At 72.8% G+C, this 55,674-nt stretch carries 52 protein-coding genes and 1 pseudogene; 28 read left to right on the forward strand and 25 right to left on the reverse strand.

Features of this window, described 5'->3' with window-relative positions; translation table 11 throughout:
* Positions 1-128 precede the first annotated feature (128 nt).
* The 8 genes from ACIBM5_RS39570 (at position 129) to ACIBM5_RS39605 (ending at position 6,876) form a co-directional block, all read left to right on the forward strand.
* Positions 129-1,340 carry an FAD-dependent monooxygenase gene (locus ACIBM5_RS39570; RefSeq protein WP_396011533.1) on the forward strand — a complete coding sequence of 404 codons (1,212 nt, stop codon included), beginning with the start codon at positions 129-131 and terminating at the stop codon, positions 1,338-1,340.
* A 185-nt stretch (positions 1,341-1,525) separates the two neighbouring features.
* Positions 1,526-1,987 carry a hypothetical protein gene (locus tag ACIBM5_RS39575; RefSeq protein WP_396011534.1) on the forward strand — a complete coding sequence of 154 codons (462 nt, stop codon included), beginning with the start codon at positions 1,526-1,528 and terminating at the stop codon, positions 1,985-1,987.
* A 5-nt stretch (positions 1,988-1,992) separates the two neighbouring features.
* Positions 1,993-2,514 (forward strand): DCC1-like thiol-disulfide oxidoreductase family protein, encoded by a 522-nt coding sequence (locus ACIBM5_RS39580; protein WP_396011535.1) that lies wholly within the window; start codon positions 1,993-1,995, stop codon positions 2,512-2,514.
* Between the two features lie 11 nt (positions 2,515-2,525).
* Entirely contained in the window at positions 2,526-3,311 is a 786-nt protein-coding gene (locus ACIBM5_RS39585; protein WP_396011536.1) for a TetR family transcriptional regulator, read from the forward strand.
* A gap of 256 nt (positions 3,312-3,567) precedes the next feature.
* Positions 3,568-4,185 carry an HD family hydrolase gene (locus ACIBM5_RS39590; RefSeq protein WP_396011537.1) on the forward strand — a complete coding sequence of 206 codons (618 nt, stop codon included), beginning with the start codon at positions 3,568-3,570 and terminating at the stop codon, positions 4,183-4,185.
* A 203-nt stretch (positions 4,186-4,388) separates the two neighbouring features.
* Positions 4,389-5,153 (forward strand): nucleotidyltransferase domain-containing protein, encoded by a 765-nt coding sequence (locus ACIBM5_RS39595; RefSeq protein ID WP_396011538.1) that lies wholly within the window; start codon positions 4,389-4,391, stop codon positions 5,151-5,153.
* A gap of 229 nt (positions 5,154-5,382) precedes the next feature.
* Entirely contained in the window at positions 5,383-6,177 is a 795-nt protein-coding gene (locus ACIBM5_RS39600) for an SDR family NAD(P)-dependent oxidoreductase (RefSeq protein ID WP_396011539.1), read from the forward strand.
* A 105-nt stretch (positions 6,178-6,282) separates the two neighbouring features.
* A complete protein-coding gene (locus ACIBM5_RS39605) occupies positions 6,283-6,876 on the forward strand; it encodes a DUF1349 domain-containing protein (protein WP_396011540.1) in 594 nt (197 codons plus the stop codon).
* 99 nt (positions 6,877-6,975) lie between these two features.
* On the opposite strand, the gene ACIBM5_RS39610 is transcribed toward ACIBM5_RS39605, so the two are convergent.
* The 3 genes from ACIBM5_RS39610 to ACIBM5_RS39620 all read right to left on the reverse strand — a co-directional run bounded on the left by ACIBM5_RS39610 (position 6,976) and on the right by ACIBM5_RS39620 (position 9,028).
* The gene (locus ACIBM5_RS39610) at positions 6,976-7,191 is read right to left on the reverse strand and encodes a hypothetical protein (RefSeq protein ID WP_391582275.1); all 216 of its coding nucleotides are present in this window, start codon (positions 7,189-7,191) and stop codon (positions 6,976-6,978) included.
* A 108-nt stretch (positions 7,192-7,299) separates the two neighbouring features.
* The gene (locus ACIBM5_RS39615) at positions 7,300-7,971 is read right to left on the reverse strand and encodes a YigZ family protein (protein WP_396011541.1); all 672 of its coding nucleotides are present in this window, start codon (positions 7,969-7,971) and stop codon (positions 7,300-7,302) included.
* A 160-nt stretch (positions 7,972-8,131) separates the two neighbouring features.
* Complete coding sequence (locus ACIBM5_RS39620; protein ID WP_396011542.1) at positions 8,132-9,028, reverse strand: LysR family transcriptional regulator; 897 nt, start codon at positions 9,026-9,028, stop codon at positions 8,132-8,134.
* Positions 9,029-9,185: 157 nt separating this feature from the next.
* On the opposite strand from ACIBM5_RS39620, the gene ACIBM5_RS39625 reads away from it, so the two are divergent.
* The gene (locus ACIBM5_RS39625; RefSeq protein WP_396011543.1) at positions 9,186-10,427 is read left to right on the forward strand and encodes an MFS transporter; all 1,242 of its coding nucleotides are present in this window, start codon (positions 9,186-9,188) and stop codon (positions 10,425-10,427) included.
* 143 nt (positions 10,428-10,570) lie between these two features.
* On the forward strand, positions 10,571-10,984 hold the full coding sequence (locus tag ACIBM5_RS39630) for a VOC family protein (RefSeq protein ID WP_396011544.1): 414 nt from the start codon (positions 10,571-10,573) through the stop codon (positions 10,982-10,984).
* 17 nt (positions 10,985-11,001) lie between these two features.
* Here ACIBM5_RS39630 and ACIBM5_RS39635 read toward each other — a convergent pair whose 3' ends face one another.
* Positions 11,002-11,691 carry a helix-turn-helix domain-containing protein gene (locus tag ACIBM5_RS39635; RefSeq protein ID WP_396011545.1) on the reverse strand — a complete coding sequence of 230 codons (690 nt, stop codon included), beginning with the start codon at positions 11,689-11,691 and terminating at the stop codon, positions 11,002-11,004.
* A 74-nt stretch (positions 11,692-11,765) separates the two neighbouring features.
* Between ACIBM5_RS39635 and ACIBM5_RS39640 the strand changes: the two genes are divergently transcribed.
* Complete coding sequence (locus ACIBM5_RS39640; protein ID WP_396011546.1) at positions 11,766-11,975, forward strand: hypothetical protein; 210 nt, start codon at positions 11,766-11,768, stop codon at positions 11,973-11,975.
* Between the two features lie 145 nt (positions 11,976-12,120).
* On the opposite strand, the gene tsaD is transcribed toward ACIBM5_RS39640, so the two are convergent.
* The gene (gene tsaD, locus ACIBM5_RS39645; protein ID WP_396011547.1) at positions 12,121-13,194 is read right to left on the reverse strand and encodes a tRNA (adenosine(37)-N6)-threonylcarbamoyltransferase complex transferase subunit TsaD; all 1,074 of its coding nucleotides are present in this window, start codon (positions 13,192-13,194) and stop codon (positions 12,121-12,123) included.
* A gap of 131 nt (positions 13,195-13,325) precedes the next feature.
* Between tsaD and ACIBM5_RS39650 the strand changes: the two genes are divergently transcribed.
* Positions 13,326-15,608 carry an excinuclease ABC subunit UvrA gene (locus ACIBM5_RS39650; protein WP_396011548.1) on the forward strand — a complete coding sequence of 761 codons (2,283 nt, stop codon included), beginning with the start codon at positions 13,326-13,328 and terminating at the stop codon, positions 15,606-15,608.
* Positions 15,609-15,722: 114 nt separating this feature from the next.
* Positions 15,723-17,699: a hypothetical protein gene (locus ACIBM5_RS39655; RefSeq protein WP_396011549.1), complete on the forward strand. Its 1,977-nt coding sequence runs from the start codon at positions 15,723-15,725 to the stop codon at positions 17,697-17,699.
* Positions 17,700-17,780: 81 nt separating this feature from the next.
* Here the strand turns inward: ACIBM5_RS39655 and ACIBM5_RS39660 are convergent, their stop codons facing one another.
* Both ACIBM5_RS39660 and ACIBM5_RS39665 read right to left on the reverse strand, forming a co-directional pair.
* Positions 17,781-18,575 (reverse strand): ABC transporter permease, encoded by a 795-nt coding sequence (locus tag ACIBM5_RS39660; protein ID WP_396011550.1) that lies wholly within the window; start codon positions 18,573-18,575, stop codon positions 17,781-17,783.
* Positions 18,572-19,591, reverse strand: a complete 1,020-nt coding sequence (locus tag ACIBM5_RS39665) for an ATP-binding cassette domain-containing protein (protein WP_396011551.1) — start codon at positions 19,589-19,591, stop codon at positions 18,572-18,574. Before ACIBM5_RS39665 ends, ACIBM5_RS39660 begins: the two co-directional genes overlap by 4 nt.
* 218 nt (positions 19,592-19,809) lie before the next feature.
* Here ACIBM5_RS39665 and ACIBM5_RS39670 point away from each other — a divergent pair, with 218 nt between their 5' ends.
* The 5 genes from ACIBM5_RS39670 to ACIBM5_RS39690 all read left to right on the forward strand — a co-directional run bounded on the left by ACIBM5_RS39670 (position 19,810) and on the right by ACIBM5_RS39690 (position 25,510).
* Complete coding sequence (locus ACIBM5_RS39670) at positions 19,810-20,607, forward strand: TetR/AcrR family transcriptional regulator (RefSeq protein WP_396011552.1); 798 nt, start codon at positions 19,810-19,812, stop codon at positions 20,605-20,607.
* A gap of 134 nt (positions 20,608-20,741) precedes the next feature.
* Entirely contained in the window at positions 20,742-23,408 is a 2,667-nt protein-coding gene (locus ACIBM5_RS39675) for a DEAD/DEAH box helicase (protein ID WP_396011553.1), read from the forward strand.
* Positions 23,405-24,238 (forward strand): SWIM zinc finger family protein, encoded by an 834-nt coding sequence (locus tag ACIBM5_RS39680; protein WP_396011554.1) that lies wholly within the window; start codon positions 23,405-23,407, stop codon positions 24,236-24,238. The genes ACIBM5_RS39675 and ACIBM5_RS39680 overlap by 4 nt, the downstream gene beginning before the upstream one ends.
* A 127-nt stretch (positions 24,239-24,365) precedes the next feature.
* Positions 24,366-25,070, forward strand: a complete 705-nt coding sequence (locus ACIBM5_RS39685; RefSeq protein ID WP_396011555.1) for an HAD family hydrolase — start codon at positions 24,366-24,368, stop codon at positions 25,068-25,070.
* A complete protein-coding gene (locus ACIBM5_RS39690; RefSeq protein WP_396011556.1) occupies positions 25,070-25,510 on the forward strand; it encodes an NUDIX domain-containing protein in 441 nt (146 codons plus the stop codon). The genes ACIBM5_RS39685 and ACIBM5_RS39690 overlap by 1 nt, the downstream gene beginning before the upstream one ends.
* 165 nt (positions 25,511-25,675) lie before the next feature.
* Here ACIBM5_RS39690 and ACIBM5_RS39695 read toward each other — a convergent pair whose 3' ends face one another.
* Entirely contained in the window at positions 25,676-26,254 is a 579-nt protein-coding gene (locus tag ACIBM5_RS39695) for a TetR/AcrR family transcriptional regulator (protein WP_396011557.1), read from the reverse strand.
* Positions 26,255-26,409: 155 nt separating this feature from the next.
* On the opposite strand from ACIBM5_RS39695, the gene ACIBM5_RS39700 reads away from it, so the two are divergent.
* Entirely contained in the window at positions 26,410-27,306 is an 897-nt protein-coding gene (locus tag ACIBM5_RS39700; protein ID WP_396011558.1) for a hypothetical protein, read from the forward strand.
* 64 nt (positions 27,307-27,370) lie between these two features.
* On the opposite strand, the gene ACIBM5_RS39705 is transcribed toward ACIBM5_RS39700, so the two are convergent.
* Together ACIBM5_RS39705 and ACIBM5_RS39710 are read right to left on the reverse strand one after the other, a co-directional pair.
* Positions 27,371-27,922: an urease subunit beta gene (locus ACIBM5_RS39705; RefSeq protein ID WP_396011559.1), complete on the reverse strand. Its 552-nt coding sequence runs from the start codon at positions 27,920-27,922 to the stop codon at positions 27,371-27,373.
* Positions 27,923-28,101: 179 nt separating this feature from the next.
* Positions 28,102-28,881, reverse strand: coding sequence for a sirohydrochlorin chelatase (locus ACIBM5_RS39710; protein ID WP_396011560.1), 780 nt, complete (start codon positions 28,879-28,881; stop codon positions 28,102-28,104).
* 448 nt (positions 28,882-29,329) lie between these two features.
* Here ACIBM5_RS39710 and ACIBM5_RS39715 point away from each other — a divergent pair, with 448 nt between their 5' ends.
* A complete protein-coding gene (locus ACIBM5_RS39715; protein WP_396011561.1) occupies positions 29,330-29,761 on the forward strand; it encodes a type II toxin-antitoxin system PemK/MazF family toxin in 432 nt (143 codons plus the stop codon).
* Positions 29,762-29,815: 54 nt separating this feature from the next.
* Here ACIBM5_RS39715 and ACIBM5_RS39720 read toward each other — a convergent pair whose 3' ends face one another.
* The 8 genes from ACIBM5_RS39720 to ACIBM5_RS39755 form a co-directional block, all read right to left on the reverse strand.
* Complete coding sequence (locus tag ACIBM5_RS39720; RefSeq protein WP_391582253.1) at positions 29,816-30,166, reverse strand: cation:proton antiporter; 351 nt, start codon at positions 30,164-30,166, stop codon at positions 29,816-29,818.
* Position 30,167: 1 nt separating this feature from the next.
* Complete coding sequence (locus ACIBM5_RS39725) at positions 30,168-30,431, reverse strand: monovalent cation/H+ antiporter complex subunit F (RefSeq protein WP_391582252.1); 264 nt, start codon at positions 30,429-30,431, stop codon at positions 30,168-30,170.
* Entirely contained in the window at positions 30,428-30,991 is a 564-nt protein-coding gene (locus ACIBM5_RS39730) for a Na+/H+ antiporter subunit E (protein ID WP_396011562.1), read from the reverse strand. Before ACIBM5_RS39730 ends, ACIBM5_RS39725 begins: the two co-directional genes overlap by 4 nt.
* A complete protein-coding gene (locus ACIBM5_RS39735; RefSeq protein WP_396011563.1) occupies positions 30,988-32,559 on the reverse strand; it encodes a Na+/H+ antiporter subunit D in 1,572 nt (523 codons plus the stop codon). Before ACIBM5_RS39735 ends, ACIBM5_RS39730 begins: the two co-directional genes overlap by 4 nt.
* The gene (locus ACIBM5_RS39740; RefSeq protein WP_396011564.1) at positions 32,556-33,344 is read right to left on the reverse strand and encodes a Na(+)/H(+) antiporter subunit C; all 789 of its coding nucleotides are present in this window, start codon (positions 33,342-33,344) and stop codon (positions 32,556-32,558) included. Before ACIBM5_RS39740 ends, ACIBM5_RS39735 begins: the two co-directional genes overlap by 4 nt.
* A complete protein-coding gene (locus tag ACIBM5_RS39745; protein ID WP_396011565.1) occupies positions 33,341-36,280 on the reverse strand; it encodes a Na+/H+ antiporter subunit A in 2,940 nt (979 codons plus the stop codon). The genes ACIBM5_RS39740 and ACIBM5_RS39745 overlap by 4 nt, the downstream gene beginning before the upstream one ends.
* 607 nt (positions 36,281-36,887) lie before the next feature.
* The gene (locus ACIBM5_RS39750) at positions 36,888-37,244 is read right to left on the reverse strand and encodes an arsenate reductase family protein (protein ID WP_396011566.1); all 357 of its coding nucleotides are present in this window, start codon (positions 37,242-37,244) and stop codon (positions 36,888-36,890) included.
* Positions 37,245-37,688: 444 nt separating this feature from the next.
* Positions 37,689-40,976 carry a BTAD domain-containing putative transcriptional regulator gene (locus ACIBM5_RS39755; protein WP_396011567.1) on the reverse strand — a complete coding sequence of 1,096 codons (3,288 nt, stop codon included), beginning with the start codon at positions 40,974-40,976 and terminating at the stop codon, positions 37,689-37,691.
* 169 nt (positions 40,977-41,145) lie between these two features.
* Here ACIBM5_RS39755 and ACIBM5_RS39760 point away from each other — a divergent pair, with 169 nt between their 5' ends.
* On the forward strand, positions 41,146-42,225 hold the full coding sequence (locus ACIBM5_RS39760) for an NADP-dependent oxidoreductase (RefSeq protein WP_396011568.1): 1,080 nt from the start codon (positions 41,146-41,148) through the stop codon (positions 42,223-42,225).
* 54 nt (positions 42,226-42,279) lie between these two features.
* A complete protein-coding gene (locus ACIBM5_RS39765; protein ID WP_396011569.1) occupies positions 42,280-42,879 on the forward strand; it encodes an NAD(P)H oxidoreductase in 600 nt (199 codons plus the stop codon).
* Between the two features lie 299 nt (positions 42,880-43,178).
* On the opposite strand, the gene ACIBM5_RS39770 is transcribed toward ACIBM5_RS39765, so the two are convergent.
* The 5 genes from ACIBM5_RS39770 to ACIBM5_RS39790 all read right to left on the reverse strand — a co-directional run bounded on the left by ACIBM5_RS39770 (position 43,179) and on the right by ACIBM5_RS39790 (position 48,934).
* A complete protein-coding gene (locus ACIBM5_RS39770) occupies positions 43,179-45,737 on the reverse strand; it encodes an ABC transporter permease (RefSeq protein WP_396011592.1) in 2,559 nt (852 codons plus the stop codon).
* Positions 45,737-46,486, reverse strand: coding sequence for an ABC transporter ATP-binding protein (locus ACIBM5_RS39775; protein WP_396011570.1), 750 nt, complete (start codon positions 46,484-46,486; stop codon positions 45,737-45,739). Before ACIBM5_RS39775 ends, ACIBM5_RS39770 begins: the two co-directional genes overlap by 1 nt.
* Before the next feature lie 317 nt (positions 46,487-46,803).
* Positions 46,804-47,457: an ArsR/SmtB family transcription factor gene (locus ACIBM5_RS39780; RefSeq protein ID WP_396011571.1), complete on the reverse strand. Its 654-nt coding sequence runs from the start codon at positions 47,455-47,457 to the stop codon at positions 46,804-46,806.
* Between the two features lie 155 nt (positions 47,458-47,612).
* A complete protein-coding gene (locus ACIBM5_RS39785; protein WP_391582243.1) occupies positions 47,613-48,140 on the reverse strand; it encodes a DUF1697 domain-containing protein in 528 nt (175 codons plus the stop codon).
* 227 nt (positions 48,141-48,367) lie between these two features.
* The gene (locus tag ACIBM5_RS39790) at positions 48,368-48,934 is read right to left on the reverse strand and encodes a TetR/AcrR family transcriptional regulator (RefSeq protein WP_396011572.1); all 567 of its coding nucleotides are present in this window, start codon (positions 48,932-48,934) and stop codon (positions 48,368-48,370) included.
* A 101-nt stretch (positions 48,935-49,035) separates the two neighbouring features.
* Here ACIBM5_RS39790 and ACIBM5_RS39795 point away from each other — a divergent pair, with 101 nt between their 5' ends.
* Positions 49,036-49,530, forward strand: coding sequence for an FBP domain-containing protein (locus tag ACIBM5_RS39795; protein ID WP_396011573.1), 495 nt, complete (start codon positions 49,036-49,038; stop codon positions 49,528-49,530).
* Between the two features lie 163 nt (positions 49,531-49,693).
* Positions 49,694-50,533, forward strand: coding sequence for an NAD(P)H-binding protein (locus ACIBM5_RS39800; RefSeq protein ID WP_396011574.1), 840 nt, complete (start codon positions 49,694-49,696; stop codon positions 50,531-50,533).
* A gap of 122 nt (positions 50,534-50,655) precedes the next feature.
* On the opposite strand, the pseudogene ACIBM5_RS39805 reads toward ACIBM5_RS39800, so the two are convergent.
* A pseudogene (locus ACIBM5_RS39805) lies at positions 50,656-51,222 on the reverse strand (serine hydrolase domain-containing protein); the annotation flags it as partial.
* Between the two features lie 92 nt (positions 51,223-51,314).
* Between ACIBM5_RS39805 and ACIBM5_RS39810 the strand changes: the two are divergent.
* The 4 genes from ACIBM5_RS39810 to ACIBM5_RS39825 all read left to right on the forward strand — a co-directional run bounded on the left by ACIBM5_RS39810 (position 51,315) and on the right by ACIBM5_RS39825 (position 54,826).
* Positions 51,315-52,058, forward strand: a complete 744-nt coding sequence (locus ACIBM5_RS39810) for a PadR family transcriptional regulator (protein ID WP_396011575.1) — start codon at positions 51,315-51,317, stop codon at positions 52,056-52,058.
* A gap of 209 nt (positions 52,059-52,267) precedes the next feature.
* Complete coding sequence (locus ACIBM5_RS39815; protein ID WP_396011576.1) at positions 52,268-53,419, forward strand: ATP-binding cassette domain-containing protein; 1,152 nt, start codon at positions 52,268-52,270, stop codon at positions 53,417-53,419.
* An 89-nt stretch (positions 53,420-53,508) separates the two neighbouring features.
* Positions 53,509-54,255, forward strand: a complete 747-nt coding sequence (locus ACIBM5_RS39820; RefSeq protein ID WP_396011593.1) for an ABC transporter permease — start codon at positions 53,509-53,511, stop codon at positions 54,253-54,255.
* A gap of 169 nt (positions 54,256-54,424) precedes the next feature.
* Positions 54,425-54,826 carry a VOC family protein gene (locus ACIBM5_RS39825; protein ID WP_396011577.1) on the forward strand — a complete coding sequence of 134 codons (402 nt, stop codon included), beginning with the start codon at positions 54,425-54,427 and terminating at the stop codon, positions 54,824-54,826.
* Between the two features lie 25 nt (positions 54,827-54,851).
* Here ACIBM5_RS39825 and ACIBM5_RS39830 read toward each other — a convergent pair whose 3' ends face one another.
* Positions 54,852-55,643: a glutamate racemase gene (locus tag ACIBM5_RS39830; protein ID WP_396011578.1), complete on the reverse strand. Its 792-nt coding sequence runs from the start codon at positions 55,641-55,643 to the stop codon at positions 54,852-54,854.
* Between the last annotated feature and the right edge of the window lie 31 nt (positions 55,644-55,674).

Raw genomic sequence — 55,674 nt, forward strand, 5'->3', positions numbered from 1 at the left:
CGCCGGCCCGGTCACCGCCGTCGCCCTGCGCAGGGCCGGCATCGAGGCCACCGTGTACGAGGCCTACGGCGACACCGCGAGCGCCGACGCCGCGGCTCCGCACCACCACTCACCTCGGGAGCAACGACATGACCCCCGTCAAGACCGCGATGATCATCGGCGGCGGCATCGCCGGCCCGGTCACCGCCGTCGCCCTGCGCAGGGCCGGCATCGAGGCCACCGTGTACGAGGCCTACGGCGACACCGCGAGCGCCGACGCCGCGGCCGGCGTGCTCAACATCGCCCCCAACGGACTGGACGCCCTGCGGGTGGTCGGCGCCGAGGAGGCGGTGTGCGAGATCGGCCAGCCGACCAGGGACATGGTCTTCGAGAACGGCCGGGGCCGCCGACTGGGCACCGCCGCCGGCCTGTCCGACTTGCCGCCGACCCGCACCGTGCGGCGCGCCGACCTGCACCGGGTGCTGCACGAGCACGCGATCGCCCGGGACATCCGGATCGAGCACGGCAAGCGGTTGGTGGACGCGCACCGGACGCCGGCCGGCGTCACCGCCGAATTCGCCGACGGCACCACCGCGAGCGCCGACATCCTGATCGGCGCCGACGGCATCCGCTCCACCGTCCGCACGCTGATCGATCCCGCCGCGCCCGAACCGCGGTACACCGGTCTGCTCGGCTTCGGCATCGGCGACTACGTCGCGGGCGACGGCGACCCGAAGGCCCGTCCGAGCACGATGCACTTCGCCTTCGGCAGACGCTCGTTCTTCGGCTACTGGACCCAGAGCGACGGCAGCATCGCGATGTTCTGCAACCTGCCGCACGAGCCGATCGACGCCGCCCGCGCCCGCGCGATCCCGGCCGAGGAGTGGCTGCGCAGGCTGCGCGAGGCACACCGGGGCGACGTGCCCGCCGAGCGGGTGCTGCGCGAGGCCCGCGCGGACAGCGTCCTGGTCGCGGGCCCGATGGAGCTGATGCCGCCGCTGCCGCACTGGCATCGCGATCGGCTGGTCCTGGTCGGCGACTCCGCACACGCGCCGTCCGCCAGTTCCGGCCAGGGCGCGTCGTTGGCGATGGAGAGCGGCGTGCAACTCGCCCGCTGCCTGCGCGACATCGACGACCCGGCGGCGGCGTTCGCCGCGTACGAGCGGCTGCGTCGTCCGCGCACCGAGAAGATCGCCGCGGACGCCGCGAAGACCAACAACGACAAGGCGGCCGGCCCGGCGGCCAAGGCGATGATGGGCCTGTTGATGCCGATCATGACGCGTACGTTCCTCACCCCGGAGCGGATGTTCGGCTTCGCCCAGCGCCACCGCATCGACTGGGACGCGCCGGTGGCGGAATAGGTCCCCGACCGTCTCGCCTCGCGCCAACACCCGTCGATCGATCCGCACTTGCGGGTCGATCGACGGGTTTCGCCGTTTTCGGACCACGCTCCGGCCACCCGACCGCAAGCGACTTGAACGTGTTCAAAAACAGGTCTACAGTCACGCTCGTCGGCCGTTGAACACGTTCAAAAAGGAGCCGGAGCATGGATATGACCGTCGTCACCTACGCCATCTATCTGGTCGTCAGCATCGGGCTCACCGTGTGGGTGGCCCGCACCCTCAGCCGCAGCGGGCAGGTCTTCCTCCAGGACGTCCTGCACGGGCGCGAGGAACTCGCCGTCGCCGTCAACCACCTCCTGGTGGTCGGCTTCTATCTCGTCAACCTCGGCTTCGTCGCGCTCTACCTCAAGGTCGGCGACACCGTCGAGAACGCCCGCGACTCGGTCGAGGCGCTGTCCGTCAAGCTGGGCACGGTGCTGCTGGTCCTGGGCGTGCTGCACCTGCTCAACGTCTACGTGCTGAACCGCATCCGGCAGCGCGGCCTCGACGACGAGGCGTACCGCGCCGGCACCGGCGGGGCGAGCCGCGCGCACAAGGTCTCCGGCCGCGACTTCGCGCCGCCGGTGCCGCCGCAGGGAACGACCCGCCCGGCGCCCGGGGTCTGATCCCGATGACCGCCGAACCCGAGAACACCGTGCCGGGCCGATCGGAGGGGACGGCCCGGCACGGCTCCCCCGACCCCCGATCGCCGGCCCCGATCCACCGACTCACCGTGCTCTACGACGCCGACTGCCCGCTGTGCACGGCACTGTGCGACTGGATCGCCCGGCAGCGGACCCTGGTCGCCGTCGATCTGCTCCCGGCCGACTCGCCCCGGGCACACAACCGTTTCCCCGAACTCGACCATGCCGCGACCCTGCGCGAGCTCACCGTCGTGGGCGGCGGCGGCGAGGTGTGGTCGGGGGCCGCGGCGTGGGTCACCGTGGCCTGGGCGCTGCGTGCCTACCGCGGCTTGTCGCACCGGCTCGCCACACCCATGGGCATGCCGGTGGCCCGGGCCGCGGTGCTGGCCGCGGCCCGAATCCGGGCGGTCACCCGCAGCGAACCGCTCCCGCCGTATCCGTACGCCGATCCCTACCGGGAACCGTGGACGGTGGTCGCCTGTGCCGACGGGTGCGAGATCGAGCACTAACCTTGCCTGTCGTGGAGCACGTGGAAGACACCGACGCATCGGCCCCGACCGACAAGGGCGAACCGCCGGACCGGGGCGGTCGACCCGGCAAGAGCGAGCAGACGCGGTCTCTGATCCTGGAGACCGCGCTGCGGCTGTTCCGCGAGCGCGGCTACGACAAGACGACCATGCGGGCCATCGCCCAGGAGTCCGGCGTCTCGGTCGGCAACGCCTACTACTACTTCGGCTCCAAAGAGCACCTCATCCACGGCTTCTACGACCAGGTCACCCACGAGCACATCAGCCGCTGCCGGCAGGACCTGCGCGGTGTTCGCGACTTCGGCGATCGGCTCCAGGTGGTGCTGTCCGCGTGGTTGGACGTCGCCGAGCCGTATCACGCGTTCGCGGTGCAGTTCTTCCGCAACGCCGCGGATCCGGAGAGCCCGCTCAGCCCGTTCTCCGCCGAGTCCTATCCGATCCGCGAACAGGTCACCGCCCTGTTCGCCGACGTGCTGCGCGGCTCCTCGCTCCGCATCGACGACGAACTCGCCGAATTGTTGCCCGAGTTGTTGTGGCTGCACCTGATGGGCATCGTGCTCTTCTGGGTCTACGACCGCTCGCCCGAGTGCGCCAAGTCGCGCGCGTTCGTCGCCCGCACGACACCGATGGTGGAGCGGGTGATCTCGCTGTCCCGCTACAAGGTCTTCCGTCCGCTGGTGCGCGATGCCGAACGGCTGATCCGCGACTACATCGTGCCCGAGGGCGCCGCGGCGGGGAACGCGGGCGGGCCGTCCGAACCGCCCGCGGTTCGCCGTTAGGGTCTGTCTTCGATTGCGCGCCGAGCAGCGCTCGTCCCGGTGGCCCGCTCGTGACCTGGCCACCGCGGATCGGCAGCGGATCCACGGGCCCACCACGTACTCCGGCGGGCTGTCCGGAGGGGATTGCATATCGTGGGGGCGTCCGCGATCTTCACCGCGCCGCGCACCGGGCGCCGGCAGTCGGCTGCCGGTCGTCGCCTCGGTGGGGCGGCGCGGTGATCCGGACACCGACCGACCGTTCGATCGAGGAGTTGTCTTGTCCGGTGTTCCGTTGTTCCCGCCCACCGATGCGCACCTGGCCGCGCAGATCGGCTTCGTCCTGGAGATAGACCGGCTCAAGGGTGTGGTCCGGCGCAACCTGATCGCGGACGCGTCGCGGCGCGAGAACACCGCGGAGCACTCGTGGCACCTGGCCATGCTGGCGGGCACCCTGGCCGAGCACGCCGCGACCGAGGTGGACATCGCGCGGGTGATCCGGATGTTGCTGATCCACGACCTGGTCGAGATCGACGCGGGCGACACGTTCTACTACGACACGGTCGCCGAGGTGGACCAGGTCGAGCGCGAGCAAAAGGGCGCGGCCCGCATCTTCGGCCTGCTGCCCGCCGCACAGGGCGCGGAACTGCGGGCACTGTGGGAGGAGTTCGAGGCCCGGGAGACCCCGGACGCGCGCTTCGCCAAGGCCGTCGACCGGTTCCAGCCGTGCCTGCTCAACTTCCACACCGAGGGCGGCACCTGGCGCGAGTACGACCTCACTCGCACCGAGGTGCTGGCCAAGCAGGGCAGCACGATCGCGGACGGCTCGCCGTCGTTGTGGGCCTACACCCTGCAACTGATCGACGAGGCGGTCGCCCGCGGCTATCTGCGGCCCTGACCGAATGCGCCCCCTGACCGAATGCGCCCCCGGCCGCAGGAGCACCCGACCGAACCCGCCCCGGCCCGAATGAGACCCGGACCGAACGCGACCCGACCCGGACCGCGCCCGCCCCGTCGGGCCCCGGCGCCGGCGCGCCGATCCGGGGGTCGACCCGTCGGAGGGCCGGCCGATCCGCTCCGGGTGCGTTGTAGCCTGCGATCATGACCAGTGACGCATCCTTCACCACCCACGTCACGGAACGTCTGGCCGCGCTGCCCGGCGTCGCGGCGGTCGCGCTCGGCGGATCACGCGCCCAGGGCACCCATCGCCCGGACAGCGACTGGGACTTCTCGGTGTACTACCGGGACGGGTTCACCCCGGAGGCGGTCCGCGGCCTCGGCTGGCCGGGCGAGGTCTCCGAGTTCGGCGCGTGGGGTGGCGGGGTCTTCAACGGCGGCGCCTGGTTGACCGTCCAGGACCGCGCCGTCGACCTGCATTATCGCGAACTCGCGGATGTGCAGCGACGGCTCGCGGACGCACGGGAGGGCCGGTTCGAGGTCGAGCGGCTGCTGTTCCACCTGGCGGGCGTGCCGACCTACCTCGTGGTCGCCGAACTCGCGGTCAACCGGGTCCTGTTCGGCGACCTGCCGCGGCCCTCGTACCCGGAGGCGCTGCGTCGCGCCGGACACGCCCGGTGGAGCGACGACGCGCGGCTGACCCTCGGCTACGCGGATCAGGCGCATGCGGGCCGCGGTCATGTCACCGACGTGGCGGGCGCGATCGGCCGCGCGGCATGCGAGGCCGCACACGCGGTGTCGGCCGGCCGCGGCGAGTGGGTGACCAATGAGAAGACCCTCCTGGATCGGGCGGGCCTGCGCGGCATCGACGAGATCGTGTCCCGCCTGACCCCGTCGACGCTGTCCACCGCGATCGCCGAGACCGGCGCCCTCCTCGACACGGCCTTGTCGGCAAGCCGACCCGACTGATTCGCCCCGCCGACCGGGCCCTCCCGGCCGTCCGTCCGTCGCCCGCCGAACTCCGTTGCCCGGCAGGCCCCTTCGCCGATCTCGGAACGGCAACCGGCCGCCCCGCCGCAAGCTGCCCATCCCGTCCGGCGGCCCGTCGCCCACCGCGTCGATCTCGCCGCCGAGCCGCGCCGAACGCAACGACGGATTTCCGCCAGCAACGACTTTTCCTCGCGGCAATGATTGAGCCATGAACTTGAACTTGAAGAACAAGGTCGTCGTGGTCACCGGTGGCAGCAAGGGCATCGGCCTGGCGATCGTGCGCGGCTTCGCCGAGGAGGGCGCCCGGGTGGTCGCCGGCAGCCGCACCATAACCCCCGAACTCGTCGCACTGCGCGCGGAGTTCGACGTACTCCCGGTGGCCGTCGACCTGACCCGTCCGGACGGCCCGGCCGAACTGGTCCAGGTCGCCCTCGACGCGCACGGCGGCCTGGACGTGCTCGTCAACAACGTCGGCACCGGCGCCCCGACGCCCTCGATCATCGAGGTCGAGGACACCGAGTGGCAGCGGATCTTCGAGATCAACCTGTTCAGCGCGGTGCGTGCGACCAAGGCCGCGATGCCGGCCATCCTCGCCCGCAGCGGCGGCACGGTGATCACCATCAGCTCGCTGAACAGTCACCTTCCGGCCGCGTCGCTCGTGCACTACTCGGCCGCGAAGGCCGCGCTGAGCTCGTACTCGAAGTCGCTGGCCGAGGAGTTCGGCCCGCGGGGCGTGCGGGTGAACACCGTCTCGCCCGGTCCGGTGCGTACCCCGCTGTGGACCGACCCGGGGCAGTTCGCGGACATGATGGCCGCGTCCGCCGGGACCACCGCGCAGGTGTTCATGGACGAGGTGTTGCCCCAGGCGATGGGTGTGCTCACCGGCCGCGTCTCCGAGCCGCGGGAGGTCGCCGACGTGGTGCTGTTCCTGGCCTCGGAACGCGCCGCGAACATCATGGGCGTGGACTACATCGTCGACGGCGGCATGCACAAGGCGATCTGACCCACCGGTTGCCGGCCGAGACGATCCCGGCGGCGAGGAGCGATCCGGGCCCGATCGCTCCGAGCCTGCCGAAATCGTCTCGGCGGGCCGCATTACGCTCGGCGTATGGATGCCAAGGATGTGGACTGGGACGACGCGCGCTGGCTCAACCCGCCGACTGCGGCCGAGCGGGTGGGCACCGCACTCGTGGTGACTCCACATGCCGGCGCCGACTTCTGGCGACAGACCTCGTACGGCTTCACCCGGGACACCGGAAGCGCGCTGCTCACCGAGTTGCCGCCGGACGCCTCGGTGGAGGTGACCTTCGACGGCGACTTCGACACGCTCTACGACCAGGCCGGCATCTTCGTGCGCGTGGACGGGCAGACCTGGGTCAAGGCCGGGGTCGAGGTCACCGACGGCGCGTTGCACGTGGGCGCCGTGGTCACGCGCGGGATGTCCGACTGGTCGCTCGCGCCGGTCCCCGAGTGGTCGGGCCGGCCGGTCACCGTCCGGGTCAGCCGGGCCGGGGACGCGCTGACCATTCGGGCGCGTGCGGACGACGACGACTGGCGCACGATCCGCCTCGCACCGCTCGCCCCGGACGCACAGGCTTTCGCCGGCCCGTTCTGTTGCTCGCCGGAACGCGCGGATCTGCGCGTACGTTTCACCCGCTTCGTCCTCGGACCCGCCGACGCGGGACTGCACGAGAGTCCCTGAACCGACCGCTTCGTCACCGCGGGGGGCCGCTGCGTCACCGAGGTCGGGCGGTGGCACCGAACCCGAGCGATACCACCGAGGCCGGGCATGGCACCGAGGTCAGGCGCCTCCCGCCGATGGTGGGAGCGTCACCCCGTATTCGCGGGCGGCGTGCAGCGCATCCTCCAGCTCGTCCAGCGCAGGTGACAGCGCGTTCGTATCGTGCGCGGCACTTGCCTCGGACAACACGGCACGGGCGCGAATCACCCGTTCCCGAACGACCCTGGCGACCTCCGCCTGGTCGGTCGCCGACTTCTCGTCGTATCCAGCCGTCATCACTTCCTCATTTCCCGCGACCCCCGTGCGAGCACCCGTGTACCCCTTGGTGTTCCGACTTGCGGCGCGTTTCAACCTGCATCGGGGCGCTCCGGCGCGAGAAGTGCGTCAAGAAGTGTTTCGGGGGGCGTCCACCTCGACGAAGGTGCGCCCGGTCTCGCGGGCGCTCGCTCGGCCGCCGGTCAGGTCGGTCAGCCGGGCCGTGAAGCGCTCCCGATCCGGTTCCGGCACGCACACGTCGATCGCCACCTCGACGCCGTAGCGAATGTCGCGCACCTCGTGGCCGAGCCCGCGCAGGTCGTTCTCCAGCCGGCCGGCGTGGGCGTGGTCGACGTCCACGGTCAACACCAGCATCGGCCGCAGTTCGACCACTCCGACGGTGTCCACCGCCTCGGTCACCGCAGAGCCGTACGCCCTGATCAGGCCGCCGGCGCCGAGCATGATGCCGCCGAAGTAGCGGGTCACCACCGCGACCGTCTCGGTGAGTTCGCGGCGCCGGAGCACTTGGAGCATCGGCGCACCCGCCGTGCCGGACGGTTCGCCGTCGTCGTAGCCCTTCTCCTGTCCGCCCGCGATCCACGCCGAGCAGTTGTGCCGCGCGGAGGGATGCAGGGCCCGACGTCGGGCCAGGAATGCCTGTGCCTCGGCGTCGTCGGTCACTCGCGCGACGGCGCACAGGAAGCGCGAGCGCCGCACCTCGATCTCGACCTCACCTTCAGACTTGATCGTGAGCAGCGGCATGACCAGGTCCTTCGGCACGAGATCGGTTGACGGCACCACGGTATGGCCCCTCGGACGGCACTGCGGCCCGGGGGCCGGGCCGGGCCGGGCCGACGCGGCGAGGAGCGTGCACCCGAACGTCGGGCAAGGACGTCGTTTTGTCGATGGATCGTCACGTTCGATCGAGGCCGGTCCGGGTCCCGGTCCGGCCGCGGCCGGCTCAGGCGGCTCGCACCGACAGCCGGGTCGACGCGGCGACGAACGAACGCAGCAGGTTCGTCTCGTGCCCGGCCCGCCACGCGAGCGTGACCGCCGACTCGGCCAGGCCGGTGACCGGCACGAACGCCACGTCGGGTCGCCCGTTGTAGCCGGCGAACTGCGCACAGAACAGCAGCACGCCCAGATCGGCGGCGATCAACGACAACACTTCCTGAAGGGTGCCGGCGCTCGGTCCGTGCGGAATCGGCCGACCACCCGGAGTCGTCGTCGGCGACTGGAGTTCGCGCCAGCGCGCGGGCGCGGGGCCGGCGATGTCCACGAATGTGCACGCGGCCAACTCCTCGGCGCCCACGTGCGCGCGGGCCGCGAACGCATGCCGAGTGGAGACCCCGAGCACGAGCGGGTCGGCGGCGATCACCGGCCCGGTGCGCAACGCCGGGTCGACCACCGGCAGGGTCACGAACGCCGCGTCGATCTCGCCGCGCAGGAGTGGACCGAACGGATCCGACAGCGCCGTCTCGACCAGGTCGGCGCGCGCCTGGGGGTGACCGGTGCGAAAGTCGCCGACCAAATCCAGCAGGGTGCCGTAGGGCGTGCCGACGAAACCGATGCGCAGGGTCCCCTCGATGCCGCGGGCGCGGGCCCGGGCCCGGTCGACCGCTGCGGTGATCCCGTCGAACGCGGGGCGCACCTCGGCCAGGAACAGCTCTCCCTGCGGCGTCAGTCGCACCCGGCGGCTGTTGCGCTCGAACAGCCGGGCGCCGATCCGCTCCTCCAGTTGCCGCAGCAGTTGACTGACCCGGGCCTGCGACGTGTAGAGCCGCGCGGCGGTGCGGGTGAAGTGCAACTCCTCGCTCAGCACGACGAAGCACTCCAATTCGCGGAACTCCACGCTCATCCGCGCTCTCCTCCCCCTCGGACACCGCTCGACCCCGCCCACCCGGGGCGCCGCTCGGCGGTGCGGCGGTGTTCGACCTGCGAGCATAAGCGAGGCTTGTGCTTGCATGCGATCTTGGCCGTTGTTCGGGTCCGGGGTGCCGGCCAGGCTGAACGTCATGTCCAACCCAGTCGTCGACCCCGCCTCGACCGCTCCGTCCTCGCCCGTTCCCGGACCCGCCGGCGGCTCCGGGCCCGCTCCCGAGACCGCCGGCGTCCGGTCCTGGCTCGCCGTCACGGCCATCGCCGTCGGCACCTTCGCGGTGGTCTGCACCGAGATGCTCCCGGTCGGCCTGCTCACCCCCATCTCGCACGGACTGCACGTGTCCGACGGCACCACCGGCCTGGCCATGTCGCTGGCCGCCGTGGTGGCCGGCCTCGCCGCGCCGATCGTGCTCGTCGTCGCCGGTCGGGTGGACCGGCGGGTCGTGTTGGCCGCGATGATGCTCGTGCTGATCGCCGCCAACACGATCAGCGCGCTGGCCCCGAACTTCGCCACCCTGTTGTTCGCCCGCGTGCTCGTGGGCATCGGCATCGGCGGCTTCTGGGCGATCGGCGCGAGCCTGCCGGCGCGCCTGGTGCCCGCCCGATCGGTCGGCCGGGCCGCCGCGGTGATCTTCGGCGGGGTATCGGTGGCCTCGGTGATCGGGGTGCCGGTCGGCACGGTGATCGGCGAATGGGCCGGGTGGCGCGTGGCGTTCGCGGTACCGGGCGGGCTCGGCGCGGCCGTCCTACTGGCCCTGCTGGTGCTGGTGCCGCCGCTGCCCGCCGAGCGGGCCGTGGGACCGCGCGAACTCACCGCGCTGCTGCGTCGGCGCACCGTGCTCACCGGCGCGGCCGCACTGGTACTGGTGGTCGCCGGCCACTTCGGCGCCTACACCTACATCCGGCCGATCCTGGAGGAGGTCGGCGACCTGGGTCCGGGGCCGATCGGCGGACTGCTGCTCGGCTACGGCGTGGCGGGTGTGGTGGGCAACTTCGTGGCCGGCGGGTACATCGGGCGTGCTCCGCACGGCACGCTCGCGGTCGCGGCCGGGCTGCTGGCCGTCGCCGTCGCGGTGCTCGCCCTGTGCGGGGCCTGGACGCCGGGTACCGCTACGGCGATGCTCGCGTGGGGACTGGCCTACGGCGCGGTGCCGGTGGGTTTGCAGGCGTGGTTGCTGCGCTCGGCTCCGGATGCGCCCGAGGCGGCGTCGGCGGTGTTCGTCACCGGGTTCCAGATCGCCATCGCGCTCGGCTCGCTGCTGGGGGGCGCCGCGGTGGATGCCGTGGCCACCGCCTCGGTGTTGTGGTTCGGCGGTGTCCTGGCCGCGACGACCGCACTGCTCGCCCTGGCGGCGGCGCGGCGGGACCGCGGGTGAGCACGTCCGAGGCGGCGAGTGGGCGCGTCGCACGCGTGCGCCCACTCGCGCGCGTCGCACGGTGCGCCGACATGTCGGGCGCGCGGGGAAACACGTCCGATTCGTTCAAGATCACGACCGGTGCCGCCGGCTAGCGTGAAGGCATGACTTCTCGTGCGTTTCGTTTCCACTTCATCGGGCTCGTGGTCACCGACATGGCCGCGTCGCTCGCGTTCTACCGGGCGCTCGGCCTGGACATCCCCGGCGAGCACGACGCGCTCCCGCATGTCGAGGTGACGTTGCCCGAAGGGCCGCTGCTGGTTCTGGACTCGGTCGAGACGGTGCGCTCGTTCGACCCCGGGTGGACCGCCCCGACCGGCGGCCACCGGGCCTCGCTGGCCTTCGCGTTCGCCGACCCGGCCGACGTCGACAAGGTGTACGGCGAGTTGGTCGCGGCCGGGCACACCGGGCATCTGGCACCGTGGGACGCGTTCTGGGGACAGCGGTACGCGGTCCTGCACGACCCGGACGGAAACGGCGTCGACCTGCTCGCGCCGCTGCCGGACCCGGCCTCGTAGCGGTCGGCCGCCGAGGTTCAGCCCGACAGCAGGGTGCGCAGCGGGACTCCGGCCAGGGCCTTGACGTCCCGGGCGAAGTGGGCCTGGTCCGCGTAGCCGGCAACGGCGGCGACCCGGGCGGCCGGAACCCCGCCGCGCGCCAGATCCAGCGCGCGGTCCAGCCGCAGCACCCGGCCCAGCGTCTTGGGCCCGTAGCCGAACGCGGTGAGCGAGCGGCGGTGCAGTTGCCGCTCGCTCAGGTTGACCCCGGCGGCGACGGCCGCGACGTCGGCGCCGGCCCGCAATTCGCCGACCACCGCGCCGGCGAACCGGGCCGCCTCGGCGTCCCGGTCGCGCAGCCGCTCGGCGGCCAGGCGTTCGAGGAGGGCGGCCGGATCGGCGGCGCCGGCGATGCGTTCGGTCAGCATCCGCACGGTGCGCTCGCCCCACACGTCGGCCAGCGGGACCCGTCGATCGCGCAGCGTGTCGGCCGGGAGTCCGAACAGCGCGGGCCCGATCCCGGGCGCGCAGCGCACCGCCGCGTAGCGCGCGCCCGGCGTGTTCTGGACCGAATGCGCGAGGGTGTCGGGGCCGGCCACGATCAGCTCGGCACCTGACCAGATCAGGTCCATGCAGCCGTCGGGCAACACGCGTGCCGATCCGGCGATCTCGACCGTGCGGGTCCAGACGATCAGCGGCGCCAGGTGGGAACGACGTTCGACGTACACGGTCCCAGTATCCCGGTGGCGGGCGGCGGTACCGTTGGGGTGTCAACGTGCACGACTCGGACAGGTAGGGGCTCATGGACAACGAAGCGCAGCGTGAGCAGCAGCCGACACCGGAATCCCCCGGCGAGGGCGTGGAGCAGGCCGATCGCGCCGCCCGCTGGGGCAAGCTGCCCGAGCGGGTCGCGACGGCCGACCAGGTCGAGGAACTCCCGGCCGATCCGCCCAACGATCCCGAGTTCGGCCGCGACCCGAACAACGACTGGCTGCTGCGCTACGCCCCCTGAGCCGCCGGCGCCTCGCGTGCCGGATGCCGCGGGCGCGGCAGCCCCGCGGTGTCCGGCGACGCGTCCGCGCCGACCCGTCGTCGGCCCAACCGCCGGTGGCAGCGCGGTGCCGGTGCCGCCGGGGTCGAGGTGCGGATCCGCGCGATCATCCGGCGGCGCGTGTCGGTGTCGCCGTGGGGTGCAGGCGCGCGTACTCCAGGGGCGCGGACGGATCGATGGACACGTCGAGCGGAGCCGGCGCGACGCCGGCACGGATCAGCAGGTCGCCGACGGCGGCGATCATCGCGCCGTTGTCCGTGCACAGGCGTGGCGGCGGCACCCGCAGGGTGATGCCCGCGGCGGCGCAGCGCTCGGCCGCGAGCGAGCGCACCCGGGAATTGGCCGCGACGCCGCCGACCACGACCAGGGTCCGCACGTCGTGTGCGGTGCACGCGGCAACCGCCTTGCGGGTCAGGACGTCGGCCACCGCCTCCTGGAGCGCGGCGGCGCCGTCCGCGACCGGCAACGCGCCGCCGCCGGCGCGCGAGCGCTCGGCCCAGCGGGCGGCGGCGGACTTGAGGCCGGAGAAGGAGAACGCGTACGGGTCGTCGCGCGGGCCGGTGAGTCCGCGCGGGAAGGCCACGGCGTGCGGGTCGCCGTCGCGCGCGGCCCGGTCGATCGCCGGCCCGCCCGGATAGGGCAGGCCGAACACCCGGGCCACCTTGTCGAAGCACTCCCCCGCCGCGTCGTCCAAGGTGTCGCCCAAGTGCAGGATCGGATCGCGGGCGAGGTCGCGCACGAGCAGCAGTGAGGTGTGGCCGCCCGAGACGATCAGCACCACGCAGGGGTCGGGCAGCGGGCCATGTTCGAGAGTGTCGGCCGCCACGTGTCCGGCCAGATGGTGCACTCCGTACAGGGGCACGTCCAGCGCGAGCGCGAATGCCTTGGCAGCGGCCACGCCGACCTGGAGGGCGGTGGCCAGGCCGGGTCCGGTGGTCACCGCGACCGCGCCGACGTCGCGCCGGCGCAGCCCGGCCGAGTCCAGCGCGGCGCGCACCACAGGGGTGATCGCGTGCACGTGCGCGCGGGCTGCGATCTCCGGCACCACGCCGCCGAATCGGGCGTGTTCGGCCATGCTGGTGGCCACCGCGTGCCCGAGCAGCCGGCCGTCCCGGACCAGGCCGACGCCGGTCTCGTCGCAGGACGATTCGATGCCGAGGACGATGGGTGAGGCGCTCATGACACGAGCTTAGTTGCCCATGGAACGCACTTGCACATGTCCTGCAACAGTCTCGGCAATTCGTCGTCGGTACCGAATCGCTGGGAAATCCTTGACAGCATGTGTCAGGGACCCTTTCGTACGTTGCCGACATGAACTACGACAGCATCGTGATCACCGGCGCCCGGGAGCACAACCTCAAGGGTGTGTCGCTGCGCATCCCCAAGAACCGGATCGTCGTGTTCACCGGCGTCTCCGGTTCGGGCAAGTCGTCCATCGTGTTCGACACCATCGCGGTCGAGTCGCAGCGGCAACTCGCCGAGACGTTCACGGCGTTCGTCCGCAATCGACTGCCCAAGCACGAGCGGCCGGAGGCGGACTCGATCGAGCACCTGTCGACGGCGATCATCGTCGACCAGCGCCCGGTCGGCGGCAACTCGCGGTCGACGGTGGGCACGATGACCGACATCCACCCGCTGCTGCGCGTGTTGTTCTCCCGGCACGGCACCCCGTCGGCGGGACCCTCCAACCACTACTCGTTCAACGACCCCAACGGCATGTGTCCGACCTGCGAGGGCCTCGGGCGCACGGTGCGGCTGAACCTGGACGCGTTGATCGACCCGACCCGGAGCATCAGCGACGGCGCGATCCGGCACCCGGGGTTCGCCGTCGGCGGTTGGCAGTGGCAGCTGTACGCGAACCACGACCTCTACCCCACCGACGTCCCGGTGCGCGAGTTCACCGACGAGCAGTGGCGGCTGTTCCTGCGCGGCACCGGTGCGAAGGTGGAGATCGTCAACAGCAACGGCCGGCACCGGATCGACTACGAGGGGCTCGTCGACCGGTTCAACCGGCTCTACCTCAACCGGGACACCTCCGCGCTGGCCGAGAAGAGCCGCGAGACGATCGCCCGGTTCGTCACCGAAGGCGAGTGCCCGGACTGCGCGGGGGCCCGGCTTAACGAGGCGGCGCGATCATCGTTGATCGAGGGGCGCTCGTTGTCGGACTACGCGGCGATGGAGATCGGCGATCTGGTCGAGGTGCTCACCGGGTTGGCCGACCCGATCGCCCGCCGGGTGGCCCGGCCCGCGGCGGTCGCGCTGGAACGGATCGTCGCGATCGGGCTCGGCTACCTGCACCTGGATCGGCCCACCTCCACGGTGTCCGGCGGCGAGGGGCAGCGGCTGAAGATGGTGCGCTACCTCGGATCGAGCCTCACCGGGATGACCTACATCTTCGACGAGCCGAGCGTGGGCCTGCACCCGCGCGACGTGGTCCGGCTCAACGACCTGCTCACCCGGCTGCGGGACAAGGGCAACACCGTGCTGGTGGTCGAGCACGACCCGGACGTGATCGCGATCGCCGACCACATCGTGGACGTCGGGCCCGGGGCGGGCATCCACGGCGGCACCGTCACGTTCGAGGGCGGTTTCGCCGAACTGCGCCGGTCGAACTCGCCGACCGGGCAGGCGCTGCGCCGGCTCACCGCGCTCAAGCCGAGCTTCCGCCGGCCCACCGGCGCCCTGGAGATTCGCGGCGCGAACCTGCACAACCTGCGGAACCTGGACGTGGACATCCCCACCGGCGTGCTCACCGTGGTCACCGGGGTCGCGGGCTCGGGCAAGAGCACGCTGATCTCGGACGTACTGGTCGCGGCGCACCCGGATGCGGTGGTGGTCGACCAGTCGGGCGTGGGCATCTCCGCACGCTCGACGCCGGCGAGCTACGTCGGCGTGGCCGATCCGCTGCGCAGGCTGTTCGCGAAGGCCAACGGCGTGGATCCGGGGCTGTTCACGTTCAACTCGCTGGGCGGCTGCCCGGAGTGTCAGGGGCGTGGCGTGATCCGGACCGACATGGCCTTCATGGACCCGGTCACCACCCGCTGCGAGGCGTGCGAGGGACGGCGGTTCCGGGACGAGGTCCTGGCGTACCGGCTGCGCGGCAAGTCGATCGTCGACGTGCTGGCGCTGACCGCCGAGGAGGCGGTGGGCTACCTGACCGAGCAGGCACTGCGTACCCGGGTGCGATCGCTGGTCTCGGTCGGCCTCGGCTACCTGACCCTGGGACAACCGCTGAGCTCGCTCTCCGGCGGCGAGTTGCAGCGGCTCAAGCTCGCGAGCGAACTACACAAGACGGGCAGCCTGTACGTCCTGGACGAACCGACCACGGGCCTGCACATGTCCGACGTGGAAACCCTGATCGGGTTGCTGGACCGGCTCGTGGACGCGGGCAACACGGTCGTGGTGGTGGAGCACAACCTGGACGTGGTCAAGCGCGCCGACCACGTGCTCGACCTGGGCCCGGGCGGTGGCAAGCACGGCGGCCTGATCGTCTTCGAGGGCACGCCGGCCGAACTGGTCAAGGCGGAGGACTCGGCGACCGCCGAATTCCTGCGGGCCGCGTTGGCCTCGGCGGAACGGGCCCGGGCGAACTGACCCGCGCCCGCCCCCGCTGATCCTGTCCCGCGGTCGGCTCGCGGCCCCGGCGAACCCGGTGCCGGCCGCGGGGGCGGGGTGGGGCGCGTCGGCGGCGCGCGGTAGGGATGTGGCATGGCACCTACGACGGTTGGTCCCTGGGATCAGTGGCTCTCCCCGGCTATGTCGGGTCTGGTCACCGGTCTGGGGATGTGGAATTGGAATGCGTTGGCCTCCCTGGAACGGGTCGGTGGCTACCTCGCCGGCACGTGGGATCCGCCGGCCGGGGAGGACGGGCCGGGGATCGTCGGCGACGGGTCCTGGCCGCCGCTGATCGGCCGGATGGCGGCGGTCGCGCTGCGCGCGGCGGCGCCGGGGACCAGGGTCGAGCACCGCGAGGCGCTGTTGGCATTCCTGGAGATCTGGGCGGCCACGCCGATGGCCGACCCCTCGGCCCGGTTGCGTACCGGGGTCGCCCGGGCCGACGCCAAGGCCGTGCGGGACGAGCGTGGGGCCACCGTCGCGATCACCTGGCCGAGTGAGGGACGTTGCAACGTCGTCCAGGTGCGTACCGGGGACGCCGATCCGCCCGAGTTCGGTGCGCCGGACGACTGGGTCGAGGCCGCCCACGGCTGGGGCGACGCGGATCAACTGCGCCGGCTGGTCGCGCTGGTGCGCGAGCGTGGGCCGATGGCCTGGGATCCGGCGGCGGTGCGACTGCTGGGTGCGGAGACGGGGGTCTCCCGGGCTGCGGCGACGCTGTTGGTGATCGGGGACGCGGGCGGGATTCGCACGCTGCCGCCGCTGGATCCCGAGCAGCGCGCGGTGCTCGGGCTGAGTACGGCCGAAGCGGACGCCGGTTACGACGAGTTGCGCCGGTTGACCGAGCTCGACCGGCTGGAGTTGTTCGCTCACGTCCTGCCCGAGGACCCGGCCGAGTTGTGGGAGCCGGCCGGCCCGGGTGCGCTCGCGGCCCGGATCGCCGCCGCATGGCAGACCCGGTTCGGACGCGCGCGGCAGGTACCCGAAGCGACCCTCGCCGTGCTCGCCGAGCACACCGGGCTCACCGTGCACACCCCCGCCGCGCACATCTGTGCGGCCTTCATGGCCCCCGAGACACATCCCCTGACCGGCCGGAATCACGATCCGTGGCTGGCGGAGGGGCTCGGTGGGACGTACTGCACCAGCGAGGAACAGGGTGTGCGCTGGTTCCAGGAGTTCCTGAAGGCACTCACCGACGCGCTGCCGATCGTCTACGCCGAACTGCCCGCCGGGGATCCGGTACGCGCCGGGCTGCCCGCCACGGTGGCCGCGCTGCGTGCTCGGCTCGATCATCCGGGTCTGCTGTTGGACGCCGGGTACACCGCGCGCTACCACGAGTCGGCCGACCGATTGCGCGAGTTGTTCGGCGACCGCCCCTATGTCGGGCCGATCCCACTGAAGGCCGCGAGCTTCGACGACGGTCTGAGCATCGCCACCATCGCCGAGCCGAGCGAAGGATGCCCCAACCCCTTCGTGCGCACGTACTTCCGGCCGGCCCGGTACGGCGACGACGAACGTTCCGCGCTGCTGCGGCGGGTCGCCTCCGGCGGTGCACCCGTGCGTGACGCCGTCGACATGCTGCGCGGGGACTGGTGCGCGCGGGTCGTGGAACGGGTGGCCGGCGACACGCTGCCGGTCGGCGGATACGAGGCCGATCCGGCGCTCAGCGCGCCGGAGACCGTCGCGCGGGTCGAGAAGGCGCTCGGGGTGGACGCCGATGCGGCCGCGCTGTACCTGCAACTGCTCGCGATCGAGCGCCCGAGCGATCGTCGGGTCCGGCTGTGGAACGGCTGGAACGCCGCTCGGCACCGGGAGGCCGCGGCGGCACTGGTGGCGGCCGGCGTGGTGGTCGCGGACAAGCGGGCCCGTGCCGGTCGTGGAATCTTCCTGCCGGGCGACTGGGCCAAGGCACGCAAGCCGCTGTGGCCGATCGAGGTGTGGAAGGCGAATCTGCTGGGGGTGCGGCGGATCGGCGACCGGGTCTGGGAGGAGCAGGTCTGGCGGCTGACCCTGCCGGAAATGTTCGCGCACGCCTGGGACCTGGTCGAGCGCGGGGAGGGGCCCGGCTGATCCCGTGCCCGGGCCCGGGGGGGGGGGGGGGGGGGGGGGCCGGCGCGCCCCCCCCCCCCCCCCCCCCCCCCCGCGGGGCGGTCAGCGACCGAGTCCGCGATAGCGCCGGACCGACAGCGGCGCGAAGATCGCGATCAGCACGAGCGGCCAGACGAAGGACATCACGATCGTGTGGTCGGCGGCCCACGAGCCGCCGGTCCAGCCGGGGTTGCCGAACAATTCGCGGCCGGCGCCCGCGCTCGCGGACAGCGGGTTCCACTCGGCGATCGTGCCGAGCAGGCCCGGCATCGTGTCGGGCGAGACGAACACGTTGGACAGGAACCCCAGCGGCCAGACCAGGATCTGTAGGACCGCGACCGACTCGGGCCCCTTGGCACGCAGCGCCAGGTAGATGCCCATCCACAACACCGCCAGCCGCAGCACCAGCAACATCGCGACGGCGAGCGCCGCCCGCGCCGGCCCCTCGTGCCATCGCCAGCCCACCGCGAGCCCGCAGCAGATCAGTACGAACAGCCCGACGGCGGCGTGCAGCATGTCGGCGAGCACCCGGCCGCCGACCACGGCCGAGTGCGACATCGGCATCGACCGGAACCGGTCGGTGACCCCACGCGCCGCGTCGCCGGCGACCGCCGTGAAGGTGGATTCGATCCCGAAGACCATGGTCATCGCGAACATGCCCGGCATCAGGAACTCGCGGTAGTCGCCGCCGCCCGGCACGTCCATCCCGCCACCGAACAGGTAGCCGAACATCAGCACCATCAACACCGGGAACAGCAGCCCGACCAGCACCGGCGCGGGCTGCCTGGCCCAGTGCGCGAAGGTGCGGCGGGTCAGCGTCCAGGTGTCCGGCAGGGCTCGGCGCAGCGCGGTGCTCATGCCGCCACCTCGCTCGCGTCGCCCGTGCCGGCTCCGCGGGTACGGCGCGATCCGCCCGCGTCGTCGGCCGGTTCCCCGTCCCGGCGTACGCCGGTGATGGTCAGGAAGACCTCGTCGAGGGTGGGTCGGCGCAGCACGATGTCCTCCGCCTCGATCCCGGCGTCGTGCAGCGCGCGCACCGTCGCGGTGAGCGCGCCCACCCGGTCGGTGATCGGGATGCCGACGCGGCGCTCGTCGTGGCGGACCTCCGGATTTCCGTTGCCGATCCGGGCCAGGATCGCGGCCGCGGCGGTCAGGTCGAGCGGTTCGCGGACCACCACGTCGATCCGGTCGCCGCCGAGTCGGGACTTGAGCTCGGCGGGTGTGCCCCGGGCGATCACCCGGCCGTGGTCGACCACCGAGATCGTGTCCGCGAGCCGGTCCGCCTCCTCCAGGTACTGCGTGGTCAGCAGCACGGTCGTACCGCCCGCCACCAGCGCGCGCACCGCGTCCCACACCTCGGTACGGCCACGCGGGTCGAGGCCGGTGGTCGGCTCGTCCAGGAACAACACCTCGGGTGCCTGGATCAGCGACGCGGCCAGGTCCAGCCGGCGCCGCATCCCGCCCGAGTAGGTGGTCACCGCCCGTTCGGCGACGTCGGTCAGCGCGAACCGCTCCAGCAGCTCGCCCGCCCGGGCCCGGGCCGCGCGGGCACCCAGGTGGTACAGCCGGCCGAACATCTCCAGGTTCTGCCGCCCGCCGAGCACCTCGTCCAGTGCGGCGTACTGGCCGAGCAGCCCGATCCGCGTGCGCACCCGCGCCGCGTCGCGCACCACGTCGAACCCGGCCACCTCGGCCCGCCCGCCGTCCGGACCCAGCAGTGTGGTCAGGATCCGCACCGCCGTGGTCTTGCCCGCGCCGTTGGGCCCGAGCAATCCGTGCACCGTCCCGGCCGGGACCTCCAGATCGAAACCGTCCAGCGCCCGTGTGGCGCCGTGCACCTTGGTCACGCCTTCGGCGGAGATCGCCAGTGGCATGTACACCCCTTTGCGTATCGCTGTTCGCGGCCCGATGGAACCGCGCAAATCCGCTCGCACGACGACTCTGTACGACGTACGGAGTCGATCCGTACGCCGTACCGTACGTGATACGGAGTCTCTCGGCAAGCGTGTTCCCCCATCGCCTCGGCGGCCTTGTCGATCAACTTCGGATGTCGTACCGTACGCAATACGGAGTTCTCGGAGAGGGTACGCACGTGGCACGAGAGAAGAGCAGGCGCGCGGATCCCGCGCGTACCCTCGCCTTGTTGTGGCGCACCGGCGAGGCGCCCACCCGCGGCCCCAAGCAGGGGCTGACCGTGGACCGCATCGTGCACGCGGCGATCGAGATCGCCGATGCCGACGGGCTCGCCGCGCTGTCCATGCGCGCGGTCGCCGAGCGGCTCGGGGTCGGCACCATGTCGCTGTACACCTACGTGCCGGGCAAGGCCGAACTGCTGCACGTCATGTTCGACACCGTGCTGGGCGAGAACGAACTGCCCGACACCTCCGGGCTCGGCTGGCGCACGGCGCTGGAGCGGCACGCGCGCGCCGACCACGCGCTCGCCCAGCGGCATCCGTGGGTGGTGCAACTGTGGGGCCCCGGCCTGCTGTTGATGGGCCCGCGGATCACCGCCCGGGCCGAGTCGGCGCTGCGCACCATCGCCGACCTCGGCCTGACCGAGCCGGAGATGGCGCACATCGTCGGACTCGTCGACGCCTACGTCCGAGGCATCACCCAACTCGCCGTCGACGTCAACCAGGACGCGGTGAGCAGCGGCGAGGGCTACGAGGACTGGTGGGCGGAGAGCACGCCGTACCTGGAGCGACTCATCCAACCCGCCCGCTTCCCCACCCTCACCCGGGTCTGGGCCGCCGGCACCTACGAGGAGGCCCCCGACGCGGGCTTCGAATTCGGCCTGCGCCTGGTCCTGGACGGCATCGAGACCCTGATCCGCTCGCGGCGCCCGGCAGAACCGGTCGCCACGACGGAATCCCCCGCACCGCAGGAGTAGCGAACATCGGTACCCGCAGCACGCACGTTCCGACCGACCTGATCCGGCACGCCGCCACCTTCGCGCCGGCCGACCCGCCCCGCGCCGGCACCGTCGCCTTCTGGCCGCACCCGACCGGCACCGACACCGTCACCGTGCTCGACGCCGACGGCAGCGAGCACACCCATCCCGCCGTCCTGGTACCCGTCGCCGACGCGGTCCGGCTGCTCTCCCGGGCCCGCCGGTCCGCCGACGCCCACCCGGCCGCCGCGTTCTGGGGCGCGGCCACCGTACTCGCCCTGCAACTGGTGGCCCGCGGCCGGATGTTGCCCGGGCTCTCCCCCGGCGACCACGACGCGTGGCGGGCCGGGCCGCTGGACGCCGCCGACGTGGAGCGGGTGCGCGCGCTCGCCGACGCGATGCCGGGCGAGGCACGGGCGATACCCACCCCGAGCGGCGCACTGCTCCCGGAGGCCGCGCCGCTGATCCGGGCCTTCCTGGACGCGGTCGCCGACACCATGCCGCGCACCGCCGCCGCGCCGCCCACCGGTCCCGCCCTGCGCGCCGGCGCCGGCACAGGCACCGCGTTCGCCGGCACCGACGCGCACCGGCTGCCCGAGTTGCGCTCGTGGTCGGACCGGGTCGCCGCCGGGATCGACACCGGCGTACGGATCTCGCTGCGGCTGGAGACCCACGACGTCGAGCACGCGCCGTTCCGGGCGACCGTCCAGGTGCACTCGCTCGCCGACCCGACCGCGGTGATCGACGCGGACACCCTGTGGACCGGCACCGACCCGCGATTCGGCGAACGGGCCCGACTGGACGTGCTGCTCGCGCTGCGCCGGGCCGCCCGGGTGTGGCCCGCGCTGGAGCCGCTGCTGAACGCCGGCGTGCCGGACCGGGTGGTGGTCGGCGACGACGATCTCGGTGCGCTGCTCGGCGCCGCCACCGCGCGCCTGGCCGCGGCCGGGGTCGAGGTGCACTGGCCGCGCGACCTGGTGCGCGACCTCACCGCCAAGGCCGTGGTCGGCGGGCACGACCGCGAGCCCGGCGACCTGCGCGCCTTCCTCGGCGGCGACACCCCGCTCGGCTTCGACTGGCAACTCGCCCTGGGCGACCACCCGTTGACCGCCGCCGAAATGCACGCGCTGGCCGAATCGCACCGGCCCGTGGTGCGGCTGCGCGACCGGTGGGTGCTGGTCGACCCGGCCCTGCTCGCCAAGGCCCGCAATCGCTCGATCAAGCCGCTCACCCCGATCGAGGCGCTCACGGCGGCCCTGACCGGCGGCATCGAGGTGGCCGGCAAGCGGATCGAGGTGGGCACCTCGGCCTGGCTGGACGACCTGCGCGAGCGGCTCGCGGATCCGGACGGCGGTGCCGAGCCGATCGCCGCGCCGGACGCGCTCGCCGCGACCCTGCGCGACTACCAACTGCGCGGCCTGCGCTGGCTGGACCGGATGACCTCGCTGGGCCTGGGCGGCTGCCTGGCCGACGACATGGGCCTGGGCAAGACCGTCACCCTGATCGCGCTGCACCTGCACCGCCGGGCCGCCTCGCCGGATGGCGCCGACCCGGCACCGACCCTGGTGGTGTGCCCGGCGTCGCTGCTGGGCAACTGGGAGCGGGAGATCGAGCGCTTCGCACCGGGCACACCGGTGCGCCGCTTCCACGGCGGTGCGCGCACCCTCGACGACCTCGCCGACGGCTTCGTGCTCACCACTTACGGCACGATGCGCCTGGACCGGACCCGGCTGGCCGAGGTGCCGTGGGGCCTGGTGGTCGCGGACGAGGCGCAGCACGTCAAGAACCACACCTCGGGCACCGCCAAGGCGCTGCGCACGATTCCCGCGCAGGCCAGGATCGCGCTCACCGGCACCCCCGTGGAGAACCGGCTGTCCGAGCTGTGGGCGATCCTGGACTGGACCACCCCCGGCCTGCTCGGCGGCCTCGCCGCGTTCCGCCGCCGCTGGGTCAAGCCGGTCGAGGCCGACCGGGACGGGCCCACGGCGGAGCGGCTGGGCCGGCTGATCGCGCCGTTCCTGCTGCGCCGACGCAAGTCCGACCCGGGCATCGCGCCGGAGCTGCCCGCCAAGACCGAGACCGACCAGCCCGTGTCGCTCACCCGCGAGCAGGCCGGCCTGTACGAGGCGGCGGTGCGCGAGGCGATGGCCGAACTGCGGGACAGCAAGGGCATGGCCCGGCGCGGGCAGATCGTCGGCCTGCTCACCGGACTCAAGCAGATCTGCAACCACCCGGCGCAATACCTCAAGGAGAGCGAGCCCCGCCTCGACGGTCGCTCCGGCAAGCTCGAACTGCTCGACGAGTTGCTCGACACGATCCTCGCCGAGGACGGCTCGGTCCTGGTCTTCACCCAGTACGTCACGATGGCCCGGCTGCTGGCCAGGCATCTCGACGCCCGCGGCATCGGCAACCAACTCCTGCACGGCGGCATCGCGCCGGCCCGCCGCGACGCGTTGGTCGCGCGTTTCCAGGACGGAGCGGTACCGGTGTTCCTGCTCTCGCTCAAGGCGGCCGGCACCGGGCTCAACCTCACCCGTGCCGACCACGTCGTGCACTACGACCGCTGGTGGAACCCGGCGGTCGAGGAGCAGGCCACCGACCGTGCGTACCGGATCGGCCAGACCCGGCCGGTCCAGGTGCACCGGTTCATCGCCGAGGGCACCATCGAGGACCGGATCGCCGCGATGTTGCGCGACAAGCGCGCGCTGGCCGACTCGGTGCTCACCGGCGGCGAGGCCGCGCTGACCGAACTCTCCGACACCGAACTGGCGAACCTGGTCGAGCTGAGGAGCACCCGATGACCGCGGAACCGGCCCGCGCCTTCCCCGCGTTCGCCCCGCGCGCCGCACCCGGCGCCAGGGGACGGACCTGGTGGGGCCGCGCCTGGACCGATGCCCTGGAGGACTCCGCACTCTCCGGCGAACCGTTGCGCAAGGGCCGCGCGTACGCCGGCTCCGGCCGGGTCGGCCCGATCACCGTGGGCCCGGGTCGGATCGCGGCATCCGTGTACGACGCGGACGGGTCGCAGTACGAGACGGTGGTGCGCATCGAGCGGCTCACCGACGCGCAGTGGGATCGGTTCCTGGACCAGGTGGCCGTCAAGTCCGGGCACCTGGCCGCTCTGCTGGACCGGGACATGCCGCAGGAGCTGGTGACGGCGGCCGAGGACGCGGACGTCGGGCTGCTGCCGGGCATCGGCGACCTGGATCCGGACTGCGACTGCCCCGACTGGGAGTTGCCCTGCCGGCATGCCGCCGCGCTGTGCTACCAGGCGGCCTGGCTGCTGGACGCGGACCCGTTCGTGTTGTTGCTGGTCCGCGGGCGGGACGAAGGCAGGGTCCTGGACGGCCTGCGCGAGCGGGACCCGAGCAGCCGGGTACCCGGGTCGCCGGCCGGCGCGCCCGGAGCCGGGGGCGGGGTCGCCGCCCGGGAGGCGTACCGGGCGGCCGATCCGTTGCCCGCCGACCCGCCTCCGGTGCCGGACGCCGTCCCGGCGATGGCGATCACGCCTCCGCCCGGGATCCCGGCGGGCGCGCTGGAGTCGCTCGTCGCCGAAGCCGCGCGGCGCGCCCGCGAGCTGCTCGACGAGACCCACCCCAGGAGTCCGGCAGGAAGCCCGAGCGGCGGATGAGGAACGGGCCGGGCCTCGTGCCGCCGGCATGCCGCGGCCTCGGTCGGAAAATCCGATGATCGGGGCCGGCGGCCCGTCCTAGGATGAACGGCCCATGGTCGCCGAGCGGACAGAGACGAAACCAACCATGCACACGCCGACGGGCCTCCCGCGTCAGGTCCTGATCTTCGACGCCGACGACACGTTGTGGGAGAACAACATCCTGTTCGAGCGGGTCATCGACGACTGGCTCGACTGGCTCGACCACCCCACGCTGAATCGGACCGAGATCCGCGCGATCCTGAACGACATCGAGGCCGCGAACGCGATCACGCACGGGTACGGCAGCAAGATGTTCCTGCGCAGTCTGGGCGAGGCGCTGGAGCACCTGCACGCGCGGCCGGCCACCGAGGCGGAGCTGCGGCACATCGAGCAGCTGGCGGTCGCGCTGCTGGAGAACCGGGTGGAACTGGTGCCCGGCGTCGTCGAGACGCTCACCACGCTCGGCGCGCGCCACGACCTGATGCTGCTCACCAAGGGCGACACCGAGGAGCAGCAGCGCAAGATCGACGCGTCCGCGCTGGCCCCCCACTTCCGCAGCGTGCACATCGTGCCGGAGAAGGGCGTCGACGCCTATCTCGATCTCACCCGCACCCACGGGCTGGCGCCGGAGACGACCTGGATGATCGGGAACTCCCCCAAGTCGGACATCCTGCCGGCGCGCGGCGCGGGGCTGGGTGCGGTGTTCATCCCGAACGCGCACACGTGGGTCCTGGAGCAGAGCGAGTTGGACCCGCACGACGATCGGGTGCTGACGCTGACCGCGTTCCCCGAACTGCTGAAGCACTTCTGATGGCGACGAACCGGCCGACGGCCCCGTCGGTGTCCTGCGTGTTCGTCTGCCACGACGGGGCCGGACGGGTCTTGTTGGCGCGCCGGGCGGCGGCGGCCCGGGACGAGGCCGGCACCTGGGACACCGGTGCGGGTGCATTGGAGTGGGGCGAGACGTTCGAGCGTGCGGTGGCCCGCGAGGTGCGCGAGGAGTACGCGACCGAGGCGTTGTCGATCGAGACCCTCGGGGTGCGCAACGTGCTGCGCGGGGACCCGGTCCGGTCGCACTGGGTCGCGGTGGTGTTCGCGGTCCGGGTCGATCCGGACCGGGTCGCCATCGGCGAGCCGCACAAGTTCGACGCGTTGGAATGGTTCGCGCCCGACGCGCTGCCGACCCCGCTGCACTCCCAGTGCGCCGCGGGCCTCGCGCTGTTTCGGGAGTGGCTCGTACGGGCTGGGTGACCGGGCCGGGTCGGCGCCGGTCACGCCCTCGCGGTGACCCGGTCCCGGCCCGGTAGGCGGTGCCCGGGCCGTGGGACGTGCCGCCCGGGTCGGCGTGCCCGCAATTCATCGTTTCGACCGGATCGGGCGGCTTCGCGGGCCGAACGGCGCGGGCGGCGTCGCGCGTCACCCCGTCACGGGCCCGGCGAACAACATGCCGGCCAGCGCCCGGAAGGTGTCGGCCGGATCGCCGTCCTCGGGGATCCCTCCGGACAGGCACAGAGTGGCGTAGCCGTGCGCGAGCGACCACGCGGCGAGCACCGCCCGGTCCATGTCGCCTCGGCGCTCGGCCGGCACCCCCGCGACGCCGCCGCGCAGCGACGCACCGGCCCGGGCCCGCAGGCGCAGCAGTTCCGGGTCCGTGCCGTCGACCACATGCGGGCGGTTCATCACCTCGAAGTGCGCGGGATGCGCGAGCGCGAAGCGCACGTACCGCACGCCGAGTTCGCGCAGTGCCTCCGAGCCGCCCGGGGGGACCTCGGCGAGCGCGTCGGCGAGCAACCCGTAGCCCTCGGCGGCGATCGCGGTGAGCAGTCCGGTCCTGTCGCCGAAGTGGTGTGCGGGGGCCGCGTGCGAGACGCCCGCGCGACGGGCCAGGTCGCGCAGGCTGATCGCGCCGATCCCGTCCGAGGCCACCACGTCCAAGGCGGCGGTGAGCACGGCGCGGCGCAGGTCGCCGTGGTGATAGGGGCGTCCGGTGGTCATGGGTCGATGCTACCCGGGATCTAGGCATTGACAAGTTTGCGATGGGCGAGCAATCTTGCCAGTGACAAGTTCGACGCCGGATTCGGCGACACGACCGCGGCCGAGCGGTCCCGGCACGACCGGGCCCAACCGCCCGGGAGGGAAGAGGACACGCCATGAGCGCGACGAACGAGACCCTGAACGCCGGACTGGTGCGCCGGATGTGGCAGACCCTGGAGCCGCTGCACGCGCTGAACTACTACTCGCCGGAGATGTTCGAGGAGGCCGCGGCGCTCGGCTATTCGGTGGACGAGCGATGGCCTGCGTACTTCGCGATGCGCGCCGCGGCGCTCGGTGCGGCCTCCGCCGAGTTGGTCACCTCGACCTTCTACAGCTTCAGCCCGGCGATGGTCGCCCGATACGTCCCGCGGGCCTGGGCGATCGCCGACCCCGCCGCCGTGCTCGCGGCCCGGCTGCGCGCGGCCGACGCCACGCTGCGCTCGGCGCTCGGCGAGCGGGTCCACGCGCCGGAGATCGCCGAGGCCGCGGCGCTGACCCGCCGGGTGGCCGAGGCCGCCGACACCGTCGGTCGCCCGCTGGCGGCCGCGCACGCCGCGCTCCCCTGGGCCGACAAGCCGCACCTGGTGTTGTGGCAGGCGATCACCCGGTTGCGCGAACACCGCGGCGACGGCCACATCGCGGCCCTGCTGACGCACCGCCTGGACGGCGTCGAGGCGCTGGTCTCGCACAGCGCCGCCGGTGCGGCCCCGGCCGAGGTGTTCGCAAGCCGGCAGTGGACCGCCGACGAGTGGGACGCGGCACGCGAGCGCCTGGTCGCCCGCGGCTGGCTGAACGCCGACGGCACCGCCACCGAGGCGGGCCGGACCGGCCGCGACTCCGTCGAGGCACTCACCGACGAACTCGCCGCCGGGCCATGGCAATGCATCGGCGCCGCCGAGGCGGCCCGACTCGCCGACCTGATCCTGCCCGCCGTGATGGACACGATCGGCACCGGCCTCCTGCCGATGCAGTCCACGCTCGGGATCGGCATGACGTACCCGCACCAGGGCTGATCACGGGCCCGCGCGCTCCCCGCGCCCGGCCGAGGCGACCGGGTCGCGGAAGCCGAAATCCCGATCAGCGCGGACCCTTTCGCGCGGCGCCGGGCACGGATCCCGGCTTGGTCGGCGGCCTGGTGCCCGGCTTGCCGCGGATCGGGCGACCGGCGGGCCGGCCCGCCCGTCCGGCCGGGGGTTGTGCGGCGCCGGCGGCGGCCTCCGGTGCAACCGCGTCGGTCCGGCCGGCCCGTGCATGCGCCTCCCGGAGACCGTGTTCGATCGCGCCCAGCGTCGCCGCCAGCCGGGCCGGCTGCGCGCCGGCCGCGCCGCGCGGCAGGTCGGTGCAGCCGACCAGGCGCCCCGAGCCCGCGAACGGGCGCAGTTCCACGTCCCGGCTGCCGCCCGGCTCGAACCGGATCGAGGTACCCGCCGCGATGTTGGGCCGTATCCCGAACGTCGCCGCCCGGTCGAAGACGAGCGTCGGGTCGACCTCGAAGAAGTGGAAGTGCGACCCGACCCGGATCACCCGGTCACCGGTGTTGCGCACCGGGACGGTCAGCGTGCGGCGATCCGCCGCCGACTCGCCCGGGTGGTCGCGGTAGAGGTACCGCTGTGGTTGGGCCGTGACCATGGGCTGGACCCTCCTGAGGCCGTGTCCGGTGGATCTTGGTGGATGAGGTCGCGTCGTCCGGTGCCGTGGCTCGGCGTGCCGGAGAAGCAGTCGCACAGTGGTTCCATTCGGCTGTTTCTCCGGTGCGGCGAGGTGCGGTGGCAGGCGGCGCGACCCCACCGAGATCCGCCGGACACGGCCTAGGCAACGGGAATCACGGACGCGGGCACGAACTCGCGGCCGTGGGTCGGGACGGGCGATCGGCCGCGGTCGAAATGCGGCCCGTCCGGGACGGTGGCCGACGGTGCCTGCGCCCCGACCGCCGCGAGGCCGTCGTCGCCGTGCACCCGCAGCCGCTCGACGGCCGAGCCGACCCGGGCCGCCAGCACCCCGGCCGCCGCCGGCCTCGACAACAGCGGGGCCACGCCGGGCACGGCCGGCAGCACGAAGGACGCGGGCAGCGCGACGGTCCGAGCCGCACCCAGCACGCGGCAACGCTCCAGGGCGCGGCCCAGATCCGGATCGCCGCCGATCAGCGCGACCTCGACGATCCGGTGCGGGCCGTGCTGCCACACCAGGCGGGCGATCCGGTACAGCTCCGCGTCCTCGTGCGCGTCCCCGGCCGGCGCCGCCACCAGCAGCGCGGCCCGCTCCGGCACCCGCGCCGCGGCGGCGGTGAGCCATCCGGTGAGCTCCTCCGTACCGGCGAACGGCCGACTCAGCAGCACCCGGGCCCGGTCCGCCGCCGGCAGCGCGAGCAGCGTGCGCGCGGCGTCCGCGGCCAGCCCCGGGTCCCGGCCCACCGTTATCGGCACCACGCACACCCGATCCGCGCCGGCCCGCAACACCGCGCCCACCGCCCGATGCAGTTGCCGGCCGCACGCCGCCGAAGTCACCTCGGGCCCGAACAACCCCGGCAGCGCCGCGCCGTTCGCGCTCTCGTGCCCGCCGACCACCACCACCGCCACCCGCTCCGACACGACTCAGCCGCCGATCGGGTCGACGCCGGACGCCGACGCCGGACCGGCCGGCAACGACGCGGCGCACTCGTCGATCTCGCAGGGTTCCGCATTCATCGTGCATTCCTTTCTGCGGCGGGTACGACCGAGGGCCCGCCTCGGCCCGAGGCGTGCGGCGGCCCCGGCGGCCGGGCACGGGGCAGGCCGACCGGCGTGCGGGCGCGCCGAGTCACGGGCCGCGGACCCGGCTGCTCCGCGGACCCGGGACGAACGCGCGGGCCCCGGCCGGACCCTCGGTCGACGGTTGTCTCGTCCCGGGTATCCGCCGGACCGACCCGCCAACCTCACGCATCGGAGTGAAATACGACGGTGCCGCAACCGGAAACGTTCACCGGTTCTCGGCGCCCGGTACCGGCCGGCCGGACCCGCGGCCTCCCTGCGCCGGGCACGGATCGGGTAGACAGGCGTCATGAAGTTCCTCGTCCCGGCCCTCGTGGTCGTCCTCGTCGTGGCCGCCCTCGGGTGGTTCCTCAACCGCCGCCGAACCCGCACCGCGCCGCCGCCGGTGCCCTCCGGCCGCTCGGCCCGCCCGGCTCCCGGCCAGATCTGGTGGGCCTCGGTGCCCTTCGACGAGGGCGACGAGGCCAAGGACCGCCCGTGCCTGGTGGTCCGGGTGGGCCCGCGCGGCGCCGAGGTGCTCAAGATCACCAGCCGGGACCAGAGCACCCGGGACCGCTACGTACGACTGCCCACCAAGACCTGGGATCCCGGTGCGGACCGGCGCAGTTGGCTGGAGACCCGACCGCTGCGCACGATCGACCACGACGCCTTCCGCCGCCCCGCCGGCGTGTGCGATCGACGCGTGTGGTCCCGGATCAGCCGCGCCCACCGCGTGCGCTGACCGACTCCGCGACCGCCGCGTCCGCCGACCCGCACCACGCCCGCCGGCCGGCTCTCAGGGCTTCGGATCGGCCCCGTCCGCGAGTTCGTCGACGGCCAGATCCCCGGTCGGCAGGTGCGGCAGCCGATAGACCGCGTGTCCCACCAGGTGGGTTGCCACCGGGACCGTGGTCAGTTGGAAGAACGCCACCATCACCAGCATCCCGATGTCGATCCCGCTGCGCAGCCGCAGGCCCAGGCCGAGCGTGACCAGCAGCAGGCCCAGGACCTGTGGCTTGGCCACGGTGTGCATCCGCGACAGCGTGTCCGGGAAGCGCAACAGCCCCACGCCCGCGACGAACGCGAGCGCACAACCCGTGAGCAGGCACACCGCGGACGCGCCGTCGGCGAACTCGCCGGCCCGCACGTCAGTCGCCCTCGCGCGCCGAGAAGCGCACGATCGACACCGACCCCAGGAAGCCGACCAGGGCCAGCGCCAGCAACACCGGGACGGTCGTGGTGTGCCGGTTCAAGGTGGCCTCCGCCGCGATCGCGGCCAACATCACCGCGAGCAGCATGTCCACCGCGACCGCCCGGTCCAGGGTCGAGGGCCCGCGCACGAGCCGGATCAGGGCGAGCACCGCGGCCGCGCCGAGCAGCACGATCACGGCGCCGCCGACGAGCGGATTCATGGACCACCTCCGGGACTTCCGGTCGAAACGGCACGTTCCTCGCGGGTACCGAACGCGGCCACCACGCGAGCCTCCAGGCGCACCACCGCCCGCCGGGCAGCCTCCACCGAGGCAGGCGTCTCCGCGCCCAGCGCGTGGATGAACAACATGGTGGGCCGGCCCCGACGAATCTCGATCACGATGCTGCCGGGCAGCACGTTCAGCGCGAGCACGGTCAGCGTGAGCAGCAGGTCCGAACGCGTGGCCGACTCGACCCCCACCACCGAACTGCGCGACAACCGCCCCGGCCACAGCGCCTGCCAGGCCACCCGCAGCGAGGACAGCACCAGGTCGAGCGCGAACCGGACCACGAACCGGGCCAGTCCCCACGGCCGGAACGCCAACCGGTCGTGCGCCGGCGGCAGCGGCAGCAGTACCAGCACCGACACCGCGACCACGAACCCGGTGAGCACGTTGGCAACGGTCAGGGTGCCCCACAGCGCGACCCACACCACGATCAGCCACCCCACCAGCAGCGGCGAGACGCGCCGGGTGCGCGCCCGGAGCCGGCGGGCGGTCACCGACCCGCTCCCCGGGCGAACCCGCCGAGCAGCGGCACGGCCTCGATATAGGCGACCCGACCCACCAGTTCGACACCGATCCGATCGGTCAGCGCGACGAGCGGGCCGGCCAGCACGGTGAACGCCAACCCCACCGCGACCAGGGCGCAGGTCGCCAGCGTCATCGCGCGCGGCAGCACACTGGCGGTGGCCGCGACGTCGCGCCCGCTCAGAGTCGCGCCGAAGGAGTACGCGGTCGCCCCCGAGGTGTCCGCCGAGCCGCCGAACACCTGCCCCCACACCCGGGCCATCGCGTACAGCGTCAACAGGCTGGTGCCCACCGCCGCACCGATCAGCACGTAGGCCGCCGCCGAGCCGGTCTGCGCGCCCGCCTGCAGCAGCAGCCACTTGCCCAGGAATCCGGACAGCGGCGGAATCCCGCCCAGGTTCATCGCGGGCACGAAGAACAACACCGCCAGCGCCGGCGACATCCGCGCCAGCCCGCCCAGCCGGCCCAGGTCGGTGCTTCCGCCGCGCCGCTCGATCAGCCCGGCGACCAGGAACAACGAGGTCTGCACGGTGATGTGGTGCACCGCGTAGAACACCGCACCGGCCAGGCCCGCCGCGCTCGCGAGCGCGATCCCGAAGACCATGTAGCCGATGTGGCTCACCAGCGTGAACGACAACAGCCGGTTCAGGTCGCTCTGCACGATCGCGCCCAGGATGCCGACGATCATCGTCGCCGCGGCCACCACGAGCAGCAGATCGCCCAGCCGCCCGTCCGGGAACAGCAGCGTCTGCACCCGGATGATCGCGTACACACCGACCTTGGTGAGCAGTCCGGCGAACACCGCGGTCACCGGTGCGGGCGCGGTCGGGTACGAGTCGGGCAACCACGCGGACAGCGGGAACACCGCCGCCTTGACCCCGAATCCGATCAGCAACATCGATTCCAGGACCAGTTGCACACCGGGATCCACCTCCGGCAGCCGCACCGCGAGTTGGGCCAGATTGACCGTGCCGGTCGCCGCGTACACCATCGCGATCGCGGACAGGAACACCACCGAGGAGAGCAGGCCGACCACCACGTAGCCGGCGCCCGCCCGCACCCGGGCGGCGGTGCCGCCGACGGTCAGCAGCACGTAACTGGCCGCGAGCAGCACCTCGAAGCCGACGTACAGGTTGAACAGGTCGCCCGCCAGGAAGGCGTTCGCCACTCCCGCGGCCAGGATCAGATAGGTGGGGTGGAACACCGACAGCGGCGTGGCCTCGTCCTCGTCCGCCCGGCCCTGGCCGATCGAATAGACCAGCACGCCCAGGGTGACCGCACAGGAGACCACCAGCATCAGCGCCGACAACCGGTCCGCCACCAGCACGATCCCGGTCGGCGCCGGCCACCCCGCCAACCGGGCCACCACCGGGCCGTCCCGATCGGCCGCCACCAGGAGCGCGATCGCCACACCGAGCACGGCGGTCAGCACCCCGACGCTGATCAGCCGCTGACCGCGCGGCAATCGACCGCCGATGGCCAGCTTGAGCCCGGCGCCGAACAGCGGCAGCAGGACCGGGAGCGGCACCAGGTGGTTCATCGAATAGGCCCGTTCCTACCTCGCTCGGGACCGACGGGGTCGCCGACGCCCCGCGGAAACTCGGTGTCGGACACGGCATCCACCACGCTGTCCGCCCGGGCGACGGCCGCCCGCTCGGCCCGCGCCTGCCGGTTCAACTCGCGCCGCGCCCGCCGGAAACGGGCTCGCAGCTCGGCCTGTTGGATGCGGTGCTCGGACTTGATCCCGCGCAGCCGCAGCCGCAGTTCCTCGCGTCGCTCGCGCGCGATCCGCTGCGCCTCCGGTTGACCGCCGTGCCCGCTCGGATCCACGCCCAGCCGCCGGCACTCGGCGGCGTAGTTCGCCCGGGCCTCGGTCCCCAGCCGCCGCACGACCGCCCGACGCTCGGCGGTCTGCCTGCGCAACTCGCGGCGCAGTCGCCGGTGTTCGGCGCGCAGACCGCCGCGCTCGGCGCGACGCACCACGCGCAGGTCCTCGGTGTCGTCCTGGACCTCGTCGGATCCGGTCAGTTCCCAGTGCCGATGCACCATCGACAATACGAACGCGGTCACCGCGAGCGTGATCACGATCGCGGTCAACACCATCGCCTGCGGCAGCGGGTCGTTCATCGCGGCCGGCAGCGTCACCCCGAGCACCGGGGCGCCGCCCGCACGACCACCCCCGGCGAGCACGATCAGGTTGGCGCCGTTGCCGATCAGCACCACCCCGAGGAGCACCCGGGTCAGGCTGCGTTCGAGCACCAGGTATACCCCGACGCCCACAAGCACGGCGGCGGTCAGTACCAGGATCATCGTTGGGCTCTTCATACGATCACCGTCCGTTCGGCGTCCCGGTCCCGGGTCTGTTCGATGCGTCGGTCCAACTCCGCGCCCAGCGCGCCGAGCACGTCCTGCACGAGGCCGATCACGAGCAGGTAGACGCCGATGTCGAAGAACACCGACGTCGCGATGTGCACGTCGCCGAAGGGCGGCAGCGTGCCGTCGATCACCGTGCTGCGCAGCGCCGACCCGCCCGCGATCAGACCGACCAGGCCGGTGCCCGCGCTGATCACCAGCCCGGTGCCGAGCAACCGCCCGGCGGGCAGCGGTGCGGCTTCGGCCAGTTCGTACCGCCCGCCCGCGAGATAGCGCACCAGCAGCGCGAGCCCGGCGGTGATGCCGCCCGCGAAGCCGCCGCCCGGGGTGGAGTGGCCGCTGAAGAGGAAGTACAGCGACAACACCAGCACGGTCGGGAACGCGACGCGCGCGACCACCTCGAAGAGCACCGTGCGCCGTTCGGGGGCGAGCGTGTCGGCGGCGGTCAGCCAGGGGCCGTGCGCCGGGGCCGAGGTGGACTCGCCGGGGATATGGGCGCTGCTTCCGGCGGGGCCCGGCACCCGGCGGGTGTCGGCGGCGCCGTCGATGTCTCTCTCGCTGCCGTCGGCCGGTGCCGCCGGCTCCGGGGCGCGGTCGCCCAGTCGGGGCAGTCCTCGGTCGCGGCGGACGAAGATCAGGCTGGTCACGCCGATCGCGGCGACGGCCAGGACGGCGATCTCCCCCATCGTGTCCCACGCGCGGATGTCCACCAGCAGCACGCTCACGATCTCCTTGCCGCCCGCTTCCTTCGCCGCGGCGGCGAAGGCCTGGGACACCGGCGGCCGGGTCCGCGCGGCGAACGCGGAGACGGCGACGCCTGCGAGTACCACCCCGGTGAGTACGCCCAGGGCGATGTGCACGACTCGGCGGCCGGGCCGGGTGGTGTTCGCGAACCGGCGCGGGAGTCGGCGCAGCACCAGCAGGAACACCACCACGCTGACCGTCTCGACCAGGCCCTGGGTGAGCGCGAGATCGGGAGCGCCCTGGAGCACGAACAGCGTTGCGCAGCCGTAGCCGGTGACCCCGACCAGGAGCACCGCGGGCAACCTGTCCCGGGTGCCGGCGGCGATCGACGCGGTGCCGATCACGAGCACGCCGACCACGACCTGGGCGGCCGAGTCCGACCAGCGCGGCGAGTGCGGGAACGGCAGCGGGAGGTTGCCCAGGGCGGTCGCGGCGGTGATCGCGATCAGGCTGAGCAGGATCACCCCGACGTAGACCGGCATCGAGCCGCGCTGGGTGGTGCCGGTCAGTTGCAGCGCTCCCCGGTCCACGCCGCGCACGAGTGCGTCGTACAGGCGCGAGGGTTCGATCCGGGCGGTGGCCGATTGCAGGCGCAGCACCGGTTCGCGGGCCAGGAACAACACGATGCCCACGCAGATCGCGGCGCCGGACAGGTTCAGCGCGATGCCCGGGCCGTGCCACAGCGCCAGGTGATAGGCGGACCCGGTGGGCGGGAACAGGTCGGCGTACGAGGAGATCCAGTGGTCCAGCGACCCCGCGGCGAGGCCGAGTGCGAGGCAGCCCGCGCCGAGCAGGACGGCGGGGCCGAGCAGCAGTCCGCTCGGCGGCTCGCACCGGGTGGTGGGGACGTCGGGTTTGCGGGCGAAGGCGCCCCAGACGAAGCGCAGGCTGTACGCGGCGGTCAGCGCCGACCCGGCGACCAGCATGCCGAGGACCACGGTGTCGACGCGGCCCCGGTGCAGGAACGCCTCGTAGACCGCCTCCTTGGCGACGAATCCGGCCGTCGGCGGCAGTCCGGCCATGGACAGCGCGGCCACCACCGCGACCACGCACGTGACCGGCATGGTCCGGGCCAGGCCGGAGAGCCGGCGCAGGTCCCGGGTGCCGGCCGCGTGGTCGATGATGCCGACCACCAGGAACAGGGTGGCCTTGAACAGGGCGTGGGCGACCAGCATCGCGATGCCGGCGAGCGCCGCGTCCCGGTTGCCCGCGCCGGTGACCACGATCAGCAGGCCGAGTTGGCTGACCGTGCCGTAGGCGAGCACCCGTTTGAGGTCGTCCTCGCGCAGCGCTCGCCAACCGGCCAGAAGCAGTGTGGCGCAGCCGGCGATCAGCACGATCGGTCGCCATGGGGTGAGTTCGGCGAAGCCGGGGGCCAGTCGGGCGACCAGGTACACGCCGGCCTTGACCATCGCGGCGGCGTGCAGGTAGGCGCTGACCGGTGTGGGCGCCGCCATCGCGGCGGGCAGCCAGGAGCCGAACGGCACGATCGCCGACTTGGACAGCGCGCCGACCAGGATCAGCACGGTCGCGGTGGTCACGACGGTAGCGCCGGGCGGGTCGGCGAGGATCTCGGAGAGCCGGTAGGTGCCCGCCGTCTCGCCGAGCAGGATCAGTCCGACCAGCATCGCCAGGCCGCCGAAGGTGGTCATGGTCAGCGCCTGCATCGCGGCCCGGCGTGGGCCGCGGTGTTCGCTGCGATGGGCGATCAGCAGGTAGGAGAAGACCGTGGTCAGTTCCCAGAACACGTACAGCAGGATCAGGTCGTCGGTGGTGACCAGGCCGATCATTGCCCCGGCGAACGCGACCAGGACGCCGGCGAACGCCCCGAGACCGGGCTCGTCGGCGGCGAAGTAGCGCGCGCAGTAGACCAGGACCAGGACCCCCACGCCCGCCGCGAGGAACACCATCAGCAGCGCGAGCGCGTCGCAGCGAAACGCCAGCGAGACACCGTACCGGGGAATCCACTCGCGCGATTCGACCACGGACCGTCCGTCGAACACGGCCCCGGCCTGGACCAACGCCCACCCCGTGGTCGCCACCGGAAGCGCGGCAAGCACGAGGAAGGCGTCCCGCCCGAGCCGCCGAACCAACCACGGGGCGACCGCCGCGACCACGAAGTACGAGGCCACCGAGAAGATCATGAGGTCAAGATATGGGGCAATTCGCCCAAATCACCTCTAATCGGACACATGTCTCCGGTTTTTCCACCCACCCCAGCAAGTTCCACCCGGCGAAACGCACCATCGGAAGACGACGACGGGGGCACGGGATGTCGGGGCTTCGGGGGCTGAGGGTCCGGCTGCGGTTGGGAGACGGGGGCGAGCGCCGGCCCCCGACCGGGGGCTCCGGCTCGGGCTTTCCCTCGATCCCGGCTCAGGTCGGGCGGGAACTCGTTCCCCGATATCCGAGTCGGGTCGGGCACCGGGTGCGAGCCGGGTCGGGCTTCGGGTGCGAGCCGGATCGGGCTCGGGGTCCGAGCGGGCCCGGGTCCGGCCCCGGGCCGGGCGGGTCGGGCCCGGCCACCAACCCCCGGGACGGGCTTCGACTCGGGCTCGGCCTTCGGGGTCGGGGCGGGCACCAAGTTGGGCTTCGGGCACGGGTCCGGGCCGGACTCGGGTCCGGCTCAGCCACCGGATCCGGGACGGGCACGGCCTCCGGCGCGAGACAGGGCGAACTCCGACTCGGGTCGGGCTCCGACCCCGGCTCGGCCACCTGCCACGGCTTGGGCGCCGGCTCCGGTCCGGGTGCTCAGTCGAGGACGGAGCGGACCGCCTCCGGGGTGCGGGCGACTACGGCGCTGCCGTCGTCGGCGGTGATGATCGGCCGTTGGATCAGGATCGGATGCTCCGCCAACGCAGCGATCCAGCGACCCCGTTCGGCCGCCTCCCGAGGCCACGTCTTCAGACCCAAGTCGCCGGCGATCGACTCACCGGTACGTGCGATGTCCCACGGCTCCAGACCCAGCCGGGCCAGTACGGCTTCGAGCTCGGCCACGGTCGGCGGCTCCTCCAGATAGCGCCGCACGGTGTACTCGGCACCTTCCGCATCCAACAAAGACAACGCCGACCGACACTTCGAACACGCGGGATTGATCCAAATCTCCATGACCCCCGACCGTACCCCTCACCCCGCTCCAGCCCCCGGCACACCCAACCCAACACCCCCACCCCGGCCCAACCACCCGACCGCCGGCCAACCAAGCCACCATCCCGACCACACGCGAGGCCAACTCCCCGCAGCCCAGCCGACCACCCGGAAAGCCACCCACCCGAGCCGGCCGCTGCTCGAGACCAACGAGACGAACTCCCGGGATCGGTCGAACCATCAGCCCGGCCGGCGTTGGAGGTCCACCCAACCGATCAGAGTCCCAACGTCATCCGAAACCACCAGCTCGGCCGGCGCCTGGGGCCAACCCAACCAAGCCCACACCCGACACCCGCCGAAGCCACCAGCCCGGCCGGCGCTCGAGGCCGTCGAGGAAGACACCGGGCCCCATCGGCGACGGGGCGCCGACCGTCCCCGCTGCCGCCTGCCGCCTGCCGCCAGGTATCACGCGTCGCCGAATGCGTCCGAGTCGCCCGAGGGGCCGGCCCCGATGCCGAAGGCGGCCGCGTACGCCGAAGCGCCGAGCGCCCCGCGGGCCGCCGCCTCGATCCGCGTCACGTCGCCGCGTTCGGCGACCGGCAACGGCGCGCCGATCGAGGCCCGGAGTGCGTCCGCGCGGCCCAGCAGGGTCGCCGCCTCGGCCGGCCGGCCCGAGATCGCCTCGACCCCGGCCAGGCCCTCCAGCGCCAGTGCGACGGCCCGCGGATCACCGGATGCCCGCGCCGCCGCCAAGCCCTCCGCGTGCAATTCCCGCGCGCCGACCGCATCCCCCCGCAGTTCGGCCACGAAGCCCAACTCGGCCAGCAGCAGCGTCACTCCGTAGAACGGCACGCCGTAGTCCTCGTGCAGCCGACGATTCCACTCCAGCGCATTGCGCAAATGCCGCTCGGCCGCCGCGAGGTCTCCCGCCCGCCGCGCGCCCAGCCCGAGCCCCACCTCGGCGAACTCCTCGGCGAACCGGTCCGACTGCTCGACCGCGAGCCGCCGCGCACGCTCGTGGAACTCCTCGGCCCGTCCGAATTCGCCTCGCAACAGCGCGATTCGGCCGAGCCCGGACCACCGGTACGACACATCCGTCCACAGGCCCAACTCCTCGGCCCCGCGCAGCCCTTCGCAATGCAGCGCGGCGGCGCGGTCGTACTCGCCGGACACCTCCGCCACATACGAGAGTTGGTCCGACGCCTGCACGAGCCCCCACCGATCGCCCAGCGCCGCGAACCGTGCCGCCGCATCCACCGCCGCCTCACCGGCCGCCGCCAGGTCACCGCGGAACATCGCCGCCTTCGCCCGACCGGTCAGCGCCGCCGCGACGCCCCACGTGTCGTTCTCCGCCCGGAAGCCGGCGAGGGCCCGTTCGATCAGCTCGCCGCCCGCGACCGCGTCGCCCACGTGCAGGTGTGCCAGGCCCAGGAACCATTCGGCCCGGGCCCTCCCCGGCACGGTCCCCTCGTACGCCCGCAACGCGTCCCGGCTCTGCCGCACCGGATCGCTGCCGTCCCCGATCAACATCGCGAACCCGGCCCGCCAGGCTCCCGCCGCCGCCCGAGCCGAGTCCACCGCATCCGCATCCGCGGGACCCGCCCGACCCTCCACCGCCACCGCCAATGCCGCGTCCAACGCCCGCCACGCCTCGCGATAGCGCCCCCGCAAGAACCGATACCACGCCGCCCCACCCGCCAGCCGCACCGCGAGCCCCGCGTCCGCACGCCGCACCGCGCCGTCCAGTGCGCTGCGCAGGTTCCCGTTCTCCGCGTCCAGCCGGATCAACCACTCACGCTGATCGGGGCCGTACAGACGCGATCCGGCGTACTCGACGAACTCGGCTACGAAGCCGTCGTGTCGACCCTGCACCACATCGAACTCACCCGCCGCGTGCAGGTGTTCCACGCAGTACGCGGCCACCGACTCCAACAGCCGATACCTCGGCCCGTACGGCCCCTCGACCACCACCACCAGCGAACGATCGACCAACCGCCCGAGCAGATCGAGCACGTCGGCCCGGGCCACCTCGGTCCCCGAGCAGACCGCCTCCGCCGCCTCAGGGCCACATCCGTCCGCGTGGATCGCCAACCGGCGCAGCACGATCCGCTCCGCCGTGCCGAGCAGTTCCCAACTCCAGTCGATCATCGCGCGCAGCGTCTGCTGCCGGGCCGGCACCCCGCGCCGACCCACACCGAGCACCCGGAACCGGTCGTCCAGGCGCGCCGCGAGGCCGTGCACCCCGAGCCCGCGCACCCTGGTGGCGGCCAGTTCCAGAGCCAGCGGAATCCCGTCCAGGCGACGGCAGATCGCCGCGATCGCGTCCGCCGTATGGGCGTCCAGTACGAACCCGGGTGCCGCGGCGGCCGCCCGGGCCACGAACAGCCCTACCGCCGTGGACTCGGCCAGTGCCGCCGGCTCCGCCCCGACGGCCGGCACCACCAACGGCCGCACCACGCACAACATTTCGCCGCCCACCGTGAGCGGCTCCCGACTCGTGGCCAGGATCCGCAACTCCGGCGCGGCCCGCAGCAGCAGGTCGGCCAGTTCCGCGACCGGTTCGATCACGTGCTCGCAGTTGTCCAGGAGCAGCAGCAGCCCACGTCCGCGCAGTGCGTCCGCCAGCCGGGTCCGCGACTCGGCTGCGCGATGCCCCGCACCGGCCGTCACCTCGTCCCGGATGCCCAGCGCCGAGGCGATCGTGTCCGCCAGGTCGTCACCGCTCGGGTCGCGCCGACCGGCCAGTTCGACCAACCACACCCCGTCCGGGAAGGCTGCGTCGTCGACCGCCCGGGCCGCACTCTCCAGCGCGAGCCGCGTCTTGCCCACGCCGCCGGGGCCGGTCAGCGTCACCAGCCGGGCGCCCCGGAGCAGCCCGTCGACCTCGGCCACGGCATCCTCGCGGCCGACCAGTTCGGTCAGCGCCGCGGGCAGATTGGTCCGCGCCCGCGCAGCAACCCCCGCCGCCACCCCGGTCGCCGCTTCGGCCGGCGCCGCAGGCGCGGCCAGGCTCGGATCCTGCGCCAGGATCGCCCGATGCAGCGCGGCCAACTCCGGCCCCGGATCCAGGCCCATTTCCTCCGCCAACCGTTCGCGCAGTTCGGCGTACCCGGCCAACGCCTCCTCCTGCCGTCCGGAGCGGTACAGCGCGCGCAAGTGCGCCGCACGCAGCCGCTCCCGGACCGGATGCAGCGCGACCTGTTCCGCCAACTCGTCGGCGAGCAGCGTGTGTTGGCCCAGTTCCAGGCGCGCCTCGGCGTAGTCCTCGATGGCGGTCAGCCGTTGCTCGTCCAGCCGGGTGATCGCCGTGCGGGCGAACTCCTCGTCCCGAAAGTCGGCGAACGCCGGTCCACGCCACAACGCGAGCGCATCCGCGAGCAACCCCGCCCGGGTATGCACGTCGGCAGCGGCCCGCGCCCGCGCAGTCAACTCGGCGAACCGGTCCGCATCCACGGCGTCCGGATCCACGCGCAGCTCGTAGCCGGGCGGGCGGTAGGCGACCAGTTCGCGACCTTTGGGCTCGGCCGCCTCCAGCGCCCGGCGCAACTGGGAGACCTTGGTCTGCAGCGTGTTCGTCGGATTGCCGGGCGGGTCCGCGCCCCACAGGTCCTCCACCAACAGGTCCGCGGAGACCGGGTGGCCACGGTGCACGAGCAGGTCCGCGAGCAGCGCACGCACCTTCGACTCCGGGACCCGAACCGGCCGTCCGTCCGCGGTCCACACCGCCAGCGGACCCATCACCCCGAAGCGCATGGCGCCACGTTAGCGCAGGTCAACCGGGCTCTGACGGTCACCCGCCGGCGTCCGTGCGCGGACCCGCAGGATTCCGTGCGCGGCCGGCGCCACTCTCGTGTCATCGAGTTCGGGACGCCCGAGCGAGACACACCGAACGACACGAACCACCGAACCGGGAGCCCACACCATGTCCACCAACAACAGCACCAGCACCAGCACCAACGCCACCACCGCTACCGCTACCGCCGCCGACGCCCTCGTCACCACCGGCCGCGAGATCCGCCTGGCCGCCCGCCCCGTGGGCGCTCCCACGGCCGCCGACTTCGAGCTGGTCACCGCCGCGATCCCGGCCCTGACCGAGGGCCGGATCCTGGTCCGCAACACGTGGATGTCGGTCGACCCGTACATGCGCGGCCGGATGGACGATGTCGAGTCGTACATCCCCCCGTTCGAACTCGGCGCGGTCCTGGACGGCAGCGCGGTCGGCGAGGTGATCGCCTCCCGCTCCGACGCGATCCCGGTCGGCGCGACCGTGTCGCACTTCGCCGGCTGGCGCGAGTACGCGGTCGTGGATGCGGCGACCGCCGTCGTGCTGGACACCTCCGCGGTACCCGCCCAGGCGTACCTCGGTGTCCTGGGCACCACCGGTCTGACCGCCTACGCGGCGCTGACCGAGGTGGCCCCGGTCCGCCAGGGCGACACCGTGTTCGTCTCCGGTGCGGCGGGCGCGGTCGGCAGTGTGGCCGGCCAGATCGCCCGCAAGCTGGGCGCCGCCCGGGTGATCGGCTCGGCGGGCGGCCCGGCCAAGGCCGCCCGGCTGCGCGACGAGTTCGGCTACGACGTAGCGCTGGACTACCGGGCCGGCGCGATCGGCAACCAGCTCGCCCAGGCCGCTCCCGAGGGCATCGACGTCTACCTCGACCACGTCGGCGGCGACCACCTCGAAGCGGCCATCGCGAACGCCAGGGTCGGCGCCCGGTTCGCGCTGATCGGCGCGATCAGCGGCTACAACGCGACCGAGCCGGTGCCCGGCCCGAGCAACATCTTCCAGGCCTACGTCCGGCGGTTGAACCTGCGCGGCCTGTTGGTCACCGACCACTTCGCACTGTTCCCGGAGTTCACCGAGCGCGCGATCGGCTGGCTCGGCGACGGTTCGCTGCGCACGGAGGAGACCGTGTTCGAGGGCATCGAGCAGGCTCCCGCCGCCCTCCTCGGCGTGCTCGACGGCGTCAACACCGGCAAGATGCTCGTCCGCCTGGCCGACTGACCCGCCCCGCCCGCTCCCGCCGTCACCGACACCACCACCGGGGAAGGCTACGCCATGACCACCGAAGCGCCGCACGCCCTCGTCGTCCTCGCCCACCCGCGGCCCGACTCGCTGACCGCACGGGTCGCCGCCCGAGCCCGGGCCCGGCTGCGGGCCGACGGCCACACCGTGGACGTACTCGACCTGCACGCCGACGGGTTCGACCCGCGGATGACCATCGAGGACGAACCCGACTGGGCCGACCGGGACAAGGTCTACAGCGCGGAGGTACGCGCACACATGGCCCGGATCGAGGCGGCCGACACGATCGTCGTGGTCTTCCCCGTGTGGTGGTTCGGCCTGCCCGCCCTGCTCCAGGGCTGGATCGACCGGGTCTGGAACTACGGCTTCGCCTACGGCCGCAGCCGCCCGCGCCTGGCCGGCAAGCGCATGTTGTGGCTCGGCCTGTCCGGCTACTCGCACGAACACTTCACCAAGGGCGGCTGGGACGACCTACTCGACCGGCGCCTCCGCATCGGCATCTCCAACTTCGTCGGCATCCAAGACGCCCACGTCCACCTCTTCCACGACACGATCGCCACCGGCGCCCACGACACCGCCCTCCTCACCTCCACCGAAGAGGTGCTGACCACGTTCACCCGCCCCGCCCCCTGACCCCCAAACCCCAAGGCGCCGGCCGGTTCCCCCGGCCGGCGCACAAGGCAAACAACAACTCCGCCGACACACATCGGCCCCGCCGGCGCATGAGGCCAATCAGCCCCGCCGGCGCTTGAGGCGAAACAGCCCCGCCGGCGCTTGAGGCGACCTCGGCCGAAGGCCAGGTCCAATCAGCCCGGCCGGCGCTTGAGGCCAATCAGCCCCGCCGGCGCATGAGGCGAAACAGCCCCGCCGGCGCTTGAGGCGACCTCGGCCGAAGGCCAGGTCCAATCAGCCCGGCCGGCGCATGAGGCCAATCAGTCCCGCAACCCCATAGCGTCAGCGGGATTCCCCCGCAACGCCACGCGACCAGGGACGACCGTCGCCACGAACGCCAACCCCGTCGCCGCCACCAGCACCGCCGCATACGTCAACGGCGGCGCATACGGAGAAGCACTCCCGGTCATCCCGACGCTGTACGCGGTCAACGTCGCATACGCGACCACCGACCCCAGCACGGCTGCCAACACCACCACGGCCCCGGTCTCCCAGCGAAGCATCCGCATCACCTGCCGACGCGTGGTACCCACCAGTTGCAGGAGCGCGAACTCCCGCCGCCGCGCCGACGTCGCCATCACCAGCGTGTTCACCACCGCGATGCCGGTGAACGCGATGATCAGCCCCATCGCGACGTAGTTGACCTGGGCCTGGGTGCCGGCCTGGTCCCGACGCGCCTGCTCGACCTCGCCCCGATCCAGCACCCGGATCCCGGGGAATTCGCCCAGCGCCCGCTGCAACGCCTCCCGCGACAGCGCCGACCCGGCCGTGGCCGCGTACGTACCGGAAATCAGCACCGCCTCCGCCGCCGGCCGATCCACGTGCGCCGCCACCAGCGCATGAGGCAGCGTCAGGTCGCCGAAGCCCAGGCCGCGTTCGTACACCGCGATCACCTTCAGGGTGACCTGGACCCCGTCACCCATGGTGATCCGCAGATCGTCGCCGACCCCGACCCCCTTGGTCCTGGCCGCCGATTCGCTCACCGCGACCGTGCCGTCGGCGAGCGCCGCGAACGCGCCGGACCGGGTCTTCGGGTCGAGCGTGCGCTGCACGCCCTGCGGAGTGACGCCCTGGGCCGGGAACTTGTCCTGGCCGGCCCGTACCAGCGTGTGCAGGACCTCGGTCGCCACCTCGACTCCCGGCACCGCCCGCACTGCCTCCGCCGCCCTGCCCGGCACCCCGGGGCCCGCGACCAGCGTGTACGAGGCCAACGTGCCCGCCTTGGCCTGCTCCCCCGCGGCGTGACTCGCGGTGGTCTGGGTGAACAGAATGGTCGACGCCATCGCCACCGCCAGGCTCAGCGGAGTCACCACCGCGGCCACCCGTTCGGCGGCCGCCCGTGCGTTGCGCGCCGCGAGGAACCCGCTGATCGGCGACAGGCGCCCGACCACCAGGCCCAACACGGCAATACCCGCGCGCGCGAGCAGCGGACCGAGCAGCGCGATCGCGACGGCGGCGACGATCACCGTCAGGAAGGTGACCGGTGTGGACTTGGGTTCGGTGTCCAGGGTCCGCAGCACCAGCAGGAGCACGCCGTAGCCCAGCGCCGCGACCACGCCGCCGATCGTGCGCACGACGCCGAGCCGCGGTCGTTCGATCGCGGCGTCCGCGAGCGCCTCGGTCGGCCGGATCCGCGCGGCTCGGCGCACCGACACGCGCGCCGCGGTCCAAGCCGCGAGCAGGGTCAGCAGTACCGCGCCGATCGGCGGGATCGCACTCAGTTTCAGCGCCAGAGTGTCCGGAATCGCGCCGAACGCGACGAACCGCCCGTGCAGCCAACGGGCCAGCCCCAGCCCGGCGAACGCGCCGAGTGCGCCGGCGATCAGACCCACCACCAGTGCCTCGCGGCCCACCATCCGGCGGATCTGCCGAGGCGTCGCGCCGATCGCCCGCAACAGCGCGATCTCGCGTCGGCGCTGCTGCACGGACAGCGCGAAGGTGCCCACCACGACCAGGATCGCCACCAGCAACGAGGTGCCGCCGAGCGCGCCGCCCAGGCTGACCAGGGTCACCCGGGCCTTGGCCGCGGCGGGGAACTCGGCCGGCCCGCGATCGGTACCGGTACGCACCTGCGCGCCGGTGCCCGCCAGGGCCTCCCGAGCCGCCGCGCGCACCGTACTCGGGTTCGCGCCGGGTGCGGTGAACAGGCCCACCGAGGCGACCTGTCCGGGGTGTCCGGCCAGCCGCCGGGCGTCCGCGTCGGCGAAGAACACACTGGCCTGCCGGGCCAGGGCGTCCCGGCCGGGCGGCGCCGCGATGCCCACCACGCGGTAGGCGCCCGGGGCCTGGCCGGCCTGCACGGTGACCGTGCCGCCGACCGGGACCGCGGCCCGGCGGGCCAGATCCGCGTCCAGCACGACCTCGCCGGGTGCCGTCGGTGCCCGGCCCGCACGCAGCGTGAACGGGGTCAGTCGGGCCGACTCCCAGGCGTGCCCCCACGCGTTGTCGTCGGTGTCCAGGGCCCGGCCGGAGGCGGTGAGCACGTGGGCCGGGAAGGTCAGTTCCGGGACCACGGCCTCGATGCCCGGTACCGCGCGCAGTGTGTCCACGGCGGTCGTGTCCAGCCATGCCCGCTCGGTCAGCGGCTTCGACTTGGTCTTGGTCTTGCCCTTCTTGTGCTTGGTCCAGTGCAGGTTCTGGTCGGCGGTGACCACGGTGTCGGTACCGGCGTAGCGCTCGATCCGGATGTCGCCGCGCAGGCCGGTCTCCAGCAGCGCGCCGCACGCGGTGACCAGGGCGGCCGCGCACACCAGCGCGACGAACGCGCCGGCAAAGCCGCCCTTGCGGGCGCGCAGGGTACGCAGGGCGAGGAAGAGCATCAGGCCCACGCGCCCAGGTGCGTCATCCGGTCCGCGATCCGGTCCGCGCCGGCCCCGGCCAGGGTGTCGGTGATCCGTCCGTCGGCGAGGAAGAGCACCTCGTCCGCGTAGGACGCGGCGACCGGGTCGTGGGTGACCATCACCACGGTCTGGCCCATCGCGTCCACGGTGTCGCGCAGCAGCGCCAGCACCTCCTTGGCGGTGACCGTGTCCAGCGCGCCGGTGGGTTCGTCGGCGAAGACCACCTCGGGCCGGGTGACCAGCGCGCGGGCGATCGCGACCCGCTGCTGCTGGCCGCCGGACAACTCGGCCGGCCGGTGTTCGGTACGCCCGGTCAGGCCCACCCGCCGGACGATCTCCGCCAACCAGGCCCGGTCCGCCTTCCGGCCGGCCAGGCGCAGCGGCAGCGTGATGTTCTCCAGCACGGTCAGCGAGGGCATCAGGTTGAACGCCTGGAAGACGAAGCCGATCCGCTCGCGCCGCAGTTCGGTCAGGCCGGTCTCGGACAGCCCGGACAGGTCGGTGTCGCCGAGCCGCACGCTGCCGCTGGTCGGCCGGTCCAGGCCGGCGGCGCACTGGAGGAACGTGCTCTTCCCGGAGCCCGAGGGCCCCATGACCGCGGTGAAGCTGCCACGCCGGATGCCGACGGTGACGTCGTGCAGTGCGGTGACCGCGGCGGTGCCCTTGCCGTGGATGCGTCCGACGCCGGTCAGCGACACGGCGTCGGGTATCTGGTCGTGCGTACTCATGGTGCGGTGCCGCCCTTGTCTCTTCGGATGGGGATCGATGCCGAGCCGGACGGATTCCGGAGTCGCCGACACGTGCGCCGGCGCGCGGCGCATCGACGGCTCGGTGCTCGGGTTCGGGGTTCGGGGTTCGGGGTTCGGGGTTCGGTGCTATGCCGAGGTCTCGGACGGCCGGGTCTCGACGACTCGGATCTCGAAAATTGGGTCATTCGGGTCTCGAAGAGCGGGCCAGGACGAGGGCCGGGTCCCGCATGCAGGTGCGCACCGCCGCCGGCGCCCGCACGCGTCGGGTGCCGGAAATCGAATGCCGGCCCAACCGCTCAGAGCCGGCCGGTTCCGGGGTCGGCGCTCTCCGGTGCCCCGTCGGCCCGCCCACCGTCGTGCCCATCGCCGTCCCCGCCATCGTCGCCTCCACCGTTCGTGGCCGGGAACGTGAGGAAGCGGGTCCGTACCGCGCGGGCCCCGGCCGGCAGCGGTCCGGCCCGCTTGTACCGGTTGAGAAGCGCGATGTACTCCTCGAAGAACTCGCCCAGTTCGGCCGGGGTGACGTGGATGGTCCCGCGCGAGTACGGCATGTCCATCCCCCCTTCGACCTCGGTCGTGGTCTGCGCCCTGCGGTATTCCTCCAGGTCGGCCGCGAATGCCAGGCGGTTCAGCTCGTCGACGACCGGCCGAATCTCCTCGCTCTGCTCGCTGCGCGGCGGGAACCGCAGGTCCCGCTGCACGGCGCGCCACCACCGCTCGCGCCCGTGCGCGTGCGGATCCACGAAGTCCTCGACGAACCCGTGTCGGGCCAGCTCCCGGAGGTGGTAGCTGGTCGCGCCGGTGTTCAGTGCCAGCGCCCGGGCCAGCGACGCGGACGTCGCGGGCCCACTCGCCTCCAGTTCCCGCAGGATCCGTTGGCGTCGGGGGTGCGCCAAAGCCTTCAGCGCTTCGAGTTCGCTGACATCTCGGCGTTCCGGTGACACGGCCACGTATGCACAATAATCTGTGCACAGGAAATTGTGCAATGGTTTCGGCGGCGATCGCAGCCACCGCCCGAAGACGCGGCGGGTCCGAAACGCCGGTCGATCACCCGAGGCCGATCAGGCGCAGCCGGGGCCGCCGCCATCGGATCGTCGCCCCGATCTCACTCGACCATCGCGAGCAGCTTGGTCACCGTGTTCCAGTTGCGGACGGTGGCCGTGTTGCCGAGCTTGCGGGCCAGGATCGGCGACAGCCGGGCCTTGCCCAGACCGTCCGGGAAGTACATGTACAACTCGCGGTCGCCCAACCGCAGTTCGTCCGGCGCGTAGCCGGCCGGATCGACCCGGCCGAGCTCCGTCGGATCGGCGGCCGGGCTCAGGAACGCCACCGCGCACTTGGCCGGGTCGGATACCTCCAGCGGATTCGCCGCGACCACCGCGCGCATTTCCGCGCCGCTGCGCACCATCACGTCGACCGCGAATCCGAACTCGCCGGCCAGCCCGGCCTCGATCGCCGCCACCAGGTCGGCGGTCGGCTGTTCGGCCGCCTCGAAAACCGCGTTCCCGCTCTGCAACAGCGTCTTGACCTCGGTGTATCCCAGCTCGGTCAGGACACGCCGCAGATCCGCCATCGGCACCCGGCGATGCCCACCCACGTTGATGCCGCGCAACAGCGCCACGTACTTCGTCACCGCGTGCCTCCTTCGCGCCCGGGATCGCCCGTGCGACGCCCGCTCCGCGCACCATGATCGAACCGATCGCGCCGATTCCATCGCATCCGGCGACGGCACGCCGAAGCGGGCCCGATCGCGGCGGATCACCTCGCCCCCGTCGGGCCCGGGCCGGATTCGCCCGGACCGGCTCGGTCGACCGGTTCCGCCCGAACGGCTCGACCGGCCGACCGACTCGGCCGACCGACTCAGCTCGGCCAGTTCTCCAGCGCCACGTGCAGTGCCTCCACCGCCCGGTCGAAGGACTCGCTCGGCTTGCGTACGTGGCCGAACCCGCCGTTGCCCTCGAGCACCGCGAAACCGTGGAAGACACTGCGCAACAGCCGTCCCGCGTCGGTCAGGTCCGGCTCCTCCAGACCGTAGGCGCGCAACATCGCGTAGGTGCTGTCGACATTGCGCCGGTAGCCCTCCGAGGTGGCCAGCAGTGCCGGGTCGATCCGCGCCTGGGTCGCCGCGTAGCGGCCGGGACGCTCCAAGGCGAACTCCCGGTACGCCCGGGCGAAGGCGATCAGCGCATCCCTGCCCGCCCGGCCCGCGACCGCCGCGCCGATCCGGTCGGCCAGTTCGTCGGCGGCCAGCATCGCGATCCCGAGCCGCAGTTCCTGGAGATTCTTCACGTGCGAGTACAGGCTCGCGTCCTTGACCCCGAAGCCGCGCGCCAGCGCGGTCAGGGTGATCTTCTCGAACCCCACCTCGTCCGCCAGATCCGCCGCCGCACGCGTCACCCGTTCCGCCGTCAGTCCCGCCCGAGCCACACGCCACCCTTCCGTCGCGGCGCCGGTCACCGCGCCGTCCGCGTTTCCTAGAGCCTCTAGGTATTTGCCTAGGATACCTAGGCACTGTTAGTTTCCGCCGCATGAACCCACTCACCGAGCAGGTAATCCGTACGTCGTTCGTCAACTGTTCCAAAGGTGCCGCACAGCGCCTTCCGGTACCCCGTGACCTGGCCGAACGCCCGTGGGCCGACCTGGATTTCCTGGGTTGGGGAGATCCGGGGGCACCCGACCGCACCTATCTGGTCACCGAATACCGGGGCGGGATCGTCGGCCTCGCCCTGCGCTTTCCCGCCCAGCAGCGAGGCTACCTGCACCGCAGCATGTGCTCGTTGTGCCTGACCACGCACCCGGGCCGGGGCGTCTCGCTGATGACCGCGCGCAAGACCGGGCGGGCGGGCCGGGACGGCAATTCGTTCGGCGTGTACATCTGCACCGACCTCGCCTGCTCCCTGTACACCCGCGGCCTCAAGACCCCGGCGCCCGGCGGGCGCTTCGAGGAGTCCCTGACCCTGGCCGAACAGATCGAACGCACCCGAACCAACCTGTCCGCATTCCTGGCCAAGGTCATCGAGTAGACCGCCGCCCATTCCTCGGGGTCCGGACCATCGGGCGGCCGGACCCGGATCCGACCTCGGACCCGGGACCGGCCGAAAGGCCTTGACCTCAAGTGGCGTCGAGGTTGAAGGATCATCTCGACGAGGCGGGACCGACCGCCTTCGAATCACGAGGGACTCGCACATGATTCTGGTGACCGGGGCAACCGGAAACGTCGGCCGACAGGTGGTCGGACAACTACGGGCCGCGGGAGTCCCCGTGCGGGCCCTGGCGCGTCGTCCGGAGGCGGCGGGGTTGCCCCCCGAGGTCGAGGTGGCGGCCGGCGACCTGGCCGAGCCGGACACCCTCGCGGCGGCTCTGACCGGGGTCGAGGCGGTGTTCCTGGTCTGGCCCTTTCTCACCACCGAGGGCGCGCCCGGCGTGCTGGACGCGGTCACCGCACACACCGATCGCGTCGTCTACCTCTCCTCCTCACGCGTGCGCGACGACGTCGACCGCCAGGCCGACCCGATCAGCGGGCTGCACGCCGGGATGGAAGGCGTGATCGCGAAGTCGACCGCCGCGTGGACCTTCCTCCGGGCGGAGACCATCGCGAGCAACGCCCTGGGGTGGGCCGGCCAGATCCGCGACTCCGGCGTCGTCCGCGGCCCGGACCTGGCCGCCAAGCCGGTCGTGCACGAACGCGACGTCGCCGCATCGGCGGTCCGCGTACTCACCGAGGACGGCCACGCCGGGGCCACGTACGTCCTGACCGGTCCGGAGGTGGTCGGCCGGGCCGACCAGGTCCGGCTGATCGGCGCGGCAATCGGCCGGACGCTGCGCTTCGAGCCGGTCCCGGTGGCCGCCGCGCGAGCCCGGATGCTCGCCGACGGCCGCCCGCCGGCCCTCGTCGACGCGCTCCTCGCCGGGGCCGACGCACCCGCCGAACCACCGCTGATCACCACCACGATCCGGGACCTGACCGGCACCCCGGCCCGCTCCTTCGAAACCTGGGCCCGGGACCACCGCCCCGACTTCACCTGACCCACCGCGCGTCGCGGGGCGGGACGGCGCGGAGAGGACGCGGCGCGAAGACGGCGGGGGACGGTGCGCGGCGCGGAAGCCGGGAGATGGGGCGAAAGGCGCTCGGCGAGCAGCCGGTCGTCGGCCAGTTCCGCGAGGGTGAACCCGCCGTCCACCCCGACCGTCCCGGAACGGTGGGCCGGCAGTTCGCGCAGCGTGAGTCCGTCCCTGCCGTATGCGGCGAACTCCGGCCAGTAGTGCGCGACGACGCGGTCGAGGTCCAGCACACCGTCCTGCACGAGCAGCGCCACCACCACGTGCGCGGCGCCCTTGGTGGTCGAGTAGACCGGGGTCGGCGTGTCCCCCCTGACCCCCTCCCCCGCCCACAGGTCGACCACGCGGCGACCGTCCCGGTACACCGCGAGCCGGGCTCCCGGCTCGTCCGGCAATTCGGCCGGGGTGGCGGCGAATTCGGCCCGAACCTCCTCGAATCCCGCCGTGACGCTCCCCGACACCACCATCTCGCTCGACATGCTTCCCCCATGATCTCGGGCGTTCACCGAACGCCAACCCCGACGCACGCCACCCGAAATTCCGCCTCGCCGAATATTGGTCCCCGCGAATTCGCGCCCGCTCGACGGAGGCCCGTCCGATGGCATCTCGCCCGATGGCATGCCATCCGTGCGACCCGCCCGAATGAGCGCCCCCATCCGTCGTCCCCGACCTTCGCGCGGTCCTGGACTTCGGCTACCCGCAGTCGTATATTCGGTGACGAGTATTCGCACTCTCCCGGAGGCGGTCCGTGGCCCGGCGCAGGATCGACAACCCGCTGGCACTCGCCGTGCTGGTGACGGTCGCCGAGCAGCCGCGCCATCCGTACGAGATCGCCCAGCTGTTGCGCAGTCGGGGCAAGGAAAACAGCATCAAGATCAACTACGGCTCGCTGTACACCGTGGTCCGCAACCTGGAGAAGCACGGTCTGATCGCCGCCACCGGGGTCGACCGTGAGGGCCGCCGGCCGGAGCGCACCACCTATGCGCTGACCGAGGCCGGCGACGCCGAGATGCGCGAGTGGCTGAGCGAGCTGCTGTCCGTTCGGGTGCACGAGTTCCCGCGCTTCGAGGCCGCCCTGTCCCTGATGGGCGTGCTGGATCCGGACGAGGTGACCGACCTGCTCGGGCGTCGCGTCGAAGCCATCGACGCCCATGTCGCACGCGGGCGCGCCGAACTCGCGGAGCTCACGAGCCTTCTGCCCAGGGTGTTCCTGATCGAGAACGAGTACGAACTGGCCATGGCCGAGGCCGAGGCACGCTGGGTGCGCGGCCTGCTCGCCGAGATCGCGGACGACAGCCTCTCCGGTGTCACCGAGTGGCGCCACTTCCGCGCGACCGGCGAAACCCCGGCCCGCTGGGCCGACATGGACACCGCAGCCCAAGCAGTCCTACCCGCAGAACTCGGCGAGGTCGGCGAGGTCGGCGAGCCCACCGAATCCACTGAACCGACCGAACACGACCGGGGGGCCGGCACCGACGACCCCACCCGATAAATCCACGACCCCGGACCGAAGAAAGGCCCCCGGGCGGTGCTCGAACACCGCTCCCGAGGGCCGGGAACCTCGCACCGAAACCCTGCGGCAACAGGGACCGGCACATACGAGGTGCACCGAACTCATCGTATCCCCGGTCCTCTTGTCGCAGGTCGGCGAGCCACGCGGCGTCGCCGTACCGAATGTCGACCGGAGGGATCCACTCCACCATGGAGCAGCACACCGCACGGACGGCGGCAACCGTCCACGACGGTCGCGCGCCCGGACACGCCGGCCTCGCCGGCACCGGCGCGCCCGCGATCGAGGCGCACGATCTCGTCAAGACCTATCCGCTCAAGGGCAGCCCTCAGGGCGTCCGGGCGCTGGCCGGGCTGAGCCTGAGCGTCGCGCCCGGTACCGTATTCGGCCTGCTCGGGCCCAACGGCGCGGGCAAGTCCACCACCGTCAAGATTCTCACCACGCTGGCCGCCGCCGACTCCGGTACGGCCCGGGTCGCCGGGCACGACGTGGCCCGGGACCCGGCCCGGGTCCGCCGGGCCATCGGCGTGGTCGCCCAGCGCTCCGGCGCCGACCCGGCCGCCACCGCTCGGGAGAATCTGATCCTGACCGGGCACCTGTTCGGCCTGCGCGGTCGCGAGCCGGGCCGGCGCGCCGACCACCTGCTGGACCGCTTCGGCCTGGCCCAGGCCGGGCGCCGCCCGGTGCGCACCTACTCCGGCGGCATGCAGCGCCGGCTGGATGTGGCGCTCGGTCTGGTCCACCATCCCGAGGTGCTCTTCCTGGACGAGCCCACCACCGGCCTCGATCCCGAGGCCCGCGCCGACATGTGGGACGAGATCGGCAGCCTGGCCGGCGAGGGTCTGAGCATCCTGCTCACCACGCACTACCTCGACGAGGCCGACCGGCTCGCCGCGCGACTGGCCATCGTCGACCACGGCCGGGTGGTCGCCGAGGGCGCCCCCGAACAGCTCAAGTCCGGATTGCGCGGCGACGCGGTGCACGTGGACCTGCTCGACCCGGCCGGGCCCGCGGTGCGCGACGCGCTGTCCCGGGTGCCGAGCATCCGCGAGATCACCGTCGATGTCCGCGCGGTGCATGCCCGCGCGGACAACGGTGCCGCCGCGGTACCCGAAGTGTTGGCGGCACTCGACCACGCCGGCGCCCGGGTCGGCGCGGTCACGGTGGCCCGCCCCTCGCTCGACGACGTCTACCTGCGGCACGCCGGCCGTCGCTTCGACGCGGCGGACACGACGAGTACGGCGAGTACGGCGGACGCGGCGGACGCACCCGACGGCGCCGATGCCGGGACCACCGCAGCCGAGAAGCTCCGTACCGACGCCGCCGAAGGACAGACGCGATGACCACCGCAGCCGGCGTCCCCGCCACCGCGGGCACCACGCACGTCCCGAGTGTCGGAGCTCTGCGCGAGACGATCACCCACACCTGGTACATGACCGACCGTCAGTTCCGGGTCTTCGTCCGTCAGCCCGCCTACCTGGTGATCACCCTGATCCAGCCGGTGATCTGGCTCTTCCTCTTCGGCCAACTCTTCCGCGACATCGCCGACCTGCCCGGCTTCGGCACCGGGTCCTACCTCGACTACCTGGTCCCGGGCGTGGTGGTGATGAACGCGGTGTCCGCCAACATGTGGGCCGGCATGGGCATCCTGGAGGAAATCGAGCGCGGCACCCTCAACCGCTTCCTGGTCACCCCGCTCCGGCGCAGTGCGCTCGTCAACGCGAACGTGGTGGCCCAGGGCTGCTCGACCGCGTTCCAGTCGCTGGTGATGATCGGCCTGGGCCGATTGGCCGGGGCGCACTATCCGGGCGGGTTCGCCGGGGTTCTGGTGCTGATCGGGGTGTCCTCGGTACTGGGCACGGTGTTCGGCGCCTTCTCCAATGCGGTGGGCATGGTGGCCCGCGAACGCGAGACCGTGATCGCGCTGAACACCTTCCTGCTGCTACCGCTCACGTTCATGTCGTCGGCGTTCATGCCGCCCTCCCGGATGCCGGATTGGATGCGGGCGATCGCGCGCTTCAATCCCCTCGACTGGGCGTTGACGGCGACCCGTTCGGCCATGCGCGCCGACCCCGACTGGGCCCTGGTCGCCGGACGCGGCGCGGCCCTGGTCGCGTTGGCGGCGTTCGCGGTGTGGTTGTCGATGCGCACGTTCCACGGCTACCGGAAGTCGGTGTAACGCACCGGTTGCACGCCCCGGCTCGGCCCGCCTCATGCCTGCGGACCGTCGCGGATCCGCGACGGTCCGCGGGTGGTCGGCGAGCGGGCTGCGGAGGGTCGGCGGCCGGCCGAGGCGGGGTCGGCACACGCCGTCGGGGGGCCGGCGGCCACCCGCTAATCTCACCCGCATGATCAGCACCGACACGCACGTACGCGTCGCCCGCCCCTCGCGCGACCTGGCCGCCGCCGAACGCTTCTACGTCGAGGGCCTGGGGCTGGAAGTCCTGTGGCGCACCACCGAGCGCGTCTCCGGCGAGTGGGACCTGGTCATGGTCGGCATCCCGGGCGGCAGTTGGCACTTCGAGTTGACCATCGACCCGGAGAACCCGCTGCCGCCCACGCCCACGGCCGAGGACCTGTTCGTGCTCTACCTCGGGACCCCGATCGACCCTGCACTCGTCGACCGGCTGGTCGCGGCCGGCGGCACCCGGACCACCGCACACAACCCGTACTGGGACGAATACGGCGTCACCGTCGTCGACCCCGACGGCTATCAACTGGTGCTGTGCACCCGGACCTGGAACGTGTAGCGCGGGTCGACGGCACCGCGTCGGCTCAGGCCGGCTGCGTGCGGGCGGGCGCCGGCCGACCACCGGCGGCGAGCGCGCGGCCGAGCGGATAGGCCAGCGCGTTCGGCGGCAACAGGCCGGGACGCCCGCTCAGGGTGACCTCGATCGTGCCGGGCAGCGCGTCCTGGTCCTCGGTCAGGCCCAGCCGGCGCAGCGTCTGCCGGGCGACCGCCTCGGCGCTGTCGTACAGCCCCACTCCGGCGGGCAGCGCGGCGGCGATCCGGTCGGCGACGAGCGGGTAGTGCGTGCAGCCCAGGACCACGCCGGCGCAGTGTGCGGGGGTACGCCGCGCGGCATCGGCGATCGCGGTCTCGACGGCCGCCTCATCGGCTCGGTCGATCGCCTCGGCCAGGCCTGGGCAGGCCACCCGCTCCACGGTGCGCCCGGCGGCGAACTCCTCGATCAGCCGGGCCTGGTACGCACTGGCAGTGGTGGCGACGGTGGCCCACACCGCGAACGGGGCGCCCGATCCGGCGGCGGGCTTGATCGCCGGCACGGTGCCCACCACCGGCACGGCGGGCTCGCAGCGTGCGCGCAGGGCGTCCAGGGCGGTCACGGTCGCGGTGTTGCACGGCACCACGATGCCCTCGGCGCCGCGCTCGGCGGCCAGGTCCGCGGCGGCCAGCACCCGCCCGGTGATCACCGCCTCGCCACGGTCGCCCCACGGCATGTGGTCGGGGTCCATACACAGCAGCAGGTCGAGGTCGGGCCGCAACCGTCGCAGCCACCCCGCCGTCGGCAACAGTCCCGTCCCGGAATCGATCAACGCCACAAGCATGCCGTCCAACCTAGTCGCCCCGACCCACGCA

The sequence above is a fragment of the Embleya sp. NPDC050493 genome, from assembly GCF_044458105.1.
Classification (GTDB): Bacteria; Actinomycetota; Actinomycetes; order Streptomycetales; family Streptomycetaceae; genus Embleya.

What these genes read in the sequence shown, in the direction of transcription:
- ACIBM5_RS39570 (WP_396011533.1), top strand. Translation starts at nt 129, where the DNA reads ATGACCCCCGTCAAGACCGCGATGATCATCGGCGGCGGCATCGCCGGC.
- ACIBM5_RS39575 (WP_396011534.1), top strand. Translation starts at nt 1,526, where the DNA reads ATGGATATGACCGTCGTCACCTACGCCATCTATCTGGTCGTCAGCATC.
- ACIBM5_RS39580 (WP_396011535.1), top strand. Translation starts at nt 1,993, where the DNA reads ATGACCGCCGAACCCGAGAACACCGTGCCGGGCCGATCGGAGGGGACG.
- ACIBM5_RS39595 (WP_396011538.1), top strand. Translation starts at nt 4,389, where the DNA reads ATGACCAGTGACGCATCCTTCACCACCCACGTCACGGAACGTCTGGCC.
- ACIBM5_RS39600 (WP_396011539.1), top strand. Translation starts at nt 5,383, where the DNA reads ATGAACTTGAACTTGAAGAACAAGGTCGTCGTGGTCACCGGTGGCAGC.
- ACIBM5_RS39605 (WP_396011540.1), top strand. Translation starts at nt 6,283, where the DNA reads ATGGATGCCAAGGATGTGGACTGGGACGACGCGCGCTGGCTCAACCCG.
- ACIBM5_RS39610 (WP_391582275.1), bottom strand. Translation starts at nt 7,191, where the DNA reads ATGACGGCTGGATACGACGAGAAGTCGGCGACCGACCAGGCGGAGGTC.
- ACIBM5_RS39620 (WP_396011542.1), bottom strand. Translation starts at nt 9,028, where the DNA reads ATGAGCGTGGAGTTCCGCGAATTGGAGTGCTTCGTCGTGCTGAGCGAG.
- ACIBM5_RS39625 (WP_396011543.1), top strand. Translation starts at nt 9,186, where the DNA reads ATGTCCAACCCAGTCGTCGACCCCGCCTCGACCGCTCCGTCCTCGCCC.
- ACIBM5_RS39630 (WP_396011544.1), top strand. Translation starts at nt 10,571, where the DNA reads ATGACTTCTCGTGCGTTTCGTTTCCACTTCATCGGGCTCGTGGTCACC.
- ACIBM5_RS39640 (WP_396011546.1), top strand. Translation starts at nt 11,766, where the DNA reads ATGGACAACGAAGCGCAGCGTGAGCAGCAGCCGACACCGGAATCCCCC.
- tsaD (WP_396011547.1), bottom strand. Translation starts at nt 13,194, where the DNA reads ATGAGCGCCTCACCCATCGTCCTCGGCATCGAATCGTCCTGCGACGAG.
- ACIBM5_RS39650 (WP_396011548.1), top strand. Translation starts at nt 13,326, where the DNA reads ATGAACTACGACAGCATCGTGATCACCGGCGCCCGGGAGCACAACCTC.
- ACIBM5_RS39655 (WP_396011549.1), top strand. Translation starts at nt 15,723, where the DNA reads ATGGCACCTACGACGGTTGGTCCCTGGGATCAGTGGCTCTCCCCGGCT.
- ACIBM5_RS39660 (WP_396011550.1), bottom strand. Translation starts at nt 18,575, where the DNA reads ATGAGCACCGCGCTGCGCCGAGCCCTGCCGGACACCTGGACGCTGACC.
- ACIBM5_RS39665 (WP_396011551.1), bottom strand. Translation starts at nt 19,591, where the DNA reads ATGCCACTGGCGATCTCCGCCGAAGGCGTGACCAAGGTGCACGGCGCC.
- ACIBM5_RS39680 (WP_396011554.1), top strand. Translation starts at nt 23,405, where the DNA reads ATGACCGCGGAACCGGCCCGCGCCTTCCCCGCGTTCGCCCCGCGCGCC.
- ACIBM5_RS39685 (WP_396011555.1), top strand. Translation starts at nt 24,366, where the DNA reads ATGCACACGCCGACGGGCCTCCCGCGTCAGGTCCTGATCTTCGACGCC.
- ACIBM5_RS39690 (WP_396011556.1), top strand. Translation starts at nt 25,070, where the DNA reads ATGGCGACGAACCGGCCGACGGCCCCGTCGGTGTCCTGCGTGTTCGTC.
- ACIBM5_RS39695 (WP_396011557.1), bottom strand. Translation starts at nt 26,254, where the DNA reads ATGACCACCGGACGCCCCTATCACCACGGCGACCTGCGCCGCGCCGTG.
- ACIBM5_RS39700 (WP_396011558.1), top strand. Translation starts at nt 26,410, where the DNA reads ATGAGCGCGACGAACGAGACCCTGAACGCCGGACTGGTGCGCCGGATG.
- ACIBM5_RS39705 (WP_396011559.1), bottom strand. Translation starts at nt 27,922, where the DNA reads ATGGTCACGGCCCAACCACAGCGGTACCTCTACCGCGACCACCCGGGC.
- ACIBM5_RS39715 (WP_396011561.1), top strand. Translation starts at nt 29,330, where the DNA reads ATGAAGTTCCTCGTCCCGGCCCTCGTGGTCGTCCTCGTCGTGGCCGCC.
- ACIBM5_RS39725 (WP_391582252.1), bottom strand. Translation starts at nt 30,431, where the DNA reads ATGAATCCGCTCGTCGGCGGCGCCGTGATCGTGCTGCTCGGCGCGGCC.
- ACIBM5_RS39735 (WP_396011563.1), bottom strand. Translation starts at nt 32,559, where the DNA reads ATGAACCACCTGGTGCCGCTCCCGGTCCTGCTGCCGCTGTTCGGCGCC.
- ACIBM5_RS39740 (WP_396011564.1), bottom strand. Translation starts at nt 33,344, where the DNA reads ATGAAGAGCCCAACGATGATCCTGGTACTGACCGCCGCCGTGCTTGTG.
- ACIBM5_RS39745 (WP_396011565.1), bottom strand. Translation starts at nt 36,280, where the DNA reads ATGATCTTCTCGGTGGCCTCGTACTTCGTGGTCGCGGCGGTCGCCCCG.
- ACIBM5_RS39750 (WP_396011566.1), bottom strand. Translation starts at nt 37,244, where the DNA reads ATGGAGATTTGGATCAATCCCGCGTGTTCGAAGTGTCGGTCGGCGTTG.
- ACIBM5_RS39755 (WP_396011567.1), bottom strand. Translation starts at nt 40,976, where the DNA reads ATGCGCTTCGGGGTGATGGGTCCGCTGGCGGTGTGGACCGCGGACGGA.
- ACIBM5_RS39760 (WP_396011568.1), top strand. Translation starts at nt 41,146, where the DNA reads ATGTCCACCAACAACAGCACCAGCACCAGCACCAACGCCACCACCGCT.
- ACIBM5_RS39765 (WP_396011569.1), top strand. Translation starts at nt 42,280, where the DNA reads ATGACCACCGAAGCGCCGCACGCCCTCGTCGTCCTCGCCCACCCGCGG.
- ACIBM5_RS39770 (WP_396011592.1), bottom strand. Translation starts at nt 45,737, where the DNA reads ATGCTCTTCCTCGCCCTGCGTACCCTGCGCGCCCGCAAGGGCGGCTTT.
- ACIBM5_RS39775 (WP_396011570.1), bottom strand. Translation starts at nt 46,486, where the DNA reads ATGAGTACGCACGACCAGATACCCGACGCCGTGTCGCTGACCGGCGTC.
- ACIBM5_RS39795 (WP_396011573.1), top strand. Translation starts at nt 49,036, where the DNA reads ATGAACCCACTCACCGAGCAGGTAATCCGTACGTCGTTCGTCAACTGT.
- ACIBM5_RS39800 (WP_396011574.1), top strand. Translation starts at nt 49,694, where the DNA reads ATGATTCTGGTGACCGGGGCAACCGGAAACGTCGGCCGACAGGTGGTC.
- ACIBM5_RS39815 (WP_396011576.1), top strand. Translation starts at nt 52,268, where the DNA reads ATGGAGCAGCACACCGCACGGACGGCGGCAACCGTCCACGACGGTCGC.
- ACIBM5_RS39820 (WP_396011593.1), top strand. Translation starts at nt 53,509, where the DNA reads ATGACCGACCGTCAGTTCCGGGTCTTCGTCCGTCAGCCCGCCTACCTG.
- ACIBM5_RS39825 (WP_396011577.1), top strand. Translation starts at nt 54,425, where the DNA reads ATGATCAGCACCGACACGCACGTACGCGTCGCCCGCCCCTCGCGCGAC.
- ACIBM5_RS39830 (WP_396011578.1), bottom strand. Translation starts at nt 55,643, where the DNA reads ATGCTTGTGGCGTTGATCGATTCCGGGACGGGACTGTTGCCGACGGCG.